50 protein-coding genes (1 of these 50 cut by a window edge) are annotated in these 57,671 nt (G+C 40.6%); 33 read left to right on the forward strand and 17 right to left on the reverse strand.

Annotation, left to right across the window (positions count from 1 at the left end):
* A partial coding sequence (locus G2999_RS01130; RefSeq protein WP_010177884.1) for a sodium:alanine symporter family protein occupies positions 1 to 1,344 on the forward strand: 1,344 nt, incomplete at its 5' end.
* 23 nt (positions 1,345 to 1,367) lie between these two features.
* Here the strand turns inward: G2999_RS01130 and G2999_RS01135 are convergent.
* Both G2999_RS01135 and G2999_RS01140 read right to left on the reverse strand, forming a co-directional pair.
* Positions 1,368 to 1,547 carry a hypothetical protein gene (locus tag G2999_RS01135; RefSeq protein WP_010177885.1) on the reverse strand — a complete coding sequence of 60 codons (180 nt, stop codon included), beginning with the start codon at positions 1,545 to 1,547 and terminating at the stop codon, positions 1,368 to 1,370.
* 4 nt (positions 1,548 to 1,551) lie between these two features.
* Positions 1,552 to 2,712, reverse strand: a complete 1,161-nt coding sequence (locus tag G2999_RS01140; protein ID WP_010177887.1) for an FAD-dependent monooxygenase — start codon at positions 2,710 to 2,712, stop codon at positions 1,552 to 1,554.
* A 146-nt stretch (positions 2,713 to 2,858) separates the two neighbouring features.
* Here G2999_RS01140 and miaB point away from each other — a divergent pair, with 146 nt between their 5' ends.
* The 7 genes from miaB (at position 2,859) to G2999_RS01175 (ending at position 11,432) form a co-directional block, all read left to right on the forward strand.
* Complete coding sequence (miaB, locus tag G2999_RS01145) at positions 2,859 to 4,289, forward strand: tRNA (N6-isopentenyl adenosine(37)-C2)-methylthiotransferase MiaB (protein ID WP_010177889.1); 1,431 nt, start codon at positions 2,859 to 2,861, stop codon at positions 4,287 to 4,289.
* A 25-nt stretch (positions 4,290 to 4,314) separates the two neighbouring features.
* Complete coding sequence (locus G2999_RS01150; protein ID WP_010177891.1) at positions 4,315 to 5,367, forward strand: PhoH family protein; 1,053 nt, start codon at positions 4,315 to 4,317, stop codon at positions 5,365 to 5,367.
* Positions 5,360 to 5,848, forward strand: coding sequence for an rRNA maturation RNase YbeY (gene ybeY / locus G2999_RS01155; RefSeq protein WP_010177893.1), 489 nt, complete (start codon positions 5,360 to 5,362; stop codon positions 5,846 to 5,848). The genes G2999_RS01150 and ybeY overlap by 8 nt, the downstream gene beginning before the upstream one ends.
* 53 nt (positions 5,849 to 5,901) lie before the next feature.
* Positions 5,902 to 6,762: an HlyC/CorC family transporter gene (locus G2999_RS01160; RefSeq protein WP_010177895.1), complete on the forward strand. Its 861-nt coding sequence runs from the start codon at positions 5,902 to 5,904 to the stop codon at positions 6,760 to 6,762.
* Between the two features lie 2 nt (positions 6,763 to 6,764).
* On the forward strand, positions 6,765 to 8,339 hold the full coding sequence (gene lnt, locus G2999_RS01165; protein ID WP_010177896.1) for an apolipoprotein N-acyltransferase: 1,575 nt from the start codon (positions 6,765 to 6,767) through the stop codon (positions 8,337 to 8,339).
* Positions 8,340 to 8,378: 39 nt separating this feature from the next.
* Positions 8,379 to 9,683 (forward strand): amidohydrolase family protein, encoded by a 1,305-nt coding sequence (locus G2999_RS01170; RefSeq protein ID WP_010177897.1) that lies wholly within the window; start codon positions 8,379 to 8,381, stop codon positions 9,681 to 9,683.
* 102 nt (positions 9,684 to 9,785) lie between these two features.
* A complete protein-coding gene (locus G2999_RS01175; protein WP_010177898.1) occupies positions 9,786 to 11,432 on the forward strand; it encodes a SulP family inorganic anion transporter in 1,647 nt (548 codons plus the stop codon).
* Positions 11,433 to 11,612: 180 nt separating this feature from the next.
* On the opposite strand, the gene greA is transcribed toward G2999_RS01175, so the two are convergent.
* The 4 genes from greA to dapB form a co-directional block, all read right to left on the reverse strand.
* Complete coding sequence (greA, locus tag G2999_RS01180) at positions 11,613 to 12,089, reverse strand: transcription elongation factor GreA (RefSeq protein WP_010177899.1); 477 nt, start codon at positions 12,087 to 12,089, stop codon at positions 11,613 to 11,615.
* Positions 12,090 to 12,227: 138 nt separating this feature from the next.
* Entirely contained in the window at positions 12,228 to 15,449 is a 3,222-nt protein-coding gene (gene carB / locus G2999_RS01185) for a carbamoyl-phosphate synthase large subunit (RefSeq protein ID WP_010177900.1), read from the reverse strand.
* An 8-nt stretch (positions 15,450 to 15,457) separates the two neighbouring features.
* Positions 15,458 to 16,591, reverse strand: a complete 1,134-nt coding sequence (gene carA / locus G2999_RS01190; protein WP_010177901.1) for a glutamine-hydrolyzing carbamoyl-phosphate synthase small subunit — start codon at positions 16,589 to 16,591, stop codon at positions 15,458 to 15,460.
* Between the two features lie 355 nt (positions 16,592 to 16,946).
* The gene (gene dapB / locus G2999_RS01195; RefSeq protein ID WP_010177902.1) at positions 16,947 to 17,756 is read right to left on the reverse strand and encodes a 4-hydroxy-tetrahydrodipicolinate reductase; all 810 of its coding nucleotides are present in this window, start codon (positions 17,754 to 17,756) and stop codon (positions 16,947 to 16,949) included.
* 157 nt (positions 17,757 to 17,913) lie between these two features.
* Between dapB and G2999_RS12525 the strand changes: the two genes are divergently transcribed.
* The 3 genes from G2999_RS12525 to G2999_RS11530 are packed head-to-tail and all read left to right on the forward strand — an operon-like array spanning position 17,914 to position 20,719.
* Complete coding sequence (locus G2999_RS12525) at positions 17,914 to 18,450, forward strand: PH domain-containing protein (RefSeq protein WP_010177903.1); 537 nt, start codon at positions 17,914 to 17,916, stop codon at positions 18,448 to 18,450.
* Entirely contained in the window at positions 18,443 to 20,023 is a 1,581-nt protein-coding gene (locus G2999_RS01205) for a PH domain-containing protein (protein ID WP_010177904.1), read from the forward strand. The genes G2999_RS12525 and G2999_RS01205 overlap by 8 nt, the downstream gene beginning before the upstream one ends.
* 18 nt (positions 20,024 to 20,041) lie before the next feature.
* The gene (locus G2999_RS11530) at positions 20,042 to 20,719 is read left to right on the forward strand and encodes a cytochrome b/b6 domain-containing protein (protein WP_010177905.1); all 678 of its coding nucleotides are present in this window, start codon (positions 20,042 to 20,044) and stop codon (positions 20,717 to 20,719) included.
* Positions 20,720 to 20,827: 108 nt separating this feature from the next.
* Here G2999_RS11530 and G2999_RS01215 read toward each other — a convergent pair whose 3' ends face one another.
* On the reverse strand, positions 20,828 to 21,295 hold the full coding sequence (locus tag G2999_RS01215) for a cytochrome c (protein WP_010177906.1): 468 nt from the start codon (positions 21,293 to 21,295) through the stop codon (positions 20,828 to 20,830).
* A 403-nt stretch (positions 21,296 to 21,698) separates the two neighbouring features.
* Between G2999_RS01215 and G2999_RS01220 the strand changes: the two genes are divergently transcribed.
* A complete protein-coding gene (locus G2999_RS01220; RefSeq protein WP_010177907.1) occupies positions 21,699 to 24,308 on the forward strand; it encodes a TonB-dependent siderophore receptor in 2,610 nt (869 codons plus the stop codon).
* Between the two features lie 85 nt (positions 24,309 to 24,393).
* The gene (locus G2999_RS01225; RefSeq protein WP_010177909.1) at positions 24,394 to 25,893 is read left to right on the forward strand and encodes a sulfotransferase; all 1,500 of its coding nucleotides are present in this window, start codon (positions 24,394 to 24,396) and stop codon (positions 25,891 to 25,893) included.
* Positions 25,894 to 25,921: 28 nt separating this feature from the next.
* Here G2999_RS01225 and dnaJ read toward each other — a convergent pair whose 3' ends face one another.
* The 3 genes from dnaJ to grpE form a co-directional block, all read right to left on the reverse strand.
* Entirely contained in the window at positions 25,922 to 27,058 is a 1,137-nt protein-coding gene (gene dnaJ, locus G2999_RS01230; RefSeq protein WP_010177910.1) for a molecular chaperone DnaJ, read from the reverse strand.
* Between the two features lie 113 nt (positions 27,059 to 27,171).
* A complete protein-coding gene (gene dnaK, locus G2999_RS01235; RefSeq protein WP_010177912.1) occupies positions 27,172 to 29,091 on the reverse strand; it encodes a molecular chaperone DnaK in 1,920 nt (639 codons plus the stop codon).
* A gap of 87 nt (positions 29,092 to 29,178) precedes the next feature.
* Positions 29,179 to 29,832 (reverse strand): nucleotide exchange factor GrpE, encoded by a 654-nt coding sequence (grpE, locus tag G2999_RS01240; protein ID WP_010177914.1) that lies wholly within the window; start codon positions 29,830 to 29,832, stop codon positions 29,179 to 29,181.
* A 223-nt stretch (positions 29,833 to 30,055) separates the two neighbouring features.
* On the opposite strand from grpE, the gene G2999_RS01245 reads away from it, so the two are divergent.
* The 6 genes from G2999_RS01245 to G2999_RS01270 all read left to right on the forward strand — a co-directional run bounded on the left by G2999_RS01245 (position 30,056) and on the right by G2999_RS01270 (position 35,703).
* On the forward strand, positions 30,056 to 31,051 hold the full coding sequence (locus G2999_RS01245) for a branched-chain amino acid aminotransferase (protein ID WP_010177916.1): 996 nt from the start codon (positions 30,056 to 30,058) through the stop codon (positions 31,049 to 31,051).
* Between the two features lie 231 nt (positions 31,052 to 31,282).
* Complete coding sequence (locus G2999_RS01250) at positions 31,283 to 31,729, forward strand: YaiI/YqxD family protein (protein WP_010177919.1); 447 nt, start codon at positions 31,283 to 31,285, stop codon at positions 31,727 to 31,729.
* 22 nt (positions 31,730 to 31,751) lie between these two features.
* On the forward strand, positions 31,752 to 32,516 hold the full coding sequence (locus tag G2999_RS01255; protein WP_010177921.1) for a 3-hydroxybutyrate dehydrogenase: 765 nt from the start codon (positions 31,752 to 31,754) through the stop codon (positions 32,514 to 32,516).
* A gap of 78 nt (positions 32,517 to 32,594) precedes the next feature.
* Positions 32,595 to 33,470, forward strand: a complete 876-nt coding sequence (nadK, locus tag G2999_RS01260; protein ID WP_010177923.1) for an NAD(+) kinase — start codon at positions 32,595 to 32,597, stop codon at positions 33,468 to 33,470.
* Between the two features lie 72 nt (positions 33,471 to 33,542).
* Positions 33,543 to 35,222 carry a DNA repair protein RecN gene (gene recN / locus G2999_RS01265; RefSeq protein WP_010177925.1) on the forward strand — a complete coding sequence of 560 codons (1,680 nt, stop codon included), beginning with the start codon at positions 33,543 to 33,545 and terminating at the stop codon, positions 35,220 to 35,222.
* A gap of 127 nt (positions 35,223 to 35,349) precedes the next feature.
* Complete coding sequence (locus G2999_RS01270) at positions 35,350 to 35,703, forward strand: outer membrane protein assembly factor BamE (RefSeq protein WP_010177928.1); 354 nt, start codon at positions 35,350 to 35,352, stop codon at positions 35,701 to 35,703.
* A gap of 96 nt (positions 35,704 to 35,799) precedes the next feature.
* Here the strand turns inward: G2999_RS01270 and rluB are convergent, their stop codons facing one another.
* The 3 genes from rluB to G2999_RS01285 form a co-directional block, all read right to left on the reverse strand.
* On the reverse strand, positions 35,800 to 36,795 hold the full coding sequence (gene rluB / locus G2999_RS01275) for a 23S rRNA pseudouridine(2605) synthase RluB (RefSeq protein ID WP_010177930.1): 996 nt from the start codon (positions 36,793 to 36,795) through the stop codon (positions 35,800 to 35,802).
* A gap of 85 nt (positions 36,796 to 36,880) precedes the next feature.
* The gene (locus tag G2999_RS01280; RefSeq protein WP_010177932.1) at positions 36,881 to 37,501 is read right to left on the reverse strand and encodes an L-threonylcarbamoyladenylate synthase; all 621 of its coding nucleotides are present in this window, start codon (positions 37,499 to 37,501) and stop codon (positions 36,881 to 36,883) included.
* Entirely contained in the window at positions 37,498 to 38,358 is an 861-nt protein-coding gene (locus G2999_RS01285; RefSeq protein ID WP_010177934.1) for a PHP domain-containing protein, read from the reverse strand. Before G2999_RS01285 ends, G2999_RS01280 begins: the two co-directional genes overlap by 4 nt.
* Positions 38,359 to 38,637: 279 nt before the next feature.
* On the opposite strand from G2999_RS01285, the gene G2999_RS01290 reads away from it, so the two are divergent.
* The 8 genes from G2999_RS01290 (at position 38,638) to arfB (ending at position 46,173) form a co-directional block, all read left to right on the forward strand.
* Positions 38,638 to 40,299, forward strand: coding sequence for an anthranilate synthase component 1 (locus tag G2999_RS01290; protein ID WP_010177936.1), 1,662 nt, complete (start codon positions 38,638 to 38,640; stop codon positions 40,297 to 40,299).
* Positions 40,290 to 40,913: an aminodeoxychorismate/anthranilate synthase component II gene (locus tag G2999_RS01295; protein WP_029257314.1), complete on the forward strand. Its 624-nt coding sequence runs from the start codon at positions 40,290 to 40,292 to the stop codon at positions 40,911 to 40,913. Before G2999_RS01290 ends, G2999_RS01295 begins: the two co-directional genes overlap by 10 nt.
* A complete protein-coding gene (gene trpD / locus G2999_RS01300; RefSeq protein ID WP_010177940.1) occupies positions 40,906 to 41,934 on the forward strand; it encodes an anthranilate phosphoribosyltransferase in 1,029 nt (342 codons plus the stop codon). Before G2999_RS01295 ends, trpD begins: the two co-directional genes overlap by 8 nt.
* Before the next feature lie 22 nt (positions 41,935 to 41,956).
* Positions 41,957 to 43,351, forward strand: coding sequence for a bifunctional indole-3-glycerol-phosphate synthase TrpC/phosphoribosylanthranilate isomerase TrpF (trpCF, locus tag G2999_RS01305; RefSeq protein ID WP_010177942.1), 1,395 nt, complete (start codon positions 41,957 to 41,959; stop codon positions 43,349 to 43,351).
* 14 nt (positions 43,352 to 43,365) lie between these two features.
* Positions 43,366 to 44,547, forward strand: a complete 1,182-nt coding sequence (gene trpB / locus G2999_RS01310; RefSeq protein WP_010177943.1) for a tryptophan synthase subunit beta — start codon at positions 43,366 to 43,368, stop codon at positions 44,545 to 44,547.
* Positions 44,547 to 45,356, forward strand: a complete 810-nt coding sequence (gene trpA, locus G2999_RS01315) for a tryptophan synthase subunit alpha (RefSeq protein WP_010177945.1) — start codon at positions 44,547 to 44,549, stop codon at positions 45,354 to 45,356. Before trpB ends, trpA begins: the two co-directional genes overlap by 1 nt.
* A 29-nt stretch (positions 45,357 to 45,385) precedes the next feature.
* Positions 45,386 to 45,685, forward strand: coding sequence for a YciI family protein (locus G2999_RS01320; RefSeq protein ID WP_010177948.1), 300 nt, complete (start codon positions 45,386 to 45,388; stop codon positions 45,683 to 45,685).
* Between the two features lie 68 nt (positions 45,686 to 45,753).
* A complete protein-coding gene (gene arfB / locus G2999_RS01325) occupies positions 45,754 to 46,173 on the forward strand; it encodes an alternative ribosome rescue aminoacyl-tRNA hydrolase ArfB (protein ID WP_010177950.1) in 420 nt (139 codons plus the stop codon).
* 43 nt (positions 46,174 to 46,216) lie between these two features.
* Here the strand turns inward: arfB and G2999_RS01330 are convergent, their stop codons facing one another.
* Positions 46,217 to 49,078, reverse strand: a complete 2,862-nt coding sequence (locus G2999_RS01330; protein ID WP_010177952.1) for a pitrilysin family protein — start codon at positions 49,076 to 49,078, stop codon at positions 46,217 to 46,219.
* Positions 49,079 to 49,210: 132 nt separating this feature from the next.
* Between G2999_RS01330 and G2999_RS01335 the strand changes: the two genes are divergently transcribed.
* The 3 genes from G2999_RS01335 to G2999_RS01345 are packed head-to-tail and all read left to right on the forward strand — an operon-like array spanning position 49,211 to position 51,538.
* Complete coding sequence (locus G2999_RS01335; RefSeq protein ID WP_010177954.1) at positions 49,211 to 49,531, forward strand: PepSY domain-containing protein; 321 nt, start codon at positions 49,211 to 49,213, stop codon at positions 49,529 to 49,531.
* Between the two features lie 4 nt (positions 49,532 to 49,535).
* Positions 49,536 to 50,210, forward strand: coding sequence for a response regulator transcription factor (locus G2999_RS01340; RefSeq protein ID WP_010177956.1), 675 nt, complete (start codon positions 49,536 to 49,538; stop codon positions 50,208 to 50,210).
* A gap of 29 nt (positions 50,211 to 50,239) precedes the next feature.
* Complete coding sequence (locus G2999_RS01345; protein ID WP_010177958.1) at positions 50,240 to 51,538, forward strand: ATP-binding protein; 1,299 nt, start codon at positions 50,240 to 50,242, stop codon at positions 51,536 to 51,538.
* Here the strand turns inward: G2999_RS01345 and G2999_RS01350 are convergent.
* Positions 51,535 to 52,608, reverse strand: a complete 1,074-nt coding sequence (locus G2999_RS01350; protein ID WP_010177960.1) for an AI-2E family transporter — start codon at positions 52,606 to 52,608, stop codon at positions 51,535 to 51,537. The genes G2999_RS01345 and G2999_RS01350 overlap by 4 nt on opposite strands.
* A 66-nt stretch (positions 52,609 to 52,674) precedes the next feature.
* Here G2999_RS01350 and folX point away from each other — a divergent pair, with 66 nt between their 5' ends.
* A complete protein-coding gene (gene folX, locus G2999_RS01355; protein WP_010177961.1) occupies positions 52,675 to 53,049 on the forward strand; it encodes a dihydroneopterin triphosphate 2'-epimerase in 375 nt (124 codons plus the stop codon).
* Between the two features lie 25 nt (positions 53,050 to 53,074).
* Positions 53,075 to 53,989: a TIGR01777 family oxidoreductase gene (locus G2999_RS01360; RefSeq protein ID WP_010177963.1), complete on the forward strand. Its 915-nt coding sequence runs from the start codon at positions 53,075 to 53,077 to the stop codon at positions 53,987 to 53,989.
* Positions 53,990 to 54,106: 117 nt separating this feature from the next.
* Here G2999_RS01360 and G2999_RS01365 read toward each other — a convergent pair whose 3' ends face one another.
* Positions 54,107 to 56,644, reverse strand: a complete 2,538-nt coding sequence (locus tag G2999_RS01365) for an ABC transporter permease (RefSeq protein WP_010177965.1) — start codon at positions 56,642 to 56,644, stop codon at positions 54,107 to 54,109.
* The gene (locus G2999_RS01370) at positions 56,644 to 57,312 is read right to left on the reverse strand and encodes an ABC transporter ATP-binding protein (protein ID WP_010177967.1); all 669 of its coding nucleotides are present in this window, start codon (positions 57,310 to 57,312) and stop codon (positions 56,644 to 56,646) included. The genes G2999_RS01365 and G2999_RS01370 overlap by 1 nt, the downstream gene beginning before the upstream one ends.
* Between G2999_RS01370 and G2999_RS01375 the strand changes: the two genes are divergently transcribed.
* Positions 57,311 to 57,671: the 5' portion of an arylesterase gene (locus tag G2999_RS01375; RefSeq protein ID WP_010177969.1), read on the forward strand. Its footprint extends 317 nt past the window's final position; 361 of the gene's 678 nt are visible here — the first part of the coding sequence; its start codon is at positions 57,311 to 57,313; the stop codon falls past the right edge of the window. The two genes, G2999_RS01370 and G2999_RS01375, sit on opposite strands and share 2 nt — an antisense overlap.

The raw sequence follows: 57,671 nt of genomic DNA on the forward strand, positions 1-57,671 counted from the left end.
ATGCTGTTATTAGGCGGTATTTTCTTTACGTGGAAATTAGGTTTTATCCAAATCAAATATTTCACACACATGTTTAGCATCATGCGTCATTCTACAACCTCTGATAAAGCTGGCATTTCATCTTTCCAAGCATTATGTACTTCTCTTTCTGCTCGCGTCGGTACAGGTAATTTAGCCGGTGTTGCGGTTGCAATTTCTCTGGGGGGTGCGGGTGCTATATTCTGGATGTGGGTTATTGCATTTTTAGGGATGGCTACAGGCTTTGCTGAGAGTGTGTTAGGGCAATTATACAAAGTCAAAGATGCCAACGGTGAATTCCGTGGCGGTCCAGCATACTATATCCAACAGGGACTTAAAAAACGTTGGTTAGCGGTACTCTTCTCTTTATGCTTATTTTTAGGATATGGATTCATTTTTTCAGCGGTTCAAGCTAACACGATCACTGATGCGCTCAATAATGCATACGGTGTCGATACGCTGTACTCCGGATTAGTTATCATCGCTTTAGCGGCATTAATCGTGGTAGGTGGCCTTCGTGCCATTGCCAATTTTGCTCAGTGGGTTGTGCCATTCATGGGGATAGCGTATGTCTCGGTAGCGGTCATTATTATGATCATTAACATTGATTTATTACCCGGTGTATTAGCCGATATCATACTACAAGCATTTGGCCTACAAGAAGCGGTAGCTGGTACTTTTGGTGCAGCCATTGCGAATGGCGTGCAACGTGGGCTTTACTCTAATGAAGCAGGCTCGGGAAGTGTACCTCATGCAGCAGCGTCTGCTACTCCCAACCCAAATCATCCAGCGTCGCAAGGGTATGTGCAAATGCTTGGCGTATTCGTGGATACTATGATTTTATGTACGGCGACTGCTTTTATTATTTTACTCGCGGGTGGAAGTGCTGGAGAACAAATGGAAGGGATCAGGTTGACCCAATCTGCAATGGAATTTCATTTAGGTGAGTATGGCAGTGATTTTGTTGCCGCCGCCATCGCACTATTTGCTTTTACTTCTGTAGTCGCTAATTATGCGTACGGAGAAAGTAATCTGCATATGTTTAAACTTGACAATAAGTTAGGTCGTGGATGTTACACAATCGGTTATTTATTAATGATTTTATGGGGCTCGATGGCCGCACTCCCTAAAGTGTGGGCTGCAGCTGATATGGCATTGGGTTTAATGACGGTTATAAATATCACAGCCATTGTGTTAATGACACCGACTATTGTCTCTATTACCAGAGACTATATCGGTAAACTAGAACGCAAAGAAACCATTGAATATAAAGATGGCGATTGTGAAATCCAAGGAAATACTGAAAAAGGGATTTGGAATAAATAATCCTTTTATTGTGTTGTTAACAGCTAGTCACGAAACACCATCATGACTAGTTGCACAACTAATAAAACGCCGACTAACGGCATAAACCAGCGACTCAGCTTACTGCTGCTCTCTTCCGATATCCACATTTTTGAATTTTCTAAGATTTTTACCAAGACAAACAGTGATACAAAAAGAATCGCTAAAATATAAATCATCGTCATACTATTATATCCCCATCGCTTTTTTCATCACTGTATGTTTGAGTTTACCGCCTTTATCAGCAGCAAATAGACCAACATTTCGTACCGCTTTGAGTAACGGATTATCATTAGAGAAAGTGACATAAAAAGCATCCATTGCACTCATCATCAGTAAATTAGCACGCTGGCGTGGTTTTTCGTATTCGTTTATCCAATCGCCATCTCGCATAATTACATCAAGTAAACATTTAACATCTTGAAAGCCTAAATTCACGCCCTGCCCAGCCAACGGATTAATTGCATGAGCAGCATCACCAATTAATGTGACTTTATGTTTAATATATCTAACGGCGTGCATTCTAGTAAGCGGAAATGAAGTCGCATTTAATACCGAAAATTCGCCGACTTCTTTTGGAAAATGCTGCACAATTTCATCATGCAATTCACTATGTGATAATGCGGTTAAATGCGCGATTCGTTCTGGCGTGTCATACCATACTAATGATGCATAATCCTCATGCATAGGAAGAAATGCGAGAGGTCCTGAGGGTGTAAACTGTTGCCATGTCATTTGTTGAGCAGTCTTAGCTGCAATGTTGGTTGCATAGTGGGTTTGGATCGTGATGCCGAGGGCTTGCTGGCCATATTGCCAACCTTGTGTCGCTATCTCTGCGGCCTTACGTATACCTGAATGCACACCATCTGCCGCAATAATATATTGGGCTTTTATTTGTACCCCATTATCACATACTACGACACCTGTTCGTGCATCACTCGTGACGGCTTTGGCATGAATAATTGAACAATTTTCATATCCCAATAATGTTTCAGATAACCCTAACTGAGTAATTCGGTTTTCAACGAATACACCTAAACGATCAGCACCAATGTCTTGCGCATGAAACTCGGTGCGAGCTAAAGGATGATCCCACACAGCCAAAGCTGTATATGGTCGTGTACGTTTTGATTCAATAGCGGACCAGGCTCCTAAATCGGTTAAAAACTCTACACTCGCTTGCGCAAGTGCAGACATTCGTGAATCTGGTACTTGAGACGATTCATATGGCGATGCTGGAAATGCTTCTAATAACACAACACGCTTATCCATACGAGCTAAGCCAAGTGCCATAGCGGTTCCAACCATACCGCCACCAACCACTACGTATTGTGTTTGAATGTGAGTCATGAAATTCCTTGGTAGTGCACAAAACTTATTACATGTGCAGATGATTAACCGTATTATGCTAGCAGAACCAATTACGTGCAACACTAGTCATTGGCTCAATATCAGGCTAAAATAGCACATAATAATTAATGACAGAAAGCCCATCCATGAGCCAAAAATTATATATCAAAACTTGGGGCTGCCAAATGAACGAGTATGACTCGGAAAAAATGGCAGATTTGTTAGATGCAACCCACGGTTACACGCTAGCCGAGGAGGCTGAAGATGCCGATGTGATTTTATTAAACACATGCTCTATTCGTGAAAAAGCCCAAGAAAAAGTGTTTCATCAATTAGGTCGCTGGAAGAACCTTAAAAATGATAAGCCGGATTTGATTATTGGCGTGGGTGGTTGTGTTGCATCTCAAGAAGGTGACCACATACGTCAACGTGCGCCTTATGTAGATATTATTTTTGGTCCACAAACATTACATCGTTTACCTGAAATGATTAAAGACATTAAAGGTGGTTCAAAAAGTGTTGTGGATGTTAGCTTCCCTGAGATTGAAAAATTCGACCGTTTACCTGAGCCGCGGGCTGAAGGACCGAGTGCTTTTGTCTCTATTATGGAAGGTTGTTCTAAGTATTGTACGTTCTGTGTTGTTCCATACACACGTGGTGAAGAAGTCTCTCGCCCAGTCGATGATGTATTATTGGAAGTCGCACAGTTAGCTGAACAAGGTGTCCGTGAAGTGAATTTGTTAGGGCAAAATGTGAATGCTTTCCGTGGTCCTCATTTTGACGGCAGTATTTGTCGCTTCGCAGAATTACTTGAATTAATTGCGTCAATTGATGGTATTGACCGAATTCGCTATACCACGTCGCATCCGGTTGAATTTACTGACGATATCATTGAAGCCTATGCGTCAATTCCCGAGTTAGTGGATCATTTACATCTTCCAGTACAAAGTGGTTCAGATCGAATTTTAAATTTGATGAAACGCGGTCATACTGCCATTGAATATAAATCCAAAATCCGAGCGTTGAAAAAAATTCGCCCTAATCTTTCCATGTCTTCAGATTTTATCATTGGATTTCCTGGTGAATCTGAACAGGATTTTGCTGACACAATGAAACTCATCAATGATATTGAATATGATTTAAGCTTTAGTTTTATCTATTCTGCCCGTCCTGGTACTCCTGCAGCAGACTTGCCTGATGATGTCAGCGAAGCAGAAAAGAAACAACGCTTATGGATTTTACAGGAACGGATTAATCAAAGTGCCCAACGTATTGCGCGCAATATGATGGATACGGAACAGCGAATTTTGGTTGAAGGGCCATCAAAGAAAAACCCAATGGAACTAACTGGTCGAACAGAAAACAATCGCGTGGTTAATTTTGAAGGCACTCCTGACATGATTGGTCAGTTTGTTGATGTCAAAGTCACTGATGTATACAGTAATTCCCTTCGTGGTAATGTAATTCGTCGTGAAGCCGATATGGGATTACGTATTGCTGTTTCACCCCAAAGTATTTTACAAAAACAAGCTAAAACATTAGGGGTGAACATTGTCACTCCTGCTTCTCAAGCTTAATTTTTAACAACCAATCGAGGCATTTTTGAGTAATTTAGACGTAAGTGAAATTGTATTAGCTCCTGAGGATAATAAGCGTTTGGCCAGTTTATGTGGGCCTTATGATAATAATATTAAACAACTTGAGCGCCGTTTAGGTGTTGAAATCACTTATCGTAATAATGTGTTTAAACTCATCGGCACTGCACATGTAATAAAAATTGCAAGTGAATTACTCACACAACTTTATGTTGAAACGGCCCCGGTTAAGGGTGAGATGAAAGAACTCGATCCAGAAGATATTCATCTTGCTATCCAATCTCAACGTGTACTCGAACAAAGCACTGAAGATGATAATCCTTATGGAAAGCAAGTTCATATAAAAACGAAGCGTGGTGTAGTTAAGCCACGTAACCCAAACCAAGCTGAATACGTTGCCAATATTATTAATCACGATATTACGTTTGGCATTGGGCCAGCAGGTACGGGGAAAACCTATTTAGCGGTTGCTTGTGCAGTAGATGCCTTGGAACGTCAGGATATTCGTCGAATTCTGCTTACTCGCCCAGCGGTAGAAGCCGGCGAAAAACTCGGCTTCCTACCGGGTGATTTGTCACAAAAAGTAGATCCCTATTTACGTCCATTGTATGACGCATTATTTGAAATGTTAGGGTTTGAAAAAGTTGAAAAACTTATCGAACGCAACGTGATAGAAATTGCCCCCTTAGCATATATGCGTGGTCGGACACTTAATGATGCGTTTATTATCTTAGATGAGAGCCAGAATACGACCGCAGAACAAATGAAAATGTTTCTCACCCGTATTGGTTTTAATTCTAAAGCTGTGATTACCGGCGACATTACCCAAATTGACTTACCCCGTGGTGTACGCTCAGGTTTAAGACACAGTATTGAAGTATTGCCTGAAGTAGATGAGATTTCATTTAATTTCTTTAACGCTCAAGATGTCGTTCGCCATCCTGTGGTTGCTCGTATTGTGCAAGCATACGAAAAACATGATGAGATGCAGTCAAAAATTCGCGCTGAAAAAAAAGCGGCTGAAGCCGCGGCCAAAGCAGAACGAGACGCTAGTGAGTAAATCAGATATCGATATTGATATACAATGGGCGATAAGTGAGCCATCTCAGTTATCTGAAACCCAAGCACAGCTGAGTGATGACATCATAATCAAAACGGTCACTTCCGTCTTAAATAATCATAATGATTCTGTCGGCGAATTAACCATCCGCTTTGTCGATAGTGTTGAATCACAATCGTTAAATCACACCTATCGCGATAAAGATAAGCCGACGAATGTATTGTCTTTTCCGGCTGAAATTCCTGATTTTATTGAATCAACCTTGCTTGGTGATTTAATCATTTGTGACGCTGTTGTAAAAACAGAAGCTAAAGAACAACAGAAATCACTTATACACCATTATCAGCATCTAATAGTGCATGGTACCTTGCATTTGTTAGGATTTGACCATATTGAAAATAATGAAGCTGTAGTCATGGAAAACCATGAGATTGCAGTATTAAACGAATTAGGGATTGACGATCCTTATCAAGTTGATTAATTTATACACTATATTACTTATTTCTTTTACATAACTGAGAACATTAACGCACCATGAGCGATGATAACCCCTACTCTACAAACGGTTCTGCTTCTAAAGGTTGGATCGAAAAACTGAAAGATACCTTTAGCCCAGAACCGACAAATCACGAAGAACTTGTTGACGTTATTACCGAAGCCGAACTCAATGACGTCATCAATCCACAAACACGCGAAATGATCGAAGGCGTCATCGAAGTCAATAAAATGAAAGTACGTGATATTATGATCCCACGTGCACAAATGATTACAATCGATATCAATGCCACTGCCGATACCCTTTTGCCTCAGGTCATTGAATCAGCTCACTCCCGTTTTCCTGTCATTTCAGAAGATAAAGACCACATCGAAGGCATATTATTAGCAAAAGATTTGTTGGCCTATGTGTTTGACCAAGAAAAAGACCTTATACTCAAAGAAATACTACGTGAAGCGGTCATTGTACCTGAATCAAAGCGCGTGGACGTATTGCTCAAAGATTTCCGTCAGCAACGTTACCACATGGCGATTGTTGTTGATGAATATGGTGGTGTATCAGGGCTAGTCACTATCGAGGATATACTTGAACTCATAGTCGGTGAAATAGAAGATGAACATGATGCTGATGAACAAGAAACCGATGGTATTCGTCCGCTGAACAAGCACACATACTCTGTCAAAGCCCTCACTCCTGTAAGTGAATTCAATAGCTTCTTTGAAAGTAACTTCAACGAAGAAGATGCCGATACCATTGCAGGGATTATACTCAAAGGCTTTGGTCATATGCCAGAAACGGGTGATAAAATCACTCTTAATAACATTGAATTTAAAATCACTAACTCTGATAAGCGTCGCATTCAACAGCTTAAAGTTACTTTACCAGAGGTCAATTCTTAAATATGGGTAGGATCAATAATCCTTGGTCTCAAGGTCTATTGTCCCTTAGCTTAGGGTTGTCACTTACCTTAAGCTTTGCCCCCTTTAATTATCCTATTACATTCCTTTCATTATGTGCATTTTTAGTACTACTTCTGCGCACATCTATGCCTTTGCGCATCAGTTTTTTGTTTGGCTTAGGATGGTTTGGCGCAGGAATTAGCTGGGTACATGTCAGTATCGCCCAATTTGGTGGGGTGCCACTAATTGTTTCTATACTGATGATGTTGGTATTGGTCAGTTATTTAGCATTATTTGTGATGGGTTTTGGCAAATTCGTTCATTGGATCCAATATCGCTTTGGTCTACTCGCTTTTATTGCAACCGCCCCAATCGCTTGGAGCGCTATGGAATACTTTCGCAGTGTTATATTGACTGGTTTTCCTTGGTTATCGTTAGGCTATTCTCAACTGCATACCCCTTTTGCATATCTGGCTCCTGTTATTGGTGAAACCGGACTGACCACAGTGATGCTAATGCTCAGTTCCTGTGTAGCTGTAATCATTCATTCACGCATCCAATCGATGCTTCATCAAACAGTGTCACAACCTTCCGTCACACGCTTTGCCTATGGTGGCATAGTCGCTATTCTTGTTTTGGGAAGTAGTGCCGTAATGTATTTTAAACCCATTGATACAGGTGCTCAGCCAAAGACCTTCAGTGTTGGTCTTGTTCAAGGCAATATAGAGCAGTCTATGCGATGGTTACCTGAATTAGACCGCCCTATCATGGATAAATATTTAAACATGTCCCAAGGGTTATGGCAAAACGATTTGGTGATTTGGCCCGAGGCTGCCATTCCAAAACTGGAATCCGAAGCACAATTATTTTTACATCAACTTGATCAACAAGCCTTTTATACAAATACCGGGTTAATCACCGGGATTGTTAATTATGATATGGGTAAAAATGAAATACTTAATCAGCTTATCAGCCTCGGTAAAAAAGATAATAACCTTAAACAACCACAATATTATTACAATCATAATAATCGCTTTGCCAAACATCATTTATTACCAATCGGTGAATTTATTCCATTTGAAAATTGGTTAAGAGGATTAGCACCAATATTTGATTTACCCATGTCCTCGTTTACTAGAGGACAATACGTACAAGATAATTTGGTTGCTAACAGTATTAATTTACTACCCGCAATCTGTTTTGAAATTGTGTTCCCTAGACAAATTCACGCTAACATTACCCCAGATACTCATGCCATTATTACGGTGTCAAATGATGCGTGGTTTGGTGACTCACATGGCCCTCATCAACATATGCAAATAGCTCAGATGCGAGCTTTAGAATTCGGTTTACCCGTTTTACGTGTGACCAATAATGGAATAACAGGTATCATCGATCACCGGGGTCGGATACAATCTCAATTACCTCAATTTGAATCAGGTATGTTAATCGATGAGGTTACAATCAACACCAATAACACCCTATACCGCCGCTTTGGTGATATCATAAATGTAATAATGTGTTTTATCTGGATGGCTTTATTTATAGGCTTTTCAATGGTTACGCGTAACAGTTAAGGCGTAATAAATCTATATTTTAATTGGAGAACACCTACAATGATGAGCAAAAATAATCGTGTCTTTCATTCGCTTGCAATAGCATTAACTATTTCTGCTTCGCTAGGAATTTCATCTCTTTCTCACGCAGCAACGACAGTCATAAAAGCAGATGCTTTGGTGGATGTGAACAACAGTAAAGTCTTAGACAGTCCATTAGTCATTATCGAAAATAATGTGATTCAATATGTGGGTACTCAAGGTTCAAAAGCAGTGCCAAACGATGCTACTGTATTAGATTTATCTGGACACACTTTACTTCCTGGGTTGATGGATATGCATGTGCATTTAACATCCGACTCGAATGTTCATGGCTATCGTAGATTAAAAATTTCAACGCCTCGCAGTGCAATCACTGGCGTTAAAAATGCCCGCTCAACATTAATGGCTGGCTTTACTACAGTGCGAAATGTGGGTGCACCTGGTTATGCTGATGTTGCTTTACGCGACGCCATTAATGATGGCGATGTATTAGGTCCTCGCATGTATGTATCTGGGCCCTCTATAGGCGTAACTGGCGGTCATTGTGATAATAACCTTCTCCCCTTTGAGTATGAGGCAAAATCTGAAGGCGTTGCCGATGGTCCTTGGGCTGTCCGTACTAAGGTCCGTCAGAATATCAAGTATGGTGCTGATGTTATTAAGTTCTGTGCGACTGGTGGTGTCTTATCTAAAGGGACTAAAGTTGGCGCACAGCAATTTTCATTTGAAGAGATGCAAGCGCTTATTACTGAGGCTCATTTGAGAGGTTTAACCGTTGCCGCTCACGCGCATGGTACAGATGGAATTAAGAATGCTATCCGAGCAGGTGTTGATTCTGTTGAGCATGCGAGTTTTTTAGACGAAGAAGCGATTGCATTAGCAAAGGAAATGGGCACGTACTTATCAATGGATATTTATGTCACTGAATATATTCTGGGTGAAGGTGAAAAAGCGGGTATATTAGAGGAATCATTAGCTAAAGAACGCACTGTAGGTAAGCGTCAAAGAACCAGTTTTACTACTGCTTATGAAGCTGGCGTGAAAATGATATTCGGTTCTGATGCAGGTGTTTACCCTCATGGTGACAATGCACGACAACTTACTCGCATGGTTCGCTTTGGGATGTCCCCGATGGAAGCTATCCAAGCAGCTACGATGCATCCAGCTAACTTATTAGGCAAAAGCGCATTACTCGGAAGCATCGATGAGGGTAAAATGGCAGATATCATTGCAGTTAAGGGTGATGTTATGAACGATTTGTCCTTATTAGAAAATATCCAAGTGGTGATTAAAGATGGGGTTGTGGTAAAACACGACAGATAATAGCGCATTATCGCATCACTCAGCTTAAAGTGGTCGGGCTTGATATTCTTAGCCTGACTTGAAACAATAAAAACATTCACCAAAAAGAATAATTTAAACAATATGTTATCTCTCAATAGACTAACTTTCGATAATCTTAAAGGCGACGCTTTAGGTGGTTTAACCGCTGCTATTGTCTCATTACCGCTTGCTTTAACCTTCGGTGTTGCTTCGGGTGCAGGGGCTGAAGCCGGCCTTTATGGTGCGATTATTATCGGTTTATTTGCGTCATTATTTGGTGGCACATCTACACTTATTTCTGAGCCTACCGGCCCTATGACTGTTGTCATGACAGCCGTTGTTATGTCGTTAGTCGCCGCGAACCCAGAAAATGGTATGGCAATGGCATTTACTGTGGTGATGCTTGCTGGTTTATTTCAAATCATATTTGGCTTTTTAAAATTAGGTAAATATATCACTCTTATGCCCTACTCGGTTGTATCAGGGTTTATGTCAGGGATCGGTTTAATCTTGATCATCTTGCAACTCGCCCCTGCATTAGGGCAAAGTGCACCCAGTGGTGGCGTAATAGGGACACTCGTTTCCTTACCGGATTTATTAAGTAATATCGTTACATTAGAGCTTTTACTATTTTGTCTGACGTTATGTATTTTATTTTTTACTCCTGCAAAAATAAAAAAGAATATCCCCCCCCAATTAATAGCACTGGTTGTTATCAGTCTCGTTTCAGTTATTACTATTGGTACTAACCCTATTCAACGTATCGGTGAAATTGATATTACCCTACCGAATATGATTATGCCTTCATTCACTCAAGACCAAGTAAGAATTATGTTACTTGATGCAATTGTGCTTGGCATGTTGGGCTGTATAGATTCGATGTTAACCTCTGTGATCGCAGATAATTTGACCCGTACCGAACACAAGTCAAATAAAGAACTTATTGGGCAAGGCTTAGGTAATATCATGTCAGGATTATTTGGCGGCTTACCTGGTGCGGGTGCGACTATGGGCACCGTTGTTAATATTCAATCAGGGGGACGAACAGCATTATCCGGTGTTATACGTGTATTAGTACTGGTTATTGCAGTATTTGGTGCTGCATCGTTGATTGAAATGATCCCACTAGCAGTATTAGCAGGTATTGCAGTAAAAGTAGGTGTAGACATCCTCGATTGGAGCTTCATAAAGCGCGCTCACAGGGTCTCTCGTCATTCAACTGTCATTATGTATGCAGTTTTACTACTAACTGTATTTGTCGACCTTATAGTAGCTGTGGGTATAGGTGTATTTATTGCTAATGTCATTACGATAGAAAAGCTCTCTGCCAGCCAATCTAAAAATATTAAAGCGATGTCGGATGTAGATGATCGTAACCCACTAGAACCGGAACAACGTCGCTTATTAAATCAAGCTCAAGGTAAGGTGTTATTCTTCTACTTGTCTGGCGCAATGATTTTTGGTGTATCAAAAGCATTAGCACGTGAACGTAAAAATATCGAAAACCACGATGTAATCATTATCGATTTAAGTGATGTTTCAATATTAGATGACACCATCACTTTATCCTTAGAAAACGTCATTGAAGAAGCGTTAGATAAAAATAAAACGGTTTATGTGGTCGTTAATACTGCTAAAGCAAAAGAAAAATTACAGAATCTGGGTTTACATACACGCTTACGAGATGAAGATTTCACCCAATCACGCACAGCAGCACTTGAAATGGCATTGGACCGCGTGTCTAAATAATATATCCGTTGAATATATGTAAATGCTTGTATCACCAAAATCCTTTGTGATTGAGACTCATATAGATAGTTGTTCACTTAAAAGCAAAAAAGGTGTAAACATATAGTATGTTTACACCTTTTCCGTATCAGTAAAGTTAGTCACTAGACATTATTTGCACAAAGCAAATACCTTCACTATTTAAATGTACTGTACTTCGATTACTTCAAATTCAACTACACCTTTAGGTGTTTGAATATTCGCTACATCATCAACCATTTTACCGATTAATCCACGGGCAATGGGAGAATTAACAGAAATCAGATTATTTTTAATATCCGCTTCATCATCGCCAACAATTTTATAGGTAATTTCATCATCAGTTTCACAATTGATCAATGTGACTGTCGTACCAAAAATGATTTTCCCAGTATTTTCCATCTTAGTCACATCAATGATTTGAGCGTTAGATAATTTACCTTCAATGTCTTGGATACGCCCTTCACAAAAACTTTGCTGTTCACGCGCAGCATGATATTCAGCATTTTCTTTTAAATCACCGTGCTCACGTGCCTCAGCAATAGCAGTAATGATTTCTGGACGTTTCACAGATTTTAACTCTTGTAACTCAGCACGTAACATTTCTGCTCCATGAGCAGTCATAGGATATTGAGTCATCGCTCTCGCTCCATTAATATATTTATTTTGATATCCGATAAAAAATGCGCCATTGAGGCGCACTTTTAAACGTTCTAAATTTTTGCATATGATAATCGTTTATATGCTTAAAGTCACCTGATGTTGATGACTTATCGATTACTTAATACGTTGGTGAAGCTCTTGAACTGATGTTACACGAGCTCTATCATCCGCTTCTTTTGCTTGGATTGTGGCAAAAGCTGCATTTAAGGTCGTCGTGTAAGTCGCTTTATTCAATAATGCTTCTTTACGAATATAAACCGAATCTGTAATGGCTTGACGGCCTTCAGTCGTATTGACTATATATACATATTCGCCATTTTTAATCGCATCAACAATATTAGGACGACCTTCAGATACTTTGTTTACTACGTCAACATCCTGGATGCCAGCTTCTAGTAACGCTGAAGCAGTACCGCGAGTCGCTTCCAGTTTAAAGCCTTTTTCTTGCATCAATTTAGCAAGTTCAACCAAGCGAACTTTATCATTATTACGAACAGATAATAATGCTTTACCTGAACTTGGTAATGGCTCAGATGCGCCTAAATTTGCTTTAGCGTAGGCTTCTTCAAATGTATCGCCAACACCCATTACTTCACCAGTGGAGCGCATTTCCGGACCTAATAAAGGATCAACACCTTGGAATTTGGCGAAAGGCAGAACAACTTCTTTAACAGAGTAAAACGGTGGAATAATTTCATCCACAACACCTTGCTCCGCTAAAGATTGACCCGCCATTGCTCGTGCTGCAATTTTCGCACAAGCTCGACCGGTGGCTTTAGATACAAATGGAATAGTTCGGGCTGCACGTGGATTAACTTCAATCAAATACACTTCGCCGTCTTTCACAGCAAATTGCGTATTCATCAAACCCACAACACCTAATTCTAAGGCCATGGCTTTGACTTGGGCACGCATCACATTTTGGATCTCTTCACTGAGTGAATGTGGTGGCAATGAACAGGCTGAATCACCAGAGTGAACCCCTGCTTGTTCGATGTGCTCCATGATCCCACCAATGACAACTTTTTCACCATCACAAATCGCATCAATATCGACTTCAATCGCATCATCCAAGAAACGATCTAGTAATACTGGTGAGTCATTAGAGACTTTTACCGCTTCGTTTAAGTAACGTTTCAAGTCTTTCAGGTCATAAACGATTTCCATCGCTCGACCACCTAATACATAAGAAGGACGCACGACGAGCGGGAATCCGATTTTAACGGCTTCTTCTAATGCTTGTTCCATATTAGAAACAGTTGCATTAGCAGGCTGTTTTAAATCTAGTTTATGGACCATGTGCTGGAAACGTTCTCGATCTTCAGCCCGATCAATTGCATCTGGTGAAGTACCAATAATTGGGACACCGTTAGCTTCTAATGCTCGAGCTAACTTAAGTGGGGTTTGACCACCATATTGGACAATGACACCTTTAGGCTGTTCAACGCGAACGATTTCTAATACGTCTTCGAGTGTTACTGGCTCAAAATATAAGCGATCTGACGTATCATAATCTGTTGAGACAGTTTCAGGGTTACAATTTACCATGATTGTTTCGTAACCGTCATCACGCATAGCTAATGCAGCATGCACACAACAGTAATCAAATTCAATACCTTGACCGATGCGGTTTGGCCCGCCTCCAAGCACCATGATTTTATCTTTATCTGATGGTTGCGCCTCACATTCTTCATCATACGTCGAATACATATATGCAGTCGATGTAGAGAATTCCGCTGCACACGTATCTACACGTTTATAAACAGGTTTTATATTCATTTTTAGACGAGTATCACGCACATCATCTTCTGAAACTTTCGTTAGATCAGCTAAACGAGCATCTGAGAATCCTTTACGTTTCAAATTACGCATTAAGGTTTCATCGATCGCACCTAGACCAATACGTTCAATCAATTGTTCTAATTGTATAATTTCTTCTAACTGTACTAAGTACCAACGATCAATATTCGTCAGGTCAAATATTTCATCAACACTCCAGCCCATTCTAAAGGCATCACCGATATACCATATGCGTTCAGCACCCGGCTCTCGTAATTGATAAATCAAAATATTTTTAGCTTCTGGATCATCTAAATCTAGAATTGGGTCTAAACCATTCACACCGACTTCAAGGCCACGTAACGCTTTTTGGAGTGACTCTTGTTGGTTACGGCCGATTGCCATGACTTCACCAACAGACTTCATTTGAGTCGTTAAGCGGTCGTTAGCACCAGCAAATTTTTCAAAATTGAAACGAGGTATTTTAGTCACAACGTAATCAATGGCAGGTTCAAAAGATGCAGGAGTCAGACCACCAGTGATGTCATTTGCAAGCTCATCCAAGGTATAACCAATTGCTAATTTCGCGGCCACTTTAGCTATCGGGAAACCCGTTGCTTTTGAAGCTAACGCAGAAGAACGCGATACGCGTGGGTTCATTTCAATGATGACCATACGACCTGTATTTGGACAAATACCAAACTGGACGTTAGAACCACCCGTTTCAACACCGATTTCACGTAATACTGCCATTGCTGCATTACGCATTATCTGGAATTCTTTATCTGTTAAGGTTTGTGCAGGAGCAACCGTAATCGAGTCACCGGTATGCACCCCCATTGGATCGAAATTTTCAATCGTACAAACAATAATGCAGTTATCTGCTTTATCACGTACCACTTCCATTTCGTATTCTTTCCAACCAATCAAGGACTCATCAATCAAGAGTTCTGAAGTGGGAGATAAATCTAAACCACGAGTACAAATTTCATTAAACTCATCAATATTATAAGCAATACCACCGCCAGATCCTCCCATCGTGAATGATGGGCGTATAATGCATGGAAAACCGATTCGTTTAGACACTTCATGAGCTTCTTCAAGTGAATGGGCTATTTCCGCTCGAGGACACTCAAGTCCAATTGATTTCATTGCCTTATCAAAACGTTCACGATCTTCCGCTTTATCAATTGCATCAGCTGTCGCGCCAATTAATTCGCAATTATATTTCTCTAAGACACCAAATTTATTTAAATCAAGTGCACAGTTAAGCGCTGTCTGACCACCCATCGTCGGTAGAATGACGTCTGGACGTTCTTTTTCTATAATTTTTTCAACGACTTCCCAGTGAATCGGCTCAATGTAAGTTGCATCGGCCATTTCTGGATCAGTCATAATCGTCGCTGGATTCGAGTTAACTAAAATTACTCGATAGCCTTCTTCACGAAGGGCTTTACAGGCTTGGGCTCCTGAATAGTCAAACTCACACGCTTGACCTATTACAATAGGGCCTGCCCCGATAATGAGAATACTTTTTATGTCAGTACGCTTTGGCATTGTTCTTCCTATTGCTTATGTTGCTTGATTAACTCGATAAAGTGGTCAAATAACCCGGCTGCATCTTGAGGACCTGGACTCGCCTCTGGATGGCCTTGGAAACTAAACGCTGGCTTATCGGTTAAATGAATACCTTGAAGTGACTGGTCAAATAGCGACACATGAGTCACTTCAATATTTTCTGGTAAGCTATCTTGATTTACCGCAAAACCATGATTTTGTGAAGTAATCATAACCACGTTATTTTTCAAATCTTTTACTGGATGGTTCGCACCGTGATGACCAAACTTCATTTTTTCAGTTTGCGCGCCACTGGCTAATGCTAGTAATTGGTGACCAAGGCAAATACCAAACATAGGGATAGATTGTTTAAGCAATGTTTGAATCGCTGAAATCGCATATGTACAAGGTTCAGGATCACCAGGACCATTTGATAAAAATACGCCATCAGGACTTAATGCTAAAACATCTTCAGCTGTTGTTTGCGCTGGCACAACTGTTAAACGACAACCACGCTCTACCAACATACGTAAGATATTGTGTTTAGCGCCGAAATCATAGGCAACGACATGAAATGGTAAGTTTTGTTGATCATTATGATATCCATCACCTAACACCCATGTGCTGTCATTCCACTCATGCACTTCTTTACAAGTCACTTCTTTCGCTAAGTCGAGACCTTTCAATCCACCGAAAGCTTTTGCTTGTTCTAACGCTTGCGCTTCAGTTAGGGCTTCTCCAGCAACGATACAACCGTTCTGAGCACCCTTTTCACGTAATACTCGCGTTAATCGTCGGGTATCAATATCAGCAATACCTAAAATATTATTCGCTTTTAAATAATCAGAAAGTGAAGATTCGTTTCTAAAATTACTCGCAATTAGCGGTAAATCACGAATGACTAGGCCTTTGGCGAAGATTTGATTGGCTTCAACATCTTCAGCATTAGTGCCGGTGTTGCCAATATGAGGATAAGTAAGGGTAATAATTTGTTCAGCGTAAGATGGATCGGTCAGAATTTCTTGATAACCTGTCATCGAAGTATTAAAAACTACTTCACCAACAGCGAAACCTTCAGCACCAAATGCGGTACCTTTAAATACAGAACCATCTTCTAACACCAATAGGGCAGAATGAGCCAAGTCAACCTCCAGGTAGGAAAACTAGATGTAATATTAAATTACATATACAAAAAACGGGATGCCTATACACTGCGTGTACATCCCGTCTACAGTTCTTTGCACTGAAAGCTTTTTCCTGTCCATGAATAAGCATTACTTACATCAGGCAAATTAAAAGAATTATATAGGTAATATGAATATTCGTCCACCAGATTAGTGAAAATTATGGAAAATAGCCTTTATTCACAAATTTACTAACAAAACCTATAAAAACAGCACTTTATACTAACAAAAGTAATCAATATAGATTACTTTATGTGTTCATTTTACTGCTATTAATAATCCAGTGATACCAACAGATATCATTATTGTGCTTTTATAAATCATTCAATGAAAGGACATCCATCATTGAATATAATCCATTAGGCTTATTGGCAAGCCACTTAGCGGCTCGTACTGCACCTTTTGCGAACGTCATGCGACTTGAAGCTTTATGTGTTAATTCAATACGCTCACCTAATTCTGCAAATAAAACGGTATGATCACCCACTACATCACCCCCTCTTACCGTGGCAAAACCGATTTGTTGCTGTGGTCTCTCACCAGTGTGCCCTTCTCTACCATAAACAGCATCGGTACTTAAATCACGCCCTAATGTGTCTGCAATCCCATGGCCTAATGCAAGCGCAGTACCAGAAGGTGCGTCAATTTTGTGACGATGATGTGTTTCAATGATCTCAATATCAGCAGTATCTCCCATGATTTTTGCAGTTTGCTGAGATAATTTAATAAGCAAATTCACACCCACACTATAATTAGCTGCAAATACAATTGGGATCTGTGTTGCGGCGTTATCTAAGAGTGCTAATTGAGCGTCATTTAACCCAGTAGTACCAATCACAATACCCGTCTGACTAGCAATCGCTAATTCCAAATTTGCAGCCAACGCATCCGGTAATGTGAAGTCTATCAGCACATCACATTCAGGATAAACAATAGAAGATTGTGTTTGCAGAGGGATACCAATATTACCAATTCCTGCAAGCTCGCCGGCATCGGCATTTAAAAAATGCGATTCAGCGCGGACAGCTGCGCTATGTAATCGCGTTTGTGTGTCTTGGGTAACAGCATCTATGAGATTACGACCCATTCTGCCACTTGCACCTAATATCCCGATCTGTAACATTTTTTACCTACTAAACATAAATTTACAATTTAATTGAACTTGTGCTGCTCAAACATTTTTGATTTATGTCATAGTAGCATTATCAGTACGTTAGGTCAGTTCAAAAACGCAAAAACCACGTTTATAGTAATTGAACAAATAAAAGATAGGATATTTTATGAGTACCGTTTTCACCAACTCTATTTTAAATGTTGATCATTCTAAGATTGAATCTCCCACCAAAACACACTTGGCTGATTGTTATGCAATGGTCACTACTGCAGTGAGTATTACTTTTTGGGCGGTATTATTGATGTTAGCGCTATGTGCATTGATGCAACCATTTTGGCCTGTGCCACAAAGTGGTCGAGACATCACCATTAATATTATTATGGGAGCCAGTATCATAATAGGATTGCTAATTCTATTTAAATACTTTGAAGAAAAAGCAAAAGGCTATTGTGTCAGAGAGCAAGATATCACCTTATTCAAAGGGCTTATTTTTAAAAACATTATCACTCAGCCTATTTGCCGTATTCAACATATTGAAGTAAAACGTGGACCTATAGATAGAAAAGTAGGATTGGCTAAGCTTCACGTTTATAGCGCAGGTGACATATCACAAACCTTTGAAATTCCAGGTTTAGCATTAGAAACAGCCAACAGTATTCGTAATCAGATCCTTGCCCATAAGGAAATGCAGCACCATGGATAACTCATCCGTTCCTCAACAAACAATAGACACCATCACTGAAAATAACAACAGGTGGCATCGCGTCTCACCACTGGCTATTCTTTATTATATTGAAAAACTATTCGTTATTTTATTAAACAATATCTTTTACATGTTACCTGCCTTGTTTGTTTTGTGGGATAAAATCCAAGCAAACCCTTGGATAGCAGCTTCTATTATTGGTGTGTTACTCAGTATAATCACGTTTTTCTCAATCTGGTCGTTTGTGGTATTTCGTTATCGACTCTCAGAAGGCACAGTGGAAGTTAAAAGTGGTATTTTTTCTAAGAAACACGTCAACCTCCCGTTTAATCGGATCCAGAATGTCAAAATCGAACAACCGTTTTATTATCGAATTTTTAACTTTTCTAGTATGGCATTTGATTCTGGTGGCTCACTTAACCAAGAAGCTCGCCTAATAGCGTTGCCTTTGAGTTTCGCGAAAACCTTACAAATAGAAATAAATGAATATAAATCAAACAGCACGAATACGGTTTCATCATTTGATGTTAACAATGAATACCAATTAGACTCAGACAATTCCACAGCAGCATCAGATGAAGTGGTTGAAAACACCCGTAGTATTGGTGATTTAATCCTACATGGGATCACATCCAATCGTCTTTATATATTGTTAGCTGCTCTTGCCCCATTTGTGGACGATATTTTTTCATTTGCAGGAGAAAAATTAGAGGGAATGGGTATCGATATTCAAGCTCACTTGGATAATGACCCCGCTTGGCAAATTGGTGTATGGGCGATTTCTTTATTATTATTAGTCATTGGCTTAATGACCCTATTATCGATAATCGGTGCCATCATTATGTTTTACGGCTACACATTATCCCGTACCCATGATAAGTACATCCGTAGAAGTGGGTTGATTACAAAGCATGAGGTCAGTGTCCCATTATCTCGCATCCAAATTGCATTAATGAAACAAGACCTGTTAGATATTGTATTTGGTCGTATTAACCTGAGACTAGACCAACTTAATGCGCAAATTTCGAGTGTGAATGCTGGTGGCAATGATACTTCAAAGTTATTAGTTCCTTCGGTTTTTGCCTATGAATGTCGAGATATTATTGAGCATGTATTTCCTAGTCATAATTTACATAACACGGATTTCATGGCGATATCAAAGCGCTTTATTATTCGTTATGTAAGCTTTATTGTGATCCCAATCACTGGTGTACTGAGCTATTCAAGTTATTATAATGAGGGTTTATCACCCATGGTGCCTATTGCCGTATTCTTTGTGTTAGCAGTATTAGTATATGGCCGCTGGCTGCGCTGGGGTTATCAAATTAATGAGACGTACTTGTATATTCAAAAAGGGTTATTAGGACGTGATAAGTATTGTTTACCTATTACTAAAATTCAAAAAATCACCTTTTCCCAAAGTTATTTCATGGAACAAAATAAATTAGCTTCGCTTAAAATTTACTTAGCATCGGGCAGTTATCATATTCCTATGATTGATCAAGATCATGCTAAGACAATCTATGACTATGTATTATATAAAGTAGAGTCTGAAGCAAAAGCATGGATGTAATTTAAGAGGATAAACAATATGCAAACATGGGATCCTTACACTCGAATTTGGCACTGGTTATTGATGCTTGGTATTATATTCCAATACATCTCAGGTGAAATATTAGACGACCAGATACAAAACCATGCTATTGTGGGCTATGGATTGCTTGGAATGATGACATTTAGAGTGTTGTGGGGAGTAATTGGGCCAGAAACGATTCGGTTTGCAACCTTTATCCCTACCCCAACCCACCTTTTGACATACATAACCGGTAAACAATCTACACCTTATGCCACGCATAACCCATTAGGGGCTCTAGCAGTGCTTGGTTTTATCGTGATTATATTTATCCAATCATTATCAGGTTTGTTTATGACGGATGATATATTTTTCACCGGTCCATTGCATTCATGGCTTACTGGAGACATAACCGATATCATTACACGCATGCATGATTGGGCATTTAACTTATTATTACTGTTTGTTGTTATTCATATCGCAGCGGTTTTATACCACCGCTTTACTACTGAACCTTACATCATAAAAGCAATGCTGACTGGTCACAAACCCATTGCCCATAATTATCAAACCTTAACAACATTGCAGCTACACCTTCGTGCCTGGTTATGTATATTGATAAGTACCATTAAAATAGTGGTATTAATCAACTATGTACCCGAATGGCTAGGTATTGAAGACGAACTTTGGTACTGATATTCACCTGATATCCTAATATAAAAAAACGCTGTTGATAAAGTGTCTAAATTGTTAAGACATTTCATCAACAGCGCTGATTTTTAGAGTACCATCTCGATCGAAAGTTTAATCCTTCTTATAGTCATCATGGCATGCTTTACAAGTAGCACCTACCGCACCAATGCCTTTTCGATAATTAGCAGTATCTTTGTTAGCAACAATCACTTGAAGCGCTGTAGAAGCCTTTACAAGATTTGCTGCTTTATTATTAAAGTCAGCTTGATTCTCCCAAATAGCATCAGACGATTTGTTTGATACTTTGTTGTTTCGGGTATCCGCCACAAAATAATCTGAAATCATTAAACCTAGTTGCTCTAGGCGTAATGCATTTTTAGCAATAACAGCTTCGTCTATAGGCGCTTTACCTTTAGCCATCGCTCCTAATGGACCAATATTACTTTTCACCAATTCAAACAACGATTGGCGATATTCCACCGCACTTTTTGCTTGTTTTTCTGTTAACTCTGCTCCAACAACTGGCAATGTTAGTGCCACGCCTGCTGTCATAAGCAATACTTTTCGTACAAAAGACATATAAATTTCTCCATTTTTTATGTAATTCGTTCAGTATTAAGACCTTAATACTTTTTATAATGGTGTTCCACATTTTACAAATTTCAATATAGCAATTAGACAGCTTTTATAAAAGCGGATAATCATTAAAAATTTTATGTCATTTCAACATAATCATGATGTATATAAATAAATTAATAGTGCTCGTCGGTAGGTAATAAGAGCTTCAATTTTTAGAACATTCACATCTTTCGAATGAAATACATAGTATTTAAGTACTAAATAGCATATGCTATTCAGATCGAAAAAAATATATTTCGATATAAAGGGTGATACAAATAATCATCCAACATACTATAAATACACTACTACGAAGGGTACTGATATCGGCATCAAACAATGCTGAACAGTTCAAACATATTACATGAAAAATAATATTAATTCGGTTTCTAAAGCCGTTAAATTAGCGCTTTTTGCAACAGCTGCATCTAGCGTAATGTTATCTTCTAATGTTTCAGCACAAGCTGCTGATGCTAACGTTGAAGATGTTGAAAAAATCGCTGTTGTCGGTAGCCGTGCGGCACCTCGTTCTGTAGCAGAATCCCCAGTACCTATCGATATTATCGGTGGTGAAGAACTAGCAAAAGCGGGTAATACCGATATGTTAGAGATTCTTAAAGGCGCAGTTCCCTCTTTAAATGTACATACAAACCCTATTTCAGATGCAGCTACATTAGTTCGTCCAGCGAACTTACGAGGCTTACCTTCTGATTCAACATTAATTTTATTAAATGGTAAACGCCGTCACCGTTCTTCAGTCATCGCATTCTTAGGTGGTGGTATTAATGACGGTGCTCAAGGCCCTGATATCTCTGTTATTCCAAGTGTTGCAATGAAGCAAGTTGAAGTATTACGTGACGGCGCAGCTGCACAATACGGTTCAGATGCTATTGCTGGAGTAATGAACTTCGTACTTAAAGACGATGCTGATGGTGGTACTATTTACGCAAAAGCTGGTCAATATACTGACGAAGGCGAAAATATGACAGAAGTCGGCGGTAACGTCGGTATGCCATTAACAGATGATGGTTTTGTTAATTTATCATTTCAGTACAAAAACTCTGATGCGACAAGTCGCTCAGTTCAACGCCCTGATGCAGCAGCATTTAATGAAGCGGGTTTAAATGTACCAAACCCAGCACAAATTTGGGGTTCTCCAGAAGTTAAAGATGACATTACATTGTTCATGAATGTCGGTTTAGACTTAGGTAATGATAGTGAAGCTTACATGTTTGGTAACTACTCTGAGCGTGATGTTCGTGGTGGTTTCTATTATCGTAACCCACATACGCGTGGTACAGTATATTCATTAGATGGTGGCTCTACCCTTCTAGTAGGTGATTTGACACCTGGTCCAGTAGGTCAAGTGAACCCTGGTCTTGGTTTAGGTGATGGCATTAGCTGTCCAACCATTCCAATCACATCTGGTAACGTTACGACTCAAGCTGACTACATTTCTGGTGTAGCTAACGATCCAAACTGTTTTGCGTTCAATGAAATAATCCCAGATGGTTTCACGCCTAACTTTGGTGGCAACATCACCGATACATCACTTACTATGGGTACTAAAGGTGAGTTCACTGACGGTGCATTATCAGGCGTGCTATATGACTTCTCTGGTTCAGTAGGTCGCAGTGAATCAGCATTCTTGATTTTCAACACCATCAACGCATCTTTAGGTCCAGATACACCACGTGACTTTGCTCCTGGTAAATATATTCAACTAGAGAAAAACTTCAACGCAGATTTCGTAAAATTTGTGGATATGGGTTTATATGATGACGTTAATTTAGCTGCCGGTCTTGAGTGGCATGAAGAGTCATTTGAAGTGGTTGCAGGTGATGAAGCATCATTTGCAGTGGGTCCTTTAACATCACAAGGCTTTGGTATTGGTTCAAATGGTTTCCCTGGATTCCAACCTGCTGCAGCTGGTGTATTCACTCGCCGTAATGCTGCCGCTTATATCGATGCTGAATTACCGATGACTGAAGACTTATTAGTCGGTGCAGCGTTGCGTTTTGAAAATTATGATTCATTTGGTTCTACCACGAATTATAAAATCTCTGCGCAATACAATGCGACTGATGACCTATCATTCCGTTCATCAATCTCATCTGGTTTCCGTGCTCCAACAGTAGGTCAAGCTAACGTTTCTAACGTACAAACCAACCTTGATGGTGGTGTATTAGTAGATTCAGCATTGTTACCGCCAACGAACCCAATTTCAGTTCAATTAGGTGGTTCTGAACTACAGCCAGAAGAGTCACAAAGTTACACATTAGGTGCAGTTTACTCTGCAGGTGATTTATTCTTAACAGTTGATTACTATAACATTGAAGTTACTGACCGAATTTCACAGTCAGATAAAATCAATCTTACAGCAACTGATAAAGACGTTCTTCGTGCAGCAGGTGTACCAAACGTTGATAGCCTTCAGCAAGTATCTTTCTTCACCAATGACTTTGATACCACTACTCAAGGTTTAGACGTTGTAGCTAATTACAATGCTGAAGTATTAGATGGTGATGCAGTATTTAGTTTAGCGTATAACTGGAACGAAACTACGGTTGATAAATTCTCAGATATCACGGGTGCATTTAAAGTAAAACGTCTTGAAGAAGATCTACCTAACCATCGTGCAACATTAACATGGGCTCAGTCATGGGATAATGTTAATGCATTTACACGTGTTAATTACTACGGTGAATATCAAGGTGTTCACGTAGATTATGATGCAACTGCAATTACTGCTAGCTCATCATTTACAGTAGATGCTGAAGTAAGTTATAACTTCACAGACACCTTAGTTTTAACGGTGGGTGCACAAAACTTACTTAACAAAGAAGCTGAGCGTATTAATATCCCAGCAGCTCAAGGTATTCCAAATAACAACTGGGGTGGTGTATATTACGAAACATCGCCTTATGGGTTTAATGGACGTCTTGCGTATGCGAAGGTTGCTTATAACTTCTAAGACAACAAATTATGTGATTGCATCAATATGATTGCATTTCACAGAATATAGCGTAAGGTCACTTAGCAATAAGTGACCTTTTTTTATGAATATGAATTTACTAGAACGTGGTGCGCATGCACTAGAACATCAAGACTATACATCTGCATATCAGGCTTACCGAACGATATTGAATGAAGCATCTCAGTATTCAGCGACGCAACTAGGAAAAGCACATTATGGACTAGGTTATATTGCTCAGCTTCATCATGATTGGCCTAACGCAATTGACGCATTTCAACATGCCTGTAAATTCTTACCCGAAGAGTCTGCCCCATTACTTGGTTTAGCAAATGCCTTTAATGCTGTGTTAAGTGATATTGATGCCCTAACGACGTTAAGATATGCGCATGAACGCTTTGGTAGCGATGACAATGTGAGTTATGCCTATTTACAACAAACCATTACCATGGGTAAAACGGACACGAGTTGCCGTCTTATCAAGCAGCTCTTATCTTCCAAACAGAATGAGTTATTTGCAATGGTATTACTTGATGCCATAAAACTCGATCAAGGTTTAATAGAAAATCAACACATTCAACGTGCATCAGCATTAATTAAACATTATCAAGCACTCCCACAACCTAACCAACCCCTTACATTGGCGTCTTTATTCTATGCGTTAGGTGAATTATCGTATCAAACTCATGACTTCGTCATCGCACATAAATATTGGCAGCAAGCTAATACATGTCAACGTTCTCTATGTGATTTTAACACACAAAATATGGTACCTTATTTTGAGTCATTGTTAGCGCTGACGCATGTTGAAAACGTTTATCATGAACGAACAGTAATCCCATTTACACCAATATTTATCGTTAGTTTACCGCGAACAGGTTCAAGTTTATTAGCACATCAATTAGTTCAACATGATACTGATCACATTGCTAATGCTGGAGAAGTGACATATCTCAGTGAAATTGTAAATTGGCTTTGCCAACAGACACAACACCCCTATCCGGCCTGTTTAGCTCACTTGACGCCTACCTTAATTAATACTGCAAGAAACATGTACGCACAACGTATCGGCATACATCGTCATAATACTGCGTTTATTATTGATAAGCTGCCTGCCAACTTTCAGTCAATTCCAATGATTGTACGTTTATTTCCAGAAGCGCATATTATTCATTTGACGCGAGCTTACGCCAATACTGCCATGAGTATTATGAGAAATAGTTTTGGTGCAAATGAACCCTATTTTTGTGATGAAGAAGAATTATTTATATACATGAATCATTACCATCAAACGATGATGCATTTTACTCAACTCTACTCAGAACATATTATTCCGGTGCGTTATGAAGCCTTAGTTCAAGACCTAAAGGATGAACTAGAGATGATTTTCACAAGATTAGGGCTTATATTAAACGTAAAAATGGACAAAGATCATCCAGCTATAACAGACACTAGTATCCGCACTCTCAGTGCTTTACAAGCAAGACAACCAATTTATCAAACCTCGATTGAACTAGCCCCTTATTGGCAGTCGCACTTTATGAGATTTGATCATATATCTACAGCACATAAAAAACCCACCTAAAGGTGGGTTTTAATTAACATTTAACAACTTAGTTAGTTAGATCGTCGAAGAACTTTTTCACACCATCAAAAAAACCTTGTTCCTTTGGACGATGCTTTTTAATTGAATCACCCATAGATTTATCAAATTCTTCAAGTAATTCTTTTTGTCTACTCGATAAATTGACCGGTGTCTCGATCACAACTTTACACATTAAATCACCTACAGATGAACTACGAACCGATTTAACACCTTTACCACGTAAGCGGAACATGCGACCAGTTTGTGTTTCTGAGCTTACTTTCAATTTCACTTTACCATCTAAGGTAGGTACTTCGATTTCTCCACCTAAAGCAGCCGTCGTAAAGCTTAAGGGGACTTCGCAATATAAGTTATTACCATCTCGTTGGAAGATCTTATGTTCACGCACATTGACTTGTACATATAAATCGCCAGCCGGAGCCCCCTGTTCACCGGCTTCACCTTCGCCAGATAAACGAATACGATCCCCCGTATCCACACCCGGCGGGATTTTAACCGATAAGGTTTTGGTTTCTTCTACACGGCCTTGACCACGACATGGTGAACACGGATCACCAATGACTTTCCCTTTACCGCCACATGTTGGACATGCTTGTTGAACAGCAAAGAAACCTTGGCGCATCTGTACTTGACCATTACCATGACACGTTGAACATGTTTTCGCAGAGGTGCCTTTCTTCGCGCCAGAACCATTACATGGTTCACATTCGACCATTGTCGGCACGCGAATTTCAACTTCTTTACCTTTTACGGCTTCTTCTAAAGATAATTCTAAGTTGTAACGTAAGTCACTACCAGAACGAGCTCGAGCACGACCACCACCAGAACGACCGCCACCAAAAATATCACCAAATACGTCACCAAAAATGTCACCAAAATCAGCGCCACCGCCGCCACCTTGGTAGCCACCGCGTGATTGATCAAATGCTGCATGACCGTATTGGTCATAGGCACCACGTTTTTGATCATCGGTTAAAATCTCATGCGCTTCTTGGATTTCTTTAAACTTCTCTTCCATGCCTTTATCACCTTGCGTTCTATCAGGGTGATATTTCATCGCTAATTTCTTGTACGCCTTTTTAATTTCGCGTTCGGTAGCAGATTTGCTAACGCCAAGCACTTCATAGTAGTCACGTTTTGACATAATGGATATTTACTCTAATTAGTTACATACAAAAGCGCAACGGGAGACCCAATTGCGCTTTTTTCGTTCTTTCACTCATGACCATTGCTGGTTTAAGCGCTGTTTAAGTCGACTTATTTTATGTCGTCTTTTACTTCTTCAAACTCAGCGTCAACCACATCATCATCTGCTTTTGCAGATGACTCAGCTTGACCTTCAGCAGCAGCTTCTGCTTGTGCCTGAGCTTGTGCCATTTCCATTAACTTAGAAGAAGCTTCGATAAGGGCTTGAGTTTTTGCTTCAATCTCTGCTTTATCTTCACCGCGAGTCGCTGTTTCTAATTCGCTGATAGCCGCTTCAATTTTTTCTTTCTCATCAGCTGGTAAAGCATCACCTGCTTCTTCAATCTGCTTTTTAATACTGCCGGCCATACCATCTGCAGAATTACGCGCCTGAACTAATTCTTCAAATTTCGCATCTGCATCTTTGTTTGCCTCTGCGTCTTGAACCATTTGTTCGATTTCTTCATCAGATAAACCTGAAGAAGCTTGGATCGTAATTTTCTGCTCTTTACCTGTATCTTTATCTTTCGCAGATACGTGTAAGATACCATCAGCATCGATGTCAAAGGTAACTTCAATCTGAGGCTGACCACGGCCTGCTGGACGAATCCCTTCAAGGTTAAATTGACCTAAAGATTTGTTACCTGAAGCTTGCTTACGCTCACCTTGTAATACATGTACTGTTACTGCAGATTGGTTATCTTCAGCAGTAGAGAATGTTTGACTTTTCTTCGTTGGAATAGTCGTATTCTTTTCAATCAGTGCCGTCATTACGCCACCCATTGTTTCGATACCCAAAGATAATGGAGTAACATCTAGTAATAGCACGTCTTTAACATCACCTGATAGTACACCACCTTGAATCGCTGCACCGGTAGCGACTGCTTCATCAGGGTTCACATCTTTACGCGGCTCTTTACCAAAGAAATCTGCCACATACTTCTGCACTAATGGCATACGTGTTTGACCACCTACCAAGATGATATTATTAATATCAGAAACAGATAAATCAGCATCCGCTAATGCTTGCTTAACTGGGTTAAGTGACGCTTTTACCATGTCTTCAACTAATGATTCTAATTTAGCACGTGTTACCTTAATCGCTAAATGCTTAGGACCAGATGCATCTGCAGTGATGTATGGTAAGTTAACTTCTGTTTGCTGAGCAGAAGATAATTCGATCTTCGCTTTTTCGCCAGCTTCCTTAAGACGCTGCATCGCTAATGGATCTTTGCGTAAATCTACGCCCTGATCTTTCTTAAATTCTTCTACTAAGTAGTTGATAACACGGTTATCGAAATCTTCACCACCAAGGTGTGTATCACCATTAGTCGCTAATACTTCAAATGTGTGTTCGCCATCGACTTCATCAATTTCAATGATTGAGATGTCAAACGTACCACCACCTAAGTCATAAACGGCAACAACGTTTTCACCGCCTTTAGTGTCCATCCCGTAAGCTAATGCCGCCGCAGTTGGCTCATTAATAATACGTTTCACTTCAAGACCCGCAATACGGCCAGCATCTTTTGTTGCTTGACGTTGTGAATCGTTAAAGTATGCAGGAACGGTAATTACAGCACCGGTGACTTCTTCACCTAAGAAATCTTCAGCTGTCTTTTTCATCTTCTTTAAGACTTCTGCAGAAATTTGTGGTGGTGCCATCTTATCGTTGTTAGCTTCGACCCATGCATCACCATTATCCGCTTTAATAATGTTAAACGGCATGATATCGATATCTTTTTGCACTTCTTTGTCTTCAAAACGACGACCAATTAAACGCTTAATCGCGAATAATGTATTTTGAGGATTCGTTACCGCTTGGCGTTTCGCCGGTGAACCTACTAAAATTTCGCCTTCATTTGAATATGCAATAATAGAAGGAGTTGTGCGGTCGCCTTCTGCATTTTCAATGACTCTTGCTTTGTCGCCGTCTAAAACTGCAACACATGAATTGGTTGTACCTAAATCAATACCAATGATTTTACCCATTGTCTTACTCCGAATAACTGTTCAATAATGTCTATACTTTTAATGGGGTTATTATGAATACTTTCAATACCCGCTATTAAAAATTCTCTAATTTTTTGCTTCTGTATCTTGTGTTGGTGCTTTTGACACCATCACCATTGCTGGGCGTAACAAACGACCATTAATCACATACCCTTTTTGCATTACTGCAAGGACGGTATTAGGAGCAACATCTGCAGATTCTTGCATTGACATTGCTTGATGTTGGTCTGGATTAAATGCTTCACCTTCTGGGTTAAGTACCTCTAATCCGTTTTTTTCAACCGTACTGATGAATGACTTTTGAGTCATATCAATACCATCTAAAATTGGCTTTAACGTTTCATTTTCACGATCTGCAAAACGAATTGCATTTTCTAAATTATCAATTACTGGCAATAAATCGCCTGCGAAACGCTCTAACGCAAATTTACGTGCCTTTTCAATCTCTGCTTCGGCACGTCGTTTAGCATTTTCACCTTCTGCAACAGCTCGTAATGCCCCATCTTTTTGATCAACAAGGGCTTGTTTAGCCGCCGCTAGCTCATTTTCTAACTCAAAAATTCGCGCTTGTTCTGGAGATAATGTTTCTACATTGTCACTTTCAACATTCGCCGTCTCGTTATCAATCGTCACAGACTCTTGTGTCTGTTCCTGATCTGTTACTTCTGGTGATGCCTCGGGGTTATTTTGGTCATCTGAGTGCTCGTGTTGATCGCTCATGCGTCCTCCGTCAAATCTATTAATGTATCATCATAACTGTTTGTTGGATTATTAATGGGGATAGATCCAATCCCTTCAAGGGTACTAAGAGAATTTTTGTTATATTTTTTAGGTTTTATCTTCTCTGCTCATAAATTTAATTACTATGCATCGTTGTTCTATATATTTATTCAGATATTATTGTTAATATTTTTTGATATCTAAGAACATAAGGATAATTGCGATGGCAATTTTTGGGACTGAGTTTATGCCAGAGATGGCATTAACCTCCTACGACAAAGATGGTTGGACTAAGCCACAGCATGTGAGTGCAAACAGTATTTCAATGCACCCTGGCGCGCATGTTTTGCATTACTCGAGTACCTGTTTTGAAGGCTTGAAAGCTTTTTCACATGCTGACGGTAGTATTAATATTTTTAGAATGGATCAAAACCTCAACCGTTTTGAACAAAGTAGTCGTCTTTTATCATTACCTGATATCGATAAACAACAAGTTTCAGATATGATCATTGAAATTGTTCACAAATATAAAGCTGATGTACCTAAACCTCCAGGCTCTATGTACATTCGACCAACTCACATAGGTACAGAGCCTTCTATAGGCAAAGCTGCGGCAGCTTCATTGACTTCATTATTGTATGTTTTACTTTCTCCCGTCGGTGATTATTTTGCTGGTGGTGCCAAACCATTACGTATTTTATTAGACGAAAAAGGGGTTAGATGCGCACCTCATATGGGAATGATAAAAAGTGGTGGAAACTATGCAAGTGCGTTGGGTCCTATCTTAGCGGCAAAAGAATCAGTTCAGGCAGATCAAATCTTATTTTGTCCAAATGGTGACGTCCAAGAGACGGGGGCAGCAAACTTCATCCTAATTGATGGTAACGAAATTATCACCAAAGCATTAGATTCATCATTTCTACACGGGGTCACCCGTGATTCCATACTTACTATTGCTAGGGATATGGGAATGACTGTGAGTGAACGAGATCTCAGTGTGAGTGAATTACTTGAGCGAGCTAAAAAACCAAATATAGAGGCGGCATTATCTGGTACAGCTGCTGTACTCACACCTGTAGGGACATTCATTCATAATAATGAAGAACATAAAGTAGGCACTGGAGAGGCTGGACCAACAACGCTTAAATTACGACAAACGCTTAATGATATTCAATGGGGTCGACAAAAAGATACACATAACTGGTTAGTTAAAGTGTAGTTTTATTATTAATAGTATTTATGATCGCTATTACAACATTTCTATTAATTCATTATTATTTTTTAGCTATGATTAATACAATGTTGTAGTAGTGTGATGATGTATAAACAATTTGTTTTTAATGTTCTTAAATCCTTTTCACATACCCACTATATTACTTTAATAATCTGCGTTTAATTATTTGATAATGTGATCAAATTACTTGCTCACACCTTTACGGACACACTTACTATGCATATCTATGTCGACGCTGATGCCTGCCCTAACTTAATTAAAGACATTCTTTTTCGGGCAGCGCAGCGCACTAAAATTCATTTAACGTTAGTGGCTAACCAATCAATCAAGAAACCCGCTTCGGCATTTATTCATATGTTACAGGTACCTCAAGGTTTTGACGTGGCAGATGATGAGATAGTTAAACGAGTTGAAGCAAACGACTTAGTCATCACAGCTGATATCCCCTTAGCTGCTGAAGTTATAGAAAAATCAGCGATTGCATTGAACCCTCGTGGTGAGCTTTACACTACACATAATATTCGTAGTATTTTAAATATGCGAGATTTTATGGATACCATGCGCTCAAGTGGCGTGCAAACAGGTGGTCCCCCTCCTATATCTCAAACTGAACGACAACAATTTGCAAATGCTTTGGACCGTATCTTAGCAAAAGCAAGCTAATTCATACATTTAAGGATAAAACATGACTCACACAGTATTTATCACTGGCGGTGCAAGTGGCATTGGATTTGGTATCGCAGAATTTTTAGGACAACAAGGTCATCGCATATTAGTCGCTGACATTAATGAAAAAGCAGCGAACAGCGCATGTGAAAAGTTACATCTTCAAGGCATTTCATGTCGTCCTGTTATTTTAGATGTCACAGATGCGGCAGCAATTAGCCAATTACCGACAACATTGCATGATGAAACTATCGACATTCTAGTAAATAATGCAGGGATCCAACATGTTTCTAAAATTGAAGATTTCCCTCCTGAAAAATGGCAGCTACTAATTAATATTATGCTCGTCGCGCCAGCGATGTTAACACAAGCATTATTACCGGGTATGCGGGCTCGTAATTATGGTCGAATTATTAATGTCGGCTCTATTCACTCAGTTGTTGCATCTCCATACAAGTCAGCTTATGTTGCGGCGAAACATGGCCTGTTAGGTTTTGCCAAAACCATCGCTCTTGAAACCGGTGAGCATAACATTACCATTAATACACTCTGCCCTGCTTACGTAAAAACCCCATTAGTTGAAGCTCAAATCACCAAGCAAGCTATAGAAAATGGCATATCAGAAGAAGATGTTGTAAATAAAATCATGCTTGAACCTATGCCTAAAAAAGCATTTATTGAGATAAGTGAATTAGCACTAACAGCACACTTTTTAATCTCTGATGGTGCGAAAAACATCACGGGGCAAACCTTAATTTTAGATGGTGGCTGGACTGCCCGCTAATTAAAGACTGATCGTGGTGTTGGCATTAATTTAGGTTAATGATACATTCGCCTTTACTGCATTAAATGGAATGAAACAATGAAGTACGCCACTGTCGGCCTTATTGGCAAACCCGAACATGAAGGCACACATGTCAGTCTGACTGCCTTGACACATTATTTACATGCCAAAGGGTGTCGCGTATTAATTGAATCTCGCCTCCATGAAGAAATGGACGATGACCGTTTAACCAGTGCTGAACTCGTCACTATTGGCCAAGAAGCAGATTTAGCCATTGTTGTTGGCGGTGATGGTAATATGCTCGGCGCGGCACGAGTACTTTCCAGATTTGATATACATGTGGTGGGGGTTAACCGAGGTAATTTAGGTTTTTTAACTGATATTAATCCTGACGATATCAACACCGATTTAGACGCTATATTTAGCGGCGAAGGTATCATTGAACAGCGTTTTTTGTTAGAGGTAGATGTATTTAGGCATGAATCACTAAAATCAACTAACGTGGCTGTGAATGAAGTGGTTCTCCACCATGGTAAGGTGGCCCACATGATGGAATTTGAGGTCGATGTGAACGGTAAGTTCATGTTTTCTCAACGTTCCGATGGTTTAATTGTAGCAACGCCAACAGGCTCAACGGCTTATTCTCTTTCCGGTGGCGGCCCTATTTTAATGACGTCATTAGAAGCATTAACCCTGGTTCCTATGTTCCCCCACACACTCACTTCGCGTCCTATTGTTGTTGACGCAGATAGTAAAATTAGCTTGCGCGTATCCAAAGTAAATTCTGATAATTTGCAGGTCTCTTGTGACAGTCATATTGTGTTAAGTATTTTACCTGGAGATGAAGTGGTCATCCGAAAATCTCCCAACCAACTCAATCTTGTCCACCCCCCGTCGTATGATTATTTCAACGTATTACGTACTAAGCTAAATTGGGGCAGTAAACTTTATTGATAACGGATCTTGCATGAAAGACAAATACTGTATATATTTACACATATTGTATATTTACACAGTGGTTTAAACATGCTTTTATCTTTATCAATTGAAAATTTTGCCGTAGTAAAATCAGTCCACGTTGATTTTAAACAAGGATTATCAGTCGTAACAGGTGAAACCGGTGCTGGTAAATCCATTGCAATTGATGGGTTAAGTTTATGTTTAGGTGCCCGTGCAGACGCCAATGCGGTTCGTAAAAACGCAGACAAAGCCTCAGTCATCGCCGAATTTGATATCCAAACGTTACCTAAAGTAAAACAATGGTTATCTGACCTAGAGCTGATTCAAGAAGAAGCGCCCAATGAATGCACTATAAGACGTGTCATTTCAGCTGAAGGCCGCTCAAAAGCATTTATTAACGGTAAAACGGTAACACTAAGTCAATTAAAAGTACTTGGGCAGTGGTTGGTCAGTATCCATGGTCAACATGCACATCATCAATTATTAAAAGCCGATGCTCAATTGCAACTACTTGATCAATTTGCCAATCATCCCGAGCTACTTACCAGTGTAAAATCCAGTTTTGAGCAATACCGTCAAACCAAACAGCAATTTGATCAACTTACCGCTACTCAGCAACAAAGACAAGACCGCTGTCAACTTCTCAGTTATCAAGTTGAAGAATTAGATATTTTTGGATTACAGCAAGGTGAATTTGAACAATTAGAAATTGAATTTAAACGGTTATCCAACTCACAAACCTTGCTTGAAGAAGCACAAATGAGTTTCTATCGTTTATATGAAAACGACGAACACAATGCTCTATCACTTGTACAAAAGTGTGTTAATGAGCTTGAACAATTAGAAACTCATGATGCGACCCTCGCTCCGATAGTGGGTATACTTAAAGACAGTGCGATTAATATCGAAGAAGCAGCGAATGAATTACGTAGCTACTGTGATGAATTAGATATTGACCCTATGCGTATGCAACAAGTCGAACAGCGTTATCAACAAGCGATGGATTTCGCGCGTAAACACAATGTCATGCCTGAAGATTTATACGAAATCCATCAAGCGTTAGCTGCTGAATATGCTGAACTGCAAGCATCATCTGGATCATTAGATGAACTTGCAGCACAAGTTCAATTGGAGCTAGATACATACTTGGCACAAACGGCCCTACTAAGTCAGTCCCGACAATCTGCAGGTGAAACATTGGCTCAACATATTATCGAATCGGTTGCCCAAATGAACATGGAACACACTCAACTTAAATTTGCCGTTAACTATGATACTTCTCAACCTCTCCAAGCAAATGGACTAGATACTATACAAATTCTGGTTACCACCAACCCAGGTCAACCGATGGATGTGATTGAAAATGTGGTATCCGGTGGTGAATTATCACGTATCGGTCTAGCAATCCAAGTAATTACATCGCATTTAAACCAAGTACCTACGTTGATTTTTGACGAAGTTGATACTGGTATTAGTGGTCCTACTGCGGCAATAGTAGGCAGTTTATTGAGAAAGCTAGGCAATAGCACGCAAGTGATGTGCGTAACACATTTGCCTCAAGTCGCTGCCCAAGGGCATCAACAGCTGTTTGTGAATAAGCTTACTGATGGTGAAACGACTGAGACTACTATGCGCGAGTTAAACGACGAACAACGTGTTCGTGAATTAGCCCGTCTATTAGCTGGTGACACTTTAACCGATAGTGCTATCGCAAACGCTCAAGAAATGTTGCAGAAAGTCAGCTAAAGCACATTTAAAGGCAATATGTAGTGAGTTTATACAGATATATTCAGGTTTGAACTAATAAACGGTTGAATGGTCATAAGCACTGATATAGCATTCGTCTGTCAACAAAATACTAACTAGGCTTTAAATGAAACTATCTCCTCTAATTCTGTGTCTTGTCGCTATGATTTCTATATCTGGCTGTTCTAACTGGATATTCAGAATCGATATCCCTCAAGGCAATTACCTCGATGATCGTGATGTCCAAAAACTACGCATTGAGATGACTAAAGAACAAGTTGAATTCGTGTTAGGTAAACCTATCATCACAGACAGCTTTGATCCTAATACTTGGTATTATGTGTACGAAATGAAACGTGGAATGACGACCCGCGGGGAAGATTTCCGAAAAGAACTAGTGATCACATTTACTGATAATAAATTGGTGTCTGTAGAAGGTGATTTTGAATTATCGCCTGATTTTAGTACTCCACTAGGCTAACAAATAAGTGATAGTTACGGTACAAAACAGCTAACCATAACTCACTATCTTTATTTATTAAAAAAGCTTGGCTAAACACCAAGCTTTTTTAATATTTTATCGAGAACCGCCTGTTCCAGCCCGGGTTCTACCTAGATTGCCTTTCTTAGCGTTGTTTCGATTAGCCTGTGGCTTACCGTTATTTGGCTTACGACGTGAAGTGCGTTTGGTATCATCAGATGCTGACTCACCTTCACCTTTGATTGGGGCTTTGGCGTTGCGGTCTTTGTGCTTTTTAACTGACTTACGCATACGTGATAATTTTGTATGGTTTAATTTATTATCATTAACCCCGACAAGCGTTTCTGTTTCAGGTGGCAATTGCACCTGCTTTCTCAGTGCATTCACATCATTAAGTTCCAATTCAATCCATGCACCTTGTGGTAAGCGTTTTTGCAATGATAAAGGACCATAACGTAGACGTATTAAACGTGATACTTGTACCCCTTGAGATTCCCATAATCGACGGACTTCTCGATTACGACCTTCCGATAAGGACACGTTATACCAAGCATTAATACTTTCTTCTTCATTGGGTCGAGCAATAATTTTAGTAAACTTTGCTAAACCGTCTTCAAGTTCAACACCTGATTCCAATAATTTCAGTGTTTTCGGCTCCACTTCACCAAATACCCGAACTGCATACTCACGTTCAACTTCATGCCGAGGGTGCATCAAGCGATTAGCTAACTCACCATCATTGGTAAAAAGTAACAGTCCGGCAGTGTTCAAATCTAAACGGCCTACGGCTATCCAACGACCTGATTGTATATTTGGTAAACGGTCAAAAACCGTTTGTCGCCCAAGCGGATCAGTACGCGAACATAATTCACCTTCGGGTTTGTTATACATCAGCACTCGACAAACAGGTGCTTTTTGATCGCGTTTCAGGAGATGACCATCAACACGAATTTGGTCGCTAGGTTCAACACGATCACCTAAAGTAGCGATGGTACCATTAACCGAAATGCGACCTTGTTCAATCCAAGTTTCCATCTCACGACGGGAACCAACACCTTGGTTGGCTAGGACTTTTTGTAATTTATCTGACATTAATATATGTGCTCTTTTAATGGTAGAGATGCGTTCTTTTCATCTAAAACCAATGGTTGTTTTTCATTATCTAATATTACTTAAATTACACAAAAGGACTGATATCGCCCGACCCTTCGCGTAAAATGACGACTTCACCTTCTGACAAATCAATTACGGTGGTCGGATGTTCTCCTAAATAGCCACCGTGAATAATCAAGCCAACACGACGCTCTAACTGCTCGCGAATCGCTTCAGGATCAGATTCTGCCGTAGTCTCTCCAGGTAAAATTAACGTGGTTGACATCATCGGCTCGCCTAGCTCTTCTAAAATGGCTAAAGCGATTGGATTATCAGGTACGCGGATCCCGATAGTTTTACGTTTAGGATTCTGTAAACGCTTTGGTACTTCTTTTGTGGCTTTAAAAACAAACGTATATGGACCAGGAGTATTATTTTTCAGGATCCTAAACGCGACATTATCGACGCGTGCATAATCCGATAATTCCGATACATCACGACACATCAAAGTAAAATTATGGGTTTTATCAAGCTCACGAATTCTGCATACTTGTTCTAAAGCCGATTTATTATCCATCTGACAGCCAATGGAATAACCAGAATCCGTCGGATAAACAACGACTTCGCCTTGTTTAATCAACTCGACAGCTTGCTTAATTAATCGAGCTTGAGGATTATCTGGATGAATGTAAAAAAATTGACTCATAAATATTCCTTATTAAAAGATGCTAGACACGGCCAATCTTGCCATAACGGCGTAAGCTTGGCGCTAATATCTAAGCGTTTTCCTAATTCAGACCATCGACTAGGAAAATGAAAATCCGAACCAACCACTGCTTTTAAGTCATATTCTAGCGCAAGTTTTGCTAACAACTCTTTCTTCGTGGGTTGCATATTAGGATGGGTGACTTCCATTCCATCACCGCCTAAGGATTTAAATTCAGATAATAATCGTTTTAGCCATTTAGTTTTCATATCATAACTGGCAGGATGAGCAATTGCAGCAACTCCGCCGGCCTCATGAATCCATTGAATAGCAGTCGCTATATCGATCCATTGCGCACTCACAAAAGCACGCTTATCTTTACCTAAATATTTAGTAAAAGCACCTTGAAAACTCGACACTTCACCACGTTCCAATAACACCTGAGCAATATGAGCACGCGTAATTTGCCCTTGACCGACTTTCACCATGGCATCATCAAATACATTTTCTATGCCGCACTTTGCTAATTTAACGCAAATTTGTCGAGCTCGGTCGACTCTAGTGCGGGTTTGTTCTAGTAAACGTTGCTGCAATTGCTCATCATGCTCATCAAAATGTAAGCCTAATATATGGATATCAAAACCATGCCAGCGCGTGGTTAATTCTATACCTGAGATAATTTCTAAATGACGCTTTTCTTGGGCTTGGGCATGACGTGCTTCAGCTAACGCTTGAGTCGTATCATGGTCAGTAATCGCAAGTACATCCAGTTGCATTTGATGCGCACGTAAAACTAGCTCTGCAGGGGATAAATGCCCGTCAGAATAATACGTATGTGAATGTAGATCGATTTTCATGGTCATATTTTAAATAAAGGTTGACATCAACAAGGGTTTTGTTAAATTCATAAAAATATTATACATCAATTGTTGAACGTTAAACGATTGGTATTTAAACAAAATTTAAGACGAGAGCATTAATGAACTCTTCAGTACAAACAACTACAATCATGAATTGGTGGTGGCAGTCCCTCTAGGGCTGTTTGTGCGCGTCTATGTGTCATAAAAAAAGCCCGAGATTTCGGGCTTTTTTTATGCTTATTTTTTATCTACAGTTTTTAAAAGGGTTTAGGTCAGATGAGCCAACCGCAACAGCACTCGTTAGGAACGGTTCATAGTCAAACGTATGTGATTGATTATGTTGCAGATCCTCTTTCAAGTTACTTTGACGTCACCCATGATACTGCGCATACTTTATTGTTGGAGTCGGCTGAAATTGACAGCAAAGACAATTTAAAAAGTATTATGTTATTAGATGCATGTGTGCGTTTTGAATGTTTCGGTTTAACTGTCACTGCACAAGCATTGAATGTTAATGGCACACAAGTATTAAATATGTTGAATGTGGTATTGGCATCCAATCTTGCTCAAAAAACCAACGACACATCAACATATACCTTCACGTTGCCAGATTCACAAGCTGACGAGGATACTCGCCTAAAGTCTCGTGGTGTATTTGATGTGTTACGCACTTGTATTGAACAGTTCAAACATGACGTAAATGAGCCCCTATCGGTATTCTTAGGCGGATGTTTTGCCTATGATTTATTAGGTACAGTAGAAAATTTACCCGCAGTGCCAGATGGCGCAAATACATGTCCTGATTTTGTGTTTTATCTTGGGCAAACCTTATGTGTCATTGATCACAAAGCTAAAAGTACTTCATTAATCAGTAACCTTTTCACTTACACTCCACATACTGAAGACCAAGTTTCTGCAGCAAACGCAATTCAAGATGACATTAACAGTAATAATGCGTCACTTGCATTATTTGAAGCACAACAAACACAACGAATCGCTCAACTGACTGAACAGTTACTCACACCACCAACAAAGCTGACTGAACAAAAGAAATTAGTGAACACGACCGTGTTAGAGGCATCGGTGAATGTTGATAAATCAGATGAAGAATACTGTAACGATGTCGACTTTTTAAAAGAACATATTCTGGCTGGAGACATTTTTCAAGTAGTCCCTTCAAGAACCTTCAGTTTACCGTGTCAGTCTCCTATTCTAGCTTATCAACATTTAAAACAACTCAATCCGTCTCCGTATATGTTTTTTATGCAAGATTTTGATTTTGCTTTATTCGGTGCATCACCAGAATCTGCTTTGAAATATACCGCATTGACTAACCAAGTTGAAATTTACCCTATCGCAGGCACACGCCCTAGAGGGAAACGCAATGATGGGTCAATCGACCATGATTTGGATAGTCGTATTGAACTGAATTTACGTGAAGATTTAAAAGAAAAATCCGAGCATATTATGTTAGTGGATTTAGCCCGAAATGATGTCGCGCGCGTGTCTATTCCGGGTACTCGTCATGTCAAAGAATTGCTTAAAGTGGACCGTTATTCTCACGTCATGCACTTAGTGTCTCGTGTTGTGGGTCAATTAAGGGAAGATTTAGATGCGTTGCATGCTTATCAAGCTTGTTTAAATATGGGGACGCTAGTCGGTGCACCCAAAGTCAGTGCAGCAACATTAATTCGTCAGGTTGAAAAACAACGCCGTGGCAGCTATGGCGGGGCTGTAGGTTATTTAGATGGTCAAGGCAATATGGATTCGTGTATTGTGATCCGATCTGCCTTTGTTAAAAATAACATGGCGCATATCCAAGCCGGTGCCGGTGTCGTGTATGATTCTGTTCCACAAAATGAAGCAGACGAAACTCGAGCCAAAGCTCAGGCGGTAATTAAAGCGGTGTTGTTAAGCCAGCAGGAGCCATGCAAATGAATAATTTATCCGTAGTGATGCTCGATAATGTCGATTCTTTTACCTATAACTTGGTGGATGAATTACGTACGTTAGATGTCGATATGCATATTTATCGCAATACGGTCAATGCCAACACGATTTTTCAAGTCATGGAGCGCTTAAGCCAGACTCGAAATGTGTTGTTACTGCTTTCGCCAGGCCCAGGAGCACCACATGAAGCGGGTTGCATGCTAGAGCTCATAGCAAAAGTTGCTGGTCGCTTTCCAGTATTAGGAATTTGTTTAGGACACCAAGCGATTGTCGAACATTTTGGTGGTATAATTTCCCGCGCCGAAGCAGTTATGCATGGTAAATCTTCAGCAATTACACATTGTGGAGATAAAATGTTTAGCGGTTTTGATCAACCTTTGCCTGTTGCACGTTATCATTCTCTCATGGCATCGACATTACCTGAATCTATTTCACTGTTAGCACAAGTGAATGGCATTCCTATGGCGGTATACCATGAAAATGACAATATGTTAGGGTTTCAATTTCATCCAGAGTCGATTTTAACCCACCAAGGTAGCCATTTATTAGCTAGTAGTATTGAGTTTTTAATTGCTCAACAAGGAGAGCTCACACATGAATGATATAAATTCCGTTTTAGAGACCCTCTTTACGCAAAAAGATTTAGATCAGCACCAAGTCGAAAGCCTATTTGGTGACGTCATGCAGGGACATGTAGATGATATCCACCTCACTGCCCTGCTTACTGCACTTAAAATTAAAGGCGAGACGCCTGATGAAATCGCAGGTGCCGCCCAAGCCATGGTTAACCATGCTACTGTGTTTGACCGTCCAGATTACCCATTTGCAGATATTGTCGGCACAGGTGGTGATGGACATAACACGATTAATATATCCAGTGCTGCCAGTGTGGTCGCAGCAAGTTGTGGGTTAGCTGTTGCTAAACACGGTAACCGTAGTGTTTCAAGTCAATCGGGCTCAGCAGATCTGTTTAATGCATTTGGCGTGAAATTAGATGTGTCACCTAGCACAGCACGTCACAGCCTTGACGAAAGTCAGTTATGTTTCTTATTTGCTCCGGTTTATCATGCTGGTGTTAAACACGCGATGAATGTCCGTACCACACTAAAAACACGTACGTTATTCAATGTCCTTGGACCATTAGCGAATCCGGCTAAACCGACGCATTCAGTCATGGGTGTTTACACTCCTGAGTTGTTGATCCCATACGCACATACATTACAACTGCTTGACCACCAACAAGCTTTAGTTGTGCATGGCTCTGGGTTAGATGAATTTGCTTTACACGGACCAAGCCATGTCGTGCAAGTTAATGGTGATGAGTTAACCGAATATGAAGTTGAACCTAGCGATTTTGGGCTAGAAAGTTACCCACTATCAGCGATTGTAGGCGGCTCGCCAGATGAAAACAAAACCGCTATCGAACGCGTTTTTGCTGGTGAAGGCGCGGCTGCACATACCGCAGCTATTGCAATGAATGCGGGTGCGTTGTTGTTTTTAGCAGGTAAAGCAACCTCCTTTAAAGCAGGATCAGACATGGCGTTAGCGTCGATTGCTGCAGGTAAACCACTGGAAACAATTAAACATGCGGCTCAATTGAGTCAGCAAAATATTTCACAATAACGAATTGGAATCATAAATTAATATGCAAAATGTCCTTGCCAAAATCGTTGATGATAAACGTATAGAAGTAGCAGCAAGAGAAGCTGAGTTGCCACTGGATAGCTTTAAAGCCCAGTTAACACCATCAACCAAAAGTTTTTATGATGCACTAAATAAATCCAACGCGGGTTACATTTTAGAATGTAAAAAAGCATCTCCGTCAAAAGGACTGATTCGTCCCATCTTTGATTTAGATGAAATTCTCGAGTCATATTTAGAAATTGCGGCGTGCCTATCGGTATTGACCGATGAAAAATACTTCCAAGGCACTTATGAATACCTTGAATACGTGACAGGTAAAGTGGATATTCCGGTATTAAACAAAGACTTTTTTGTGAATGAATATCAGATTTATCTTGCTCGTCACTACCACGCTGACGCAGTACTATTAATGTTATCTGTGTTAGATGATACAACCTATACGCAACTCAGTGAATGCGCAGCAAATCTAGGTTTAGATGTGTTGACTGAAGTTAGTAACGAAGAAGAAGCACGCCGTGCTGTGGCACTAGGTGCAAAAATCATCGGTATTAATAACCGTGATTTACGTGACTTATCCACGGATTTAGCCACCACAGAACGTTTAGTTCCGCTGTTAAATGAATTAGGTCATACTGGGTTACTCATTTCAGAATCCGGTATTTATACGCGTGCTGATATCGCCCGTTTAGCCCCTCATGTTAATGGTTTCCTTGTCGGAAGCGCGCTAATGGCACAAAATGATTTAACCAAAGCCGTTCGCCAGTTAGCCTACGGTGCCGTGAAAATTTGTGGGATCACCGATCCGCAACAAGCACTCGCTATTAGTGCTCAACCCGTCTCTTATATGGGGTTGATATTTGCACCGAAATCGAAACGCTGTATTACTATTGAACGCGCACAAGATATTGTTGAGACTGCACCATTTAATTACGTGGGCGTGTTTGTTAATGAGTCTATTGATACCATTGTGTCATATGCGAAACTGTTACACCTTAGCGCCGTGCAATTGCATGGCAGTGAAGATCAAGATTTTGTGACTCGTTTACGGGGCCAGTTACCCGAATATTGTCAAATATGGTTGGCATTAGGTGTGGATGGAAATTTACCTTCACTCACCTATAACGACGTAGATTTGTTACTATTAGACTGTCAGGTCACTACCCAGGATAACATTGAAAAAGGGGGTACCGGACAGCAGTTTGATTGGACTGTATTAAACGAGATTGAAGATAAATCAAAAATTGGCTTGGCGGGTGGATTATCACCGGCCAATATTACCTCTGCATTAGCGACTCAAGTGCAGTTATTAGATGTTAATTCAGGCGTAGAAAGTGCACCTGGTGATAAATCACTTTCACACATCACTCAATTGTTTTCACAATTGCGCACCTATTAATCGAGTGAGACACTATGAATAATTTAGAAAGTAAATTTGGTGATTTTGGCGGTATGTATGTACCTGAGCTCTTGATCCCTGCCCTTGACCAATTGGAACAAGCGTTTATCGACGCACAACAAGATCCTGAATTCCAAGCTGAATTCATGTCGTTGTTAAAAGATTACGCCGGTCGACCTACTGCGATGACCTTGTCACGTAATTTGGTGTCTAACCCACTAGTCAAATTATATCTTAAACGTGAAGATTTACTTCACGGTGGTGCACACAAAACCAACCAAGTACTGGGTCAAGCCTTATTAACTAAGCGTATGGGCAAAACTGAAGTCATCGCTGAGACTGGCGCGGGTCAACACGGTGTTGCAACCGCCCTTGCCTGTGCATTATTAGGTTTAAAAGCGCGTATTTATATGGGTGCCAAAGACGTAGAACGTCAGTCGCCGAATGTCTTTAGAATGCGTTTAATGGGTGCTGAAGTCATTCCTGTCAATGCAGGATCAGGTACATTAAAAGATGCCGTTAATGAAGCCATGCGTGATTGGTCAGCTAACTATGACAAAGCGCATTATTTACTAGGTACGGCTGCGGGCCCTCACCCTTTCCCAACCATTGTACGTGAATTTCATCGTATGATTGGTGAGGAAACACGTGCACAAATTTTAGAGAAAGAAGGCCGATTACCTGATGCAGTAGTGGCTTGCGTCGGTGGTGGTTCAAATGCGATTGGTATGTTTGCTGATTTCATTGATGAGCCTAGCGTTCGCTTAGTGGGAGTTGAGCCTGCGGGTAAAGGACTACACACCCATGAACATGGAGCGACCATTTGTACCGGTACCAAAGGTATTTTACACGGGGCGTTTAGTTATATTATGCAAGATGCTGATGGTCAAATTGAAGAGTCATATTCAGTTTCTGCGGGGCTTGATTACCCTGCAGTGGGTCCTCAGCATGCTTATTTATCAGATATTGGTCGCGCCGAATATGTGGCAGCCACCGATGAAGAAGCACTTAATGCATTTAAATTATTAGCCCGTAAAGAAGGGATCATCCCTGCGTTGGAATCATCACATGCATTGGCACATGCTCTAAATATGGCCGATGAAGCAACCGAAGAAACGATTATCGTATTAAATTTATCTGGACGTGGTGATAAAGATCTTGCTCACGTTACACAAGTGTTGGGGGATGATATCTAATGGCACGCTATGAAACTATGTTTACCCAGTTAGACGCGAAAAACGAAGGCGCGTTTGTGCCATTCGTGATGTTAGGTGATCCTGATAAAGCCACTTCATTACAAATCATTCAAACGTTAATTGATAATGGGGCAGACGCGCTTGAATTAGGTTTCCCCTACTCTGATCCTATCGCCGATGGTCCTACTATCCAAGCGGCGAGCATTCGCGCGTTAGGAAATGGTAATACCCCGTCAGAGTGTTTAGATATAATTGCAGATATTCGCCGTGATAACCCTGACATTCCAATTGGTTTATTACTGTATTCAAATCTTGTGCTTGCGCGTGGTATTGATACGTTCTACGCACAAGCCAAAGCGAGTGGCGTTGACTCAATACTCATTGCTGATGTGCCATTGCGTGAAGCAAAGCGCTTTATCGATGTGGCAAGTAGTAACGAGATTGACCAAATACTCATTGCTCCGCCGAATGCAACTGAAGAAACATTACAAGCAATTGGTCAATTATCTAGTGGTTATACTTATCTGTTAGGTCGTGCAGGTGTTACTGGTGCAGAAACTGCAGCGGAAACGCCGGCCAGTGAATTAATTGAAAAATTAGCTAAACATAAAGTAGCTCCACCCTTACTAGGCTTCGGGATCTCAACGCCAGAACAAGTAGCGCATGCAATTCACTCAGGCGCAGCTGGTGCAATTTCAGGGTCGGCAACCGTCAATATTATCGCTAAGCACCTTGATAACACGCCAGCGATGCTAAGTGAGCTAGGTGAATTTGTTCAGTCAATGAAAGCGGGTACAAGCAAAGCTTAACCTAGCTCCATTTAAACAAAGGAAATATTATGTGGTATAGCATTGTCGCTGAAGATCACCCCGGTACATTAGATGCGCGTTTAGCCGCGCGTCCTGACCATTTGGCACGTTTAGTCGCGCTAAAAGATGCCGGAAAACTATTTGTTGCAGGGCCAAATCCTGCTATCGATGCAAACGACCCTGGCCCTGCTGGGTTTACTGGATCTTTGGTAATTGCTGAATTTGATTCACTCGAGGCTGCACAAGCTTGGGCTGATGCCGATCCTTATATTGCTGCTGGTGTCTACGCCAAGGTCAGTGTTAAACCCTATAAAAAGGTATTACCCTAAGCCCTATTTAGCAGAAGAGCAATTTCTGTTGAAATAGCCCTTTTGCTAAAGCTAGGAAATTTATTCTCATGGATATTTTTATTGATGACGGGGTTTACCTCGATGATAGCAGCATTGATATGCAAGCTATGCGTGCTCAAGGCGCAGGCGGCCAAAACGTCAATAAAGTGTCATCTGCTATCCACTTAAAATTTAATATTCATGCGTCAAATCTACCTTACCGTTACAAGCAAGGTTTGCTTAAACGTAAAGATTCAAGGATCACTGAAGAAGGGATCTTAGTGCTTAAAGCACAGAACCAACGCACTCAAGAAGCGAATAAACGTGATGCAATTGAACGCTTGGTTCGGTTGATTAGAGGAGCTGGTGTGGTTCAATTACCGAGAAAGGCAACCCGACCATCTCGCTCTTCAGTGCGTAAACGTTTAAATAGCAAAACGAAACATGGTTTACAAAAACAATTACGAGGCAAAATATCAGTGGAATGATAATTTACCTTCATTGTTTGCATCTGGAATGTTAGTTGCTTGCCTATTTTTCAGCTATTTTCGTCGGTAGCACTTTTACATCAATCTGATTCTGTGCAATCAAATAACGTTGAGCAAGTTGCGTTAAATCCTCCGGTGTAATGGATGAATAGATATCTGGTGCAGCTTCAAACTTGGCAAACGTATCTGGTTTAGTATGGAGTGCAGATAAGCGCGATAACCAAAACCCATTACGTTCTTTGGCACCTTTCAAGCTGGCTAACATAGGCTCAATAGCTCGTTTTACTTCATCTTCAGTGATATTCCCTGGCACTTTGACACCGGCAATCAATTCATCAAATGTTGTTTCGACTAACGCTAACTGTGCTGGTGTGGTTAAAGTATCAAGAAACAACATACCATCACCTTTGATATCGTTTGATCCTGATGCCCGAGCAGAAGGTGAATAAGACGCCCCTAATTCTTCACGTATCACATCTTGGACTTTCAATTGGAGCACCGCGGCTAATACTCGTAACTGCAAAGCGACTGATAAATCACTATTATCCGTCGTTTTGAAATAACGAGTTAACGATGCGTTTTCAGGATTCCCTTCATGGGTCAAGATAACATTATTGGGTGCTTGTAAACGGATCCCTTCGATCCACTCATGACGAGGCGCAGGCACATTAATGTCTAAACTACCTAAAGTCTTGGCGATCTCATCCACAACGTTGTCTACATTGATATCACCCACGACAGTGATTGTCATAGGACCTCGTTCTAATGCGGCCTTAAGTACAGTTTTGAGCTCATTAAAATCTCTGGCTAACACTGCATCCACGGGCGCAGGTCCCATGCGATGATCATCACCATAAATAGCGTTACTCACTTCATAACTTTTTACCGCTGCTATCGTATTTTTCCGCTGCTTCGCGCCCTGCTCCACATTTTTTCTAAATAATGGCAAAACCGTTTCACTATAACCAGGATCGGTAATGTAAGCTGTAATTAATTGTAACTGCTCTGATAACGTATCATTAGACGTACTGAACGTACCGCCGTAACCATTAAAATCAGCACTAAATGATAATGAAACGTTTTTGTCCGATAATAATTCACGTAGTTCATTGACTGAGTGCTCACCTAGGCCACCCACAATGTAAAAATTATAAAGATCATTTAGACCAGCTAATGACTGTGGTAGTGCTTTTGTTCCGCTACCATAACGCACGCGAATGAGCACTTTTTCTTTCACTAGCTCAGTTGCTTTAACATTCAATCTAACACCATTGGCAAAGGTATACGACGAATAGTCATAAGCGTCATTATAGGACTTCTCGATGACCTTACCTGGCTCACCAAATTGCGTATACGCAAATGCTTTAATTGCTTGTGCTTCATTGGCTGTCACTGACTGTGTCAATGCATTGTCATAAACCCCTTTGATTTCATTAGATGAAGGTAAGGCAGTCTCTTGTTCAGCAAACTGAATAAAAATGGTCGGTGGAATGCGCGTGAATTGGCGTGTAATCACCTCATTGATCTCTTCCACGCTAAATGTTTCCATTAGCTCAACAAACAAATCCAATGAAGCGGATGGTTCATTAAGGATCTCACCGGTCGTGATATTTCCTAAGATGGCATTAGCAAAAGCACCACTAGGAAGCGTATCTTCTGATTGAGCCGTTGTCACAAGGCTGTTACGAATAGCTTTGACTTGTCTGATAAGTTCTTGTTCACTTACACCAAATTCAACCATACGACGGATTTCAAGTACCAATGCGCTTAACGATTCCGCCCATTTATCTGGCTGCATTTGCGCAATGACCTGTGACACATCCGCTTGATTAAACGTTAACCCGTGTGAGCTACCAACCCCTTCAAACGGTGCGTTACCAGCTAACACCAAGCTATTTAACCGATAAGATAATATGCCGTTAGCAATTTGCTCAACATAATTGGCACGTCGATTTTCTATAGTATCAGGCTGTAAACGTGCCGGGGTCACATAGAATAAGCTGACTTGTGTCGGTAAATTAGGCCCGCTAAAGGTAGCCACATTCACATCATCATTCACCACTAACGAACCAGCCTCGAATCCAGTATTGATATTAGGCTTATGCCAATCACCAAAGGCCGCTTCGATTTTATTGAGCGTCGCTTGGGTATCGATATCACCGACAATAATTAACTGAGTATTAGCAGGATAATAATGTGTATCATAAAAAGCCTTTACCGACTCAGCAGTCAATCCACTGATGGTTGCTAATGTCCCAATCGGAAAACGGTCAATATAATGTAACCCTTTTGACCATTGCGCTAATGAAGCTTTATAAGCATCCATGTAAATATTATTACGTGCTTCGTATTCGGATTGCACCACTGGAATTTCTGCGGCAACAGCATCCGGTTCGATAGTGAGGTTGCTCGCTGTTTCACGCATCAAAAATAACGCAGTCTCTAACGTCTCGGCGTCATTCTTTGGCAAATCTAATTTATATATGGTTTCTTCAAAACTCGTACTGGCATTGGTATCTGCCCCGAAACGTAATCCGTAACGCTCTAAGATAGATATCATTTCACCTTCGGGCACATTTTTCGAACCATTAAAGGCCATGTGTTCGAGAAAGTGTGCGATACCGGCATCCTCAGAAGCTTCATACATGCTCCCTACGCCCACTCGCATCCGCACAACGACTTCATTCTTGGGCGTTTGATTTTCAACAATAAAATAGCGCATTCCATTGGCTAATACCCCTTCGTTGATCCGCGCAGAGGTCTTAATGGTAGTATTAGGCTCAAACACCCCCATACGCCATTGAGTTAATGGAGAAAGTTGAACCGTGCTGGTATTAGGAGTTTGAGCGCAGGCGGCTAAAAAAATAACGCTACTAAAAACGCTAACAATGGTGCGAAATTTCATTTAATATCCTAAATAATATTTTATTTAACTGTAGCACAAACGACATGAAAAAATTCAGTGTGTATTCAGATAAACACACTATAATTGTTACAGTATTTTACCAATATGTTGTCTGCTAAAGGAATTCTATTCATGCCCTATTCGGCTTCCCATCAACTAAGTCATTCATTACGTCTGTGTGTATGCACCATGTTTGTTGGCATGATGATATCAACCAATAGCCAGGCTCAAACCAGTAACACCAATAACAATGTTGACCAACAAAAAGCCATCGCTACAGCAAAAAAATCCGTAAAAGGTAAAGTGCTCAAAGTGGACCGTCAACAACAACATTACCGAGTCAAAATGTTAAACCCTCAAGGACGAGTAGTCTCAGTCAAAGTTGATCGTCAATCAGGTCAAGTCATGCCGCATAAAAAATCAGATAAAAAAACTGACAAAGATAAGGAATAAGTTCATGCGTATTTTATTGGTTGAAGATGATAGTCAATTACTCATGCAATTGGATCAACTCCTTCAACAGGCAGGTTTTAGTGTCGATTTAGCCGATGATGGTGAAAAAGCGCAATATCTACTTAAAGAGTACACCTACGATGCTGTCGTATTAGATTTAGGAATACCCAAAGTGGATGGGATCAGCGTGTTAAAATTCGCGCGTGAAAACGACATTAAAACCCCAGTTTGTATATTAACTGCACGTGACACATGGGAACAAAAAGTACTAGGATTAGACGCAGGTGCGGATGATTACCTCACCAAACCATTCCATCACCAAGAGTTATTAGCACGAGTTAATGCGTTGATACGTCGAAGTAGTGGCCATGCCTCGTCAGAATTAACCTGTGGTCCAATTCAGCTTCACCTCACACAACAAAAAGTAAAAATCGACGATCAAGAATTAGAGTTAACCGCATACGAATATAAAGTATTGGAATACTTGATGTTAAATCGAGATAAAGTCATTTCAAAAACAGAACTGACTGAACATATCTACGATCAAGATTTTGATTTAGATAGTAATGTAATTGAGGTGTTTGTCGGACGGTTACGTAAAAAAATCGATCCAACTAACACCCTTAAACCTATTGAGACGTTACGTGGTAGAGGATATCGATTATTTTCACCGGCCTAAAACAACTGTCATTAACGCTACGTACTACCATGACGATATTATTAGTGACGGTAGTGCTTTTGCCCTCTTTGGCGTTAACCGTATCAAACGCATACCAAGATAGTCTGATTAAAGCGAAACAAAGTGAGCTTGAATCGATGACATATGCATTGATTGCGTCCTTTGAAATCGACGGCAGTCAAATTAATATGCCATTCAATGTTTTCGATGATCGTTTAAATATGCCTCAATCGGGCTATCAAGCCTTGATTGTGATGAATCAAACCATCGTATGGCAATCTTCATCCAGCATGTTGAATGCAACACCTTTAGCCTACCCACAAGCACAGATTGGCCAATCAATATTTAGCGATTCGCCCAACGCTATACCTGATACTTTTCTTTACACGTTCACAGCTGAATTTGAAAGTGAAAACCAATACATCCCAATTAAGTTTTATATTATTGAAGATAAATCCGCTTATTACGCTGAACTAGACACTTTTAATCAAAGCTTATTGCAAAACGGATTATGGGTAGGACTATTGATCAGTGGGATGCTTTTACTGAGTTTATTATCTGTTGTTAGCCCCGTAAAACAGTTAGTCGAACAATTATCAAAAGTCGCATCTGGTCAACATTATTCACAAGCGGATAATATAATTCATGGCGATTACCCCAAAGAGCTCAATGCCGTGAAAGACAGTGTGAATCAATTACTGCTATCAGAATCACAGCAGCGCACCCGATTTAAAAATGCGCTCCAAGATTTAGCTCATTCACTGAAAACACCCTTGAGTGTATTGCAAGGTGATGCGGATATCCCTTCACAATCGAAAGCACCGATTGAACAGATTGACCAAATCATTCACCGCCAATTAGCACGCTCAGTATTAGGTAAAGCCGGCTGGCAAGCACAAATTAATATGTTATCAGTAGTAGATAGAATCATTGAGTCTATGGATAAAATCTATCGAGATAAACAACTACGTATCGAATTACTGTGCAGTCACGACACGTTCATGGTTGCCTTTGATACTGCCGATGCGTATGAATTACTGGGTAATATCATTGATAATGCCTGCAAAGCAGCTGTCTCTCATATTGTAATCTCGCTTCAACATTCATCCGCCGGTCATCGTATCAGCGTGACTGATGATGGACCAGGGATCCCATCACACCTGCAACAGGAAATACTCACACGTGGCAAGCGCTTAGATACCTATAAGCAAGGACATGGCATCGGGCTGGCGAGCGTTAATGATTTATTAGATTTATATGGCGCGACGTTAAAGATAACATCACGCCCAGAGATTGAAGGAACTAGGATGGAGATGAATCTCGCTTAGTCCTTATGCAGCGATACATCTGTGTCGGTGATGGTGCTCGCATTTTCAAGGGGCTCATCCCCCGATAAAAGCACGGCTAACCACATCGTTTCCTCTCGAGACTCCATTGCGATTTTCACAATCATCGTTAGCGGCACCGATAACAACATCCCTACAGAACCGAGTAACCAGCCCCAAAAAATCAATGATAAAAAGACGACAAGCGTAGATAAACCTAACCCCCTGCCCATGAAACGCGGTTCGATCATGTTACCCATGACAGTATTGACTATAATAAAACCTAAACCAGCAAGACCAGCAGTGGCTAAGCCTTGATCAACAAAAGCAATAAGTACAGCCGGAACCGCAGCAATAATCGAACCGATATTAGGAATGAAATTGAGTAAAAACGCTAATACTGCCCATAACATAAAATGCGGTACATCGAGTACAAATAACCACACGCCAATGAAAACACCGGTACCTAAACTGACCAAGGATTTGATGGCAAGATAGTCATTCACTGACTTTAGAAAACGATCAATGTGCTGCATTTTCATGCCAGGATCACGTAACGCTACGTGAATACGGCGAGGCATACTTTCAGCTTCGAAAAGCATGAAAATCACCGTTAGAATGATTAAAAATACGTTGGATAGTACCCCGCCCATGCCGCTTAAAAAATTGGTTGCGACCGACATTGCAACGGCTGGATCAAAATAAGATAAGAACAAATTTTTATCAACAATCACATTCACTTTAGCGAGTTGTTCAATGACCCAAGCGAACTCAACAGATAACTGACTCTGATAATTGGGTAAATTTTGGCGAAACTCTCCTAAAGATTGCCCAACTAATCCAGCGAGCATGAAACCAAAAACGATTATTAAGAGTATAACTAGGGTAACAGATATCCATCTCGGTATTTTATATCGAGATGCATGGTTGATTAGCGGACTACAAGCAATCGCAATAAAGATCGATAACAAAAATGGTACCATAATGGCACTTGCCGCTTTGATGCCGGCTAAGACGACTATCACCGCAGCGGTAATAACCATGACTTTAGCTGTAGAAGATTTTAGTTCCATAGTGCTCTCAGCAAGATAATTTTAGGTATGAAAATACATACCTCTATCATAACAGGAATTTGTGATATGACTTTAAATGAAGCAACAATTCGTATAAAAAATTTACGTTTACGCACTTATATCGGTTTTAATGACGATGAAATTAAAAATAAACAAGATGTCGTGATCAATGCTGTTATCAAGTATGACGCTCACCAAGCTGCACAATCAGACGAAGTGGAAAATGCGATTAACTATAAAACGGTGACCAAATCAATCATCCGTTTAGTTGAGAACAACCGCTATTATTTATTAGAAAAACTTACATCCGATATTTTAGCAATTGCCGCAGAACATCCTTGGGTATCTTGGGCAGAAGTGGAAGTTGATAAGCCACATGCACTGCGCTTCTCTGATTCGGTTAGTTTAAGTATTTCTTGCTCAAAAGAGCCTCAATTTTAATGTTTCAATATAGAGAGCAGACACGATGAATATATTATTCACAGGTGCTACAGGCCTGATTGGTCAAGCTTTTATCAAACGCTATGCAAACCACCATCAATTTTATGTGGTTAGCCGTTCTGCCAAAAAAGTGATGGAAGCATTTAATGATCTCGTCCAAGCTGGTCGGGTAACACATGTCGATATAGCGTCATTAACTGATTTGAACAAATTTGATGCAGTGATCAATCTAGCTGGCGAGCCCATTGTTGATAAGCGCTGGAGTGCGAAACAAAAACAGCGTATTTGTCATAGTCGCTGGGATATCACTCAGCAGTTAGTCGATTTGTGTCATGCCAGTACTCAACCACCTGCTCATTTTTTAAGTGGATCAGCCATTGGTGTGTATGGCCGTCAATCCGCAGATACATTAATCAACGAGACCTTTACAAAGTTTCATGAGGAGTTCTCTCGCGATATTTGCCAACAATGGGAAGATATCGCATCACAAGCAGCTTCAGAATCGACTCGGGTCTGCTTGTTACGCACTGGTGTAGTATTATCAGCTAATGGGGGGGCGTTAGGTAAAATGCGCCTACCGTTTAGTCTAGGCTTAGGTGGACCGGTAAGTTCGGGTCAACAAATCATGTCATGGATCCATATTGACGATATGGTGGCGGGGATCGCTCACGTATTAGACACGGATACGATTCAAGGTCCGGTTAATTTTACCGCCCCTAAACCAGTATCGAATAAGACGTTTTCACAATCATACGCAAAGAGTCTTGGACGTCCATGCATATTTACCGTCCCAAAACTCTCTTTAAGAGTATTAATGGGTGAATCTGCGGACTTGCTACTCTATGGACAAAAAGTCCTTCCAGACGTGCTGAGCGCTTCTGGTTATCAATTTCAATTCGAAGATGTGGATGTCGCATTTGCTGCGTTAGCTCAAAAATAATCTAACTATCTAAAAGACCAATCTACTATATGACAGGGATAGTATGTTACATCCTCCCTGTCATTATATATTTATGGTGCTTTAAAACGTCACACGGCAGACGCAGAGCATGGGCACTTATAGCATCTTCCTTAGTAGGACTTGGGTATTCATCGATAAGAGGCGCCAGCAACTTGCTGCCCCTAATAAACCGACCACCACAGCCCCAGTTAATGGTGCAATTACCCAATACTCTATGTGTAAACTGCTTTGCATTTGAAATATTTGCGTTTGTAGCAGATACAAACTGACTTCATTCGCTAATGCTGCCATGAAGCCTGCCACTGAACCAATGATCAAAAACTCATAAATAACGGAAGCTCGGATCATACGCCCTTTGGCACCCAAGGTACGCAATATCGCTAATTCACGTTGACGTTCATCCATACTCGCTTGTACTTGTGCAATTAACACTAAACTTCCTGCGACTAATACTAAAATTAAAATAAACTCAATCGCAGCAGAGACTTGATCAATGATGCTCCGTACTTGGTTGATACGTGCATCTACGTCAAACATAGTCACACTGGCAAATGGCGCCATTAAACGGGTCAGTTCAGGTTTACGCTCAGGCGGTAAGTAGAAGCTTGTGATGTAACTGGCACGAAACGCCTCCATCGCCATGGGATGTAATACAAAAAAGAAGTTTGGCTGCATGGTTTGCCAGTTGACGGTACGGATACTCGTCACTTCTACCGTGACAATCTCTGAACCGATATTAAAGGTTAATTGATCGCCCATGCCGATACGCATTCTCTTACCCACTCGTTCTTCTATTGATACAGGATAAATCCCATCTCCTAGTTCAGATGTCTCAGGCGTCCACTCCCCGTGCCATTGGCCAGCAATCACTTCATTACCCATTTGTAATGTGGTGTCCCATGTCAGGTTCGCTTCTCGACCCATACCGCGACGAGTTTCATTGGTCGTATCTTCTTCCTCTTTAGTGATATCGTTGCGTAATATCTCATCATTAATTTTAACAAAACGACCGCGCGATACAGGATATAAACCATCCGTTTCAATGCCATTATCAGCAAAATGTTGGACTAAGTTCGGGCGCTGTTCTTCAGTGACATTGGCCAAGAAATAATTGGCGGTACCTGTGGGTAATTGGTCGCGCCATTGCTGCACTATATCGTTACGCATAACCAGTACAACCAGCAGTAACATTATCGTTAGCGCAAAACTAATCAACTGCACTGAATTATCCAAACTACGGCGTTTAATCCTTGCCCATGCCAGTTGCCAAGCACCCATTCGCCCCGTACCCAGCACTCTACCCAACGCAATTAAGCCAAAGGTTGCTGCGAGTAATAATCCCACTAAGATGAGACCTGAGACAAATAGAATTAAGCTGATTTTGAGGTTTTGTGAATATACCCACATGAGCAGTAATATTGCTCCACCCGCGGTAAGATATTGCCCGCCACGCGCACTAAATGATGAGGCGATATCGCGTCGTAAGACACGTAAAGGCGGTATCGAAAAGAGTCCTAATAATGGATATAAACAGAATAATAACGCACACACACTGCCAGTAAAAATCGCAATTAATAGCGGTCGCCAATACCATACTTGTAAAGAAACCTCGACTGTGTCGGCTAATGCACTCACGACCAGTTGCTGTAACACAAATCCAACAATGGCACCTATCACGATCCCTAATAGAGCGATAAAAACAATCTGATATAAATACACTTTTCGAATCGTTGCGGTGCTCGCTCCTAAGGTTTTCATGATCGCCACCGGATCAAAATGGCGCTGAGCATAGCGCTGTGCTGCCACACCTATCGCAACTGCAGCAAGCACAATCGCTAAGAGTGAGGCCAGTAAAAAAAACTGTTCAGCACGAGCCACTGATTCACCAATCGGTGATGTGTCATCTTGGACGGATAACCAGCGATGCACCTGCCGATCTAATTGCGGTGATAGCTCATCAAAATAATTATCCAAATCATTATCATCACCCGTGAAATATACTTTGTAATTCACTCTACTACCCGGTCCCGTGACCTTAGTTGCGGCGATATCAGATAAGTTGATTAACACCATAGGATCAGCATTAAACACACTAAAGCCCCCATCGGGGATCTCCGATAATACTTGGGTGATCGTAAACTGTGCTTCACCGAGTTCAATCTTATCGCCTAAAGACACCCCAAGTAACTGAAATAGACGAGAATCCATCCACGCTTCGCCCGAAGCCGGAATGTGATCAGTAGCCACACCTGTAGCAAATAACTCAGGCGCCAGTTTAATCGTTCCTTTTAAGGGGTAATCTTCAGATACCGCACGTAAGTCCACTAATGCCAATTCATCATTTGCAAATGCCATAGAGCGAGTCGAGGTTTGCAACGCCGTTGCTAAATTGTAGGTATGCGCAGCTGAGATCCATTCAGGATCAAGTGGCGCTCGGGCCGATAACTGACGATCTGCAGCAATAAACTCAGCAGAACGATCCGTTAACGCGCCTTGTAATCGCTCAGAAAATAACGACAACGATAGTACTGCCGCAACCGACAAGATTATCGCAAATAATATAATACTTAACTCACCGCGCTTGGCTTCATGTTTGAATAAGCGCCACGCCAATTGTCTCGGCATTGCACTCATTAGGCAGTCACCTCTTCTAACACACCGGCATTCATCGATAATTGACGGTCAAATTTTGATGCTAATTCAGGGTCGTGTGTCACCAGGACCAATGTGGTGTTTGATTGTTTATTAAGTTCAAATAATAAGGACTCGACATTATCTGAGTTTTTCGCATCCAAATTACCGGTGGGCTCGTCCGCAAATAAAATCTTAGGTTGGGTAATAAATGCACGTGCAATCGCTACTCGCTGTTGCTCGCCACCTGACAGTTGATTAGGATAATGACCAGCGCGATGTTCTACCCCAACCTGCTTTAAGACGGCTAATGCGCGCGCTTTAGGATCGGATAATCCAGTGATCTCTGCGGGTAACATAATGTTTTCTAACGCGGTTAATGATGGCACCAACATAAAACTTTGAAAAATAAAGCCCACTTTTTCACCACGTAATTGTGCACGCGCTTCTTCATCCATGCTGTGTAAAGGGGCATCATCAAGCCAAATCTCGCCAGATGAGGCGGTATCCAGTCCCGCTAGTAGGCCTAAAAGTGTCGATTTACCGGAACCAGAGGCGCCAATAATCGCGATGGACTGGCCTGCTTCTACTGAAAAAGTAATCGGCTGGAGGATCTGTAGCTCGCCTTCGCTCGTAGAAACTGTTTTAATAAGGTTTTCGGTTTTTATCATGAAAATATTATCACTTTATGGTTGGTTGCTTTGCGTTGTGTTTAGTACGGCAAGTTATGCAGCAATAGATCAATCCACTTCCACTGCATCAAACACGCAAACCGAGACTCAAACGGTGCTTATCTTAGGTGATAGCTTAAGTGCCGCATATGGTCTGATTCAAGAAGAAGGTTGGGTAAGTTTGTTACAAAATATGTTAAGCCAATCCGCAGATCCAACACTGAGCTCGCTAACGCTTATTAACGCATCTATCAGTGGCGAAACCACCGACGGTGGCTTAGCTCGTTTAGCGCGTTTGTTAACACAACACAATCCCGATCATATTTTAATTGAATTAGGCGGTAATGACGGGTTACAAG

It is taken from the genome of Glaciecola sp. HTCC2999 (assembly GCF_000155775.1).
Lineage (GTDB): Bacteria > Pseudomonadota > Gammaproteobacteria > Enterobacterales > Alteromonadaceae > Opacimonas.

What these genes read in the sequence shown, in the direction of transcription:
- G2999_RS01345 (WP_010177958.1), top strand. Translation starts at nt 50,240, where the DNA reads ATGACGATATTATTAGTGACGGTAGTGCTTTTGCCCTCTTTGGCGTTA.
- G2999_RS01225 (WP_010177909.1), top strand. Translation starts at nt 24,394, where the DNA reads ATGAATATGAATTTACTAGAACGTGGTGCGCATGCACTAGAACATCAA.
- dapB (WP_010177902.1), bottom strand. Translation starts at nt 17,756, where the DNA reads ATGTTACAGATCGGGATATTAGGTGCAAGTGGCAGAATGGGTCGTAAT.
- G2999_RS01175 (WP_010177898.1), top strand. Translation starts at nt 9,786, where the DNA reads ATGTTATCTCTCAATAGACTAACTTTCGATAATCTTAAAGGCGACGCT.
- G2999_RS01205 (WP_010177904.1), top strand. Translation starts at nt 18,443, where the DNA reads ATGGATAACTCATCCGTTCCTCAACAAACAATAGACACCATCACTGAA.
- G2999_RS01135 (WP_010177885.1), bottom strand. Translation starts at nt 1,547, where the DNA reads ATGACGATGATTTATATTTTAGCGATTCTTTTTGTATCACTGTTTGTC.
- G2999_RS01290 (WP_010177936.1), top strand. Translation starts at nt 38,638, where the DNA reads ATGAGCCAACCGCAACAGCACTCGTTAGGAACGGTTCATAGTCAAACG.
- G2999_RS01370 (WP_010177967.1), bottom strand. Translation starts at nt 57,312, where the DNA reads ATGATAAAAACCGAAAACCTTATTAAAACAGTTTCTACGAGCGAAGGC.
- G2999_RS01350 (WP_010177960.1), bottom strand. Translation starts at nt 52,608, where the DNA reads ATGGAACTAAAATCTTCTACAGCTAAAGTCATGGTTATTACCGCTGCG.
- lnt (WP_010177896.1), top strand. Translation starts at nt 6,765, where the DNA reads ATGGGTAGGATCAATAATCCTTGGTCTCAAGGTCTATTGTCCCTTAGC.
- dnaJ (WP_010177910.1), bottom strand. Translation starts at nt 27,058, where the DNA reads ATGTCAAAACGTGACTACTATGAAGTGCTTGGCGTTAGCAAATCTGCT.
- dnaK (WP_010177912.1), bottom strand. Translation starts at nt 29,091, where the DNA reads ATGGGTAAAATCATTGGTATTGATTTAGGTACAACCAATTCATGTGTT.
- G2999_RS11530 (WP_010177905.1), top strand. Translation starts at nt 20,042, where the DNA reads ATGCAAACATGGGATCCTTACACTCGAATTTGGCACTGGTTATTGATG.
- trpD (WP_010177940.1), top strand. Translation starts at nt 40,906, where the DNA reads ATGAATGATATAAATTCCGTTTTAGAGACCCTCTTTACGCAAAAAGAT.
- G2999_RS01170 (WP_010177897.1), top strand. Translation starts at nt 8,379, where the DNA reads ATGATGAGCAAAAATAATCGTGTCTTTCATTCGCTTGCAATAGCATTA.
- G2999_RS01340 (WP_010177956.1), top strand. Translation starts at nt 49,536, where the DNA reads ATGCGTATTTTATTGGTTGAAGATGATAGTCAATTACTCATGCAATTG.
- nadK (WP_010177923.1), top strand. Translation starts at nt 32,595, where the DNA reads ATGAAGTACGCCACTGTCGGCCTTATTGGCAAACCCGAACATGAAGGC.
- G2999_RS01285 (WP_010177934.1), bottom strand. Translation starts at nt 38,358, where the DNA reads ATGAAAATCGATCTACATTCACATACGTATTATTCTGACGGGCATTTA.
- greA (WP_010177899.1), bottom strand. Translation starts at nt 12,089, where the DNA reads ATGACTCAATATCCTATGACTGCTCATGGAGCAGAAATGTTACGTGCT.
- G2999_RS01320 (WP_010177948.1), top strand. Translation starts at nt 45,386, where the DNA reads ATGTGGTATAGCATTGTCGCTGAAGATCACCCCGGTACATTAGATGCG.
- G2999_RS01140 (WP_010177887.1), bottom strand. Translation starts at nt 2,712, where the DNA reads ATGACTCACATTCAAACACAATACGTAGTGGTTGGTGGCGGTATGGTT.
- rluB (WP_010177930.1), bottom strand. Translation starts at nt 36,795, where the DNA reads ATGTCAGATAAATTACAAAAAGTCCTAGCCAACCAAGGTGTTGGTTCC.
- G2999_RS01280 (WP_010177932.1), bottom strand. Translation starts at nt 37,501, where the DNA reads ATGAGTCAATTTTTTTACATTCATCCAGATAATCCTCAAGCTCGATTA.
- G2999_RS01360 (WP_010177963.1), top strand. Translation starts at nt 53,075, where the DNA reads ATGAATATATTATTCACAGGTGCTACAGGCCTGATTGGTCAAGCTTTT.
- G2999_RS01160 (WP_010177895.1), top strand. Translation starts at nt 5,902, where the DNA reads ATGAGCGATGATAACCCCTACTCTACAAACGGTTCTGCTTCTAAAGGT.
- G2999_RS01245 (WP_010177916.1), top strand. Translation starts at nt 30,056, where the DNA reads ATGGCAATTTTTGGGACTGAGTTTATGCCAGAGATGGCATTAACCTCC.
- recN (WP_010177925.1), top strand. Translation starts at nt 33,543, where the DNA reads ATGCTTTTATCTTTATCAATTGAAAATTTTGCCGTAGTAAAATCAGTC.
- G2999_RS01335 (WP_010177954.1), top strand. Translation starts at nt 49,211, where the DNA reads ATGCCCTATTCGGCTTCCCATCAACTAAGTCATTCATTACGTCTGTGT.
- G2999_RS01270 (WP_010177928.1), top strand. Translation starts at nt 35,350, where the DNA reads ATGAAACTATCTCCTCTAATTCTGTGTCTTGTCGCTATGATTTCTATA.
- carB (WP_010177900.1), bottom strand. Translation starts at nt 15,449, where the DNA reads ATGCCAAAGCGTACTGACATAAAAAGTATTCTCATTATCGGGGCAGGC.
- trpCF (WP_010177942.1), top strand. Translation starts at nt 41,957, where the DNA reads ATGCAAAATGTCCTTGCCAAAATCGTTGATGATAAACGTATAGAAGTA.
- G2999_RS01215 (WP_010177906.1), bottom strand. Translation starts at nt 21,295, where the DNA reads ATGTCTTTTGTACGAAAAGTATTGCTTATGACAGCAGGCGTGGCACTA.
- G2999_RS12525 (WP_010177903.1), top strand. Translation starts at nt 17,914, where the DNA reads ATGAGTACCGTTTTCACCAACTCTATTTTAAATGTTGATCATTCTAAG.
- grpE (WP_010177914.1), bottom strand. Translation starts at nt 29,832, where the DNA reads ATGAGCGATCAACACGAGCACTCAGATGACCAAAATAACCCCGAGGCA.
- miaB (WP_010177889.1), top strand. Translation starts at nt 2,859, where the DNA reads ATGAGCCAAAAATTATATATCAAAACTTGGGGCTGCCAAATGAACGAG.
- arfB (WP_010177950.1), top strand. Translation starts at nt 45,754, where the DNA reads ATGGATATTTTTATTGATGACGGGGTTTACCTCGATGATAGCAGCATT.
- G2999_RS01255 (WP_010177921.1), top strand. Translation starts at nt 31,752, where the DNA reads ATGACTCACACAGTATTTATCACTGGCGGTGCAAGTGGCATTGGATTT.
- G2999_RS01330 (WP_010177952.1), bottom strand. Translation starts at nt 49,078, where the DNA reads ATGAAATTTCGCACCATTGTTAGCGTTTTTAGTAGCGTTATTTTTTTA.
- trpB (WP_010177943.1), top strand. Translation starts at nt 43,366, where the DNA reads ATGAATAATTTAGAAAGTAAATTTGGTGATTTTGGCGGTATGTATGTA.
- G2999_RS01365 (WP_010177965.1), bottom strand. Translation starts at nt 56,644, where the DNA reads ATGAGTGCAATGCCGAGACAATTGGCGTGGCGCTTATTCAAACATGAA.
- G2999_RS01220 (WP_010177907.1), top strand. Translation starts at nt 21,699, where the DNA reads ATGAAAAATAATATTAATTCGGTTTCTAAAGCCGTTAAATTAGCGCTT.
- folX (WP_010177961.1), top strand. Translation starts at nt 52,675, where the DNA reads ATGACTTTAAATGAAGCAACAATTCGTATAAAAAATTTACGTTTACGC.
- G2999_RS01295 (WP_029257314.1), top strand. Translation starts at nt 40,290, where the DNA reads ATGCAAATGAATAATTTATCCGTAGTGATGCTCGATAATGTCGATTCT.
- trpA (WP_010177945.1), top strand. Translation starts at nt 44,547, where the DNA reads ATGGCACGCTATGAAACTATGTTTACCCAGTTAGACGCGAAAAACGAA.
- G2999_RS01250 (WP_010177919.1), top strand. Translation starts at nt 31,283, where the DNA reads ATGCATATCTATGTCGACGCTGATGCCTGCCCTAACTTAATTAAAGAC.